This is a genomic window from Kineococcus xinjiangensis (assembly GCF_002934625.1).
Classification (GTDB): Bacteria; Actinomycetota; Actinomycetes; order Actinomycetales; family Kineococcaceae; genus Kineococcus_A; species Kineococcus_A xinjiangensis.
In genome coordinates this window covers 111,633-169,303 of sequence record NZ_PTJD01000003.1, presented here as the reverse complement: position 1 = coordinate 169,303, position 57,671 = coordinate 111,633, and the positions used below count along the sequence as shown (strand labels likewise).

Sequence of the window (57,671 nt, the reverse complement as noted above, 5' to 3'; positions counted from 1 at the left end):
CGAGGACGGCGGAGCGCGGTCCCTCTCCCCAGGCGCGGACGGTCAGCTGCACGCCCGCAAGCTAGCTCCTGCGGTGCGCTGCGGCCCAGCCGGTGGGGGCGCGGGGAGGGCCGTGTAGGCGCGGTCGTGGTGCACGAGCGACGGGCGCTCGTGCACGGCGGTGCGCTGCACCTCCACGACGACGATGACGCTGTCCCCCGCGGGGACGAGGGCGGTGACCGGGCCGCTGAGCCGGGCGGCGACCCCGGCCAGCTCGGGCAGGCCGTCCTCCCCCCACCGCCAGGCCGCGGGATCGGCGAAGCGGGCGGCGGCGGGACCGGCGAAGGTGCGGGCCAGCGCCTCGGAGCCGGCGGCGAGCAGGTGCACCGCGCAGGCCCCGCCGGACTGCAGCGTCGCGAGCGAGGACGAGGTGCGACCCACGTTGAAGGAGAGCAGCGGGGGGTCCACCGAGACGGAGGCGACGGAGGTCGCGGTGAAGCCGGCGGGCGCACCGGCGGAGGCGGCCGTGACGACCCAGACACTGCTCGCGGCACGGCGGAAGGCCGCCCGCAGGCCGTCGGCCGCCCGTGCGGGGCCGGGGGGTGCGGGCTCGCGGGGGTCGGGGGCCGGCGCTCCGCTGCGGGCCCCTGCAGGCGGGGTGGGCGGCAACGCGCCTCCCCTCCCTCCGGCGTCCGTCCGACCCGCCGCGGCACCGGCAGGCCCCTCCAGCGTCTCCGCGCCCCGCCGCCGCCGCAAACCGGCCGGGGCCCCGCCCGTGCACCGGGGGAGGCCGGGGCGCGGGGCAGCGGCTAGCGTTCGCCGCGACCGAGTCCCCGGCCACCAGGAGCCCGATGTGAGCCCCGAAGCCAGCCCCGAAGCGGGCACAGCACCCACCACCGTCACCGTGACCGGGGCGGCGGGGCAGATCGGCTACAGCCTCCTGCCGCGCATCGCGAGCGGGGCCATGCTCGGAGCGGACCGGCCCGTGCGCCTGCGTCTGCTGGAGATCCCCGCCGCCGTGGGTGCCGCCGCGGGCGTGGCGATGGAGCTGGACGACTGCGCCTTCCCGCTGCTCGCGGGCATCGACGTCACCGACGACCCGGCGACCGCCTTCGACGGCGCGGACGTCGCCCTGCTCGTCGGCTCCCGCCCCCGCGGCAAGGGCATGGAGCGCGCCGACCTGCTGCAGGCCAACGGCGCCATCTTCACGGCACAGGGCAGGGCGCTGGCCGAGAACGCCGCCGCGGACGTGAAGGTCCTCGTCGTCGGCAACCCCGCCAACACCAACGCCCTCATCGCGCTGCACAACGCGCCGGGGATCCCGGCCTCGCGGTTCACCGCCATGACGCGCCTGGACCACAACCGCGCCGTGGCGCAGCTCGCGCGGCGCACGGGCGTGCCCGTCACCGGCATCCGCGGGATCACCGTGTGGGGCAACCACTCCGCGACGCAGTACCCCGACCTGACCGCCGCCACCGTCGACGGCAGGCCCGCGACGGAGGTCGTGGGCGACCCCGCGTGGATCGAGGAGTTCTTCATCCCGACCGTCCAGCAGCGGGGCGCGGCGATCATCGAGGCGCGGGGCGCGTCCTCGGCGGCGAGCGCCGCCAGCGCGGCCGTGGACCACGTCCGGGACTGGGTCCTCGGCACGCCCGAGGGCACGTGGACGTCGATGGCCGTGGTGTCCGACGGCTCGTACGGGGTGCCGGAGGGGCTGGTGTCCTCCTTCCCCGTGACCTGCTCGGGCGGGGAGTGGCGCATCGTGCAGGGCCTGGAGCTGGACGCCGGGTCGCGGGCCCGGCTGGACGTGACCGTCGGGGAACTCGCCGCGGAGCGCGACGCGGTGCGCGGCATGGGCCTGCTGGGCTGAGTCGCAGCGGGGCGGGCGCCGGCGTCGGCGCCCGCCTCAGCCGCCGGTGGGCACCACCCACGCCAGGCCGGCGCAGGCGAGCGCGAGCGCGAGCGCGACCACCACGTCGAAGGCCCGGGAGCGCACCGCCAGGGCGCCGACGACCCGCACCGGCAGCACCAGGCGCAGCACGCCGGCCAGCAGCAGGTCCGCGGCCAGCACGAGCCCGCCCGCGCGCGGGCCGGCGACGACCACCACCACGAGGGCGAGCACGACCCCGACGAGCACGGCGTGCAGCAGCACCTCCCGGGGCGGCACCTCCTCGTGGACGTGCGACCCCCCCGGGGGGTGGGTTCCGCCGCCCGAACCGCCGACCACCGGATGCCTCCCCCGCAGAACCGCCTCGCCGCGGAACCGCCGCGGTCTCCGGGCCCCCGACGGGGGGCGCGCCAGCACGCTACCCGCGTGCGCTGCGGAGCGGCGGGACCTCCCCCGAGCCGCGGGGGACGAGCGTGGCGGGGATCGTGACGTGCTTCGCCGGGGAACGGTCGCCGGCGATGCGGGCCAGGACGAGGTCGGCGGCGGTGCGGCCGAGGGCGCTGACGTCCTGCTGGACCACCGAGACCGCCGGGCGCAGGAGGTCGGCCACCGGGAAGTCGTCGAACCCGACCAGGGCGACGTCGTGCTCGAGGCCGGCGTGCTGCAGGGCGCGCACGGCCCCGATCGCGAGGAGGTTCTGGGCGGCGAACACGGCCGTCGGCGGTTCGGGGAGGCCGAGCAGGTCGGTGACCGCGGTCTGCGCCGCCTCGGGGCCGCGCAGGTCCCGGCGCACGAGGTCCCGCCCCGGCCGCACCCCCGCGCGGGCGAGACCCTCCACGTAGCCGGCGTGGCGCTCCTGGTGGGTCCACAGCTCCTGGCGGTCGCCGAGGAAGGCGATGCGGCGGTGGCCGAGGGCGGTGAGCCGCTGGACCGCCTCCGAGGTGCTCTCGCGGTTGGTGGTGGTGACGCAGTCGGTGTCCGGGAACGTCGGCGGCCGGTCCAGCAGGACCATCGGCACGCCCCGCTGCCGCTCGCCCCGGAGCGCGTCCTGGTGACCCGCCAGCGGCATGGCGAGCAGGCCGTCGACGCGCCGCAGGGCGAGGGACTCCAGGATCTCCGCCTGCCGGGCCGGGTCGTCCTCGTCGCTGCCGGCGAAGACGAGGAACCCGCTCTCCCGGGCGCGGGCCTCGACGGCGCGCAGCAACGTGGAGTCGAACGGGTTGGAGAGGTCCTCGAAGACGACACCGAGGGTGGTGCTGCGCCGGTCGGCGCGGCGCAGGCTGCTGGCGGAGAGGTTGGGCCGGTAGCCGAGCGCGGCCGCGGCCTCCGCGACGCGGCGGGCCACGTCGGCGCCGACGCCCCGTTCGCCGTTGACGGCCCGCGAGACCGTCTTGATGCTGACCCCGGCGAGCGCGGCGACGTCGCGCATCGTCGGCTCCGGTCGCCGTGTGCGGGAATCGTCCATCCGGCGCCCCTCCTGCCTGGGCGACGGCCTGCACCGGAGCCCTCGCGGACCCTACTGCCACGGCCGTGGACGCCCTGCGCAGGTCCGCTGCGCCGGTGCCGGCGGTCCACGACGGCCCGGTCCGCGACCGCGGCGGGGCGGCGTGCCCGGCGGGGCGGCGTGCCCGGCGGGGCGGCGTGCCCGGCGGGGCGGCGTGCCCGGCGGGGCGGCGTGCCCGGCGGGGCGCTCCGCCCGCGGCACGCCACCATGGCCGGGTGAGCACTCCCGCCCCGCCCGACCGCGCCCGCACGTTCACCGACGTCGCCGAACTGCGGCGCCTCCTCGACGCAGGCGCCCCCCTGCTGCTGCTGGACGTGCGCTGGCGGCTCGGCGACACCACCGGGCGCGAGCGCCACCGCGAGGGCCACCTGCCCGGGGCCGTGTACGTGGACCTCGACGCCGAGCTGTCCGCCCCGCCCTCCCCCGCGCACGGCCGGCACCCCCTGCCCGATCCCGCTGCGCTGCAGGAGAGCGCGCGGCGGTGGGGGCTGCGGCCGGGGATGCAGGTCGTCGCCTACGACGACGCCGGCGGCGCGGCCGCGGCGCGCGCCTGGTGGGTGCTGCGCTGGGCGGGGTGGGAGGAGGTGCGCATCCTCGACGGCGGGCTGGCGGCCTGGCGCGCGGCCGGGCTGCCCCTGGAGGCGGGCGAGGTCGAACCGGCCCCCGGTGACGTGGAACCGGGTGACGTGGAGCTGTCGCCGGGGGCGATGCCCGTCGTGGACGCCGACGGCGCCGCCGCGCTGCCCGCCTCCGGTCTGCTGCTCGACGCGCGGGCAGGTGAGCGCTACCGCGGCGAGGTGGAGCCGGTGGACCCCCGCGCCGGGCACGTCCCCGGTGCGCGCAACCTGCCGCCGGGTTCCCTGACCGACGGGGAGGGGCTGCTGCTGCCCGCGGACGTGCTGCGGGAGCGGCTGGCGCAGGTCGGGGTGCGCCCCGGCGTTGCCACGGCCGCGTACTGCGGTTCGGGGGTGTTCGCCAGCCTCGCGGTCGCGCAGCTGGCCGCCGCGGGGATCGAGGCCGCCCTCTACCCCGGCTCGTGGTCGCAGTGGTCGTCGGATCCCGCGCGGCCGGCGGCCACCGGGCGCGAGCCGTGACGGATCACGAGCCGGGGTAGGCCGACGGGTCAGTGCGCGAAGTGCCGCGCGCCCGTGAGGTACATCGTCACGCCCGCGGCGCGGGCGGCCTCGACCACCTCGGCGTCGCGGACGGAACCGCCCGGCTGGACGATGGCGCGCACCCCGGCGTCGATGAGGATCTGCGCCCCGTCGGCGAAGGGGAAGAACGCGTCGGAGGCCGCGACGGAGCCCCTGGCGCGCTCGGCGCCGGCCCGGGAGACGGCGAGCCGGCAGGAGTCCACCCGGTTCACCTGGCCCATGCCGATGCCGACGCTCGCGCCGCCGCTCGCGAGCAGGATGGCGTTGGAGCGCACCGAGCGCACCGCCCGCCAGGCGAAGGCGAGGTCCGCCAGGGTGCTCTCGTCGGCGGCGTCCCCGGCCACGAGCTGCCAGGTGGAGGGGTCGTCACCGCCGGGCCCGTCACCGGCGACCGCGGCGTCGATGCGGTCGGTCCCCTGCACCAGCACCCCGCCGGAGACCTGGCGCCACTCCAGCTCGTCGCGGCGGAAGCCCTCGGGGAGCCGGAGGAGGCGGATGTTCTTCTTGGCCTGGAGCAGCTCCAGCGCCGCCGGTTCGAAGTCCGGCGCGACGACCACCTCGGTGAAGACGTCGGCGACCTGCGCGGCCATCGCGGCCGTCACGACGCGGTTGGCGGCGATCACCCCGCCGAAGGCGGAGACGGGGTCGCAGGCGTGGGCGGCGGCGTGGGCGGCGGCGATGTCGGAGCCCACCGCGACCCCGCAGGGGTTGGCGTGCTTGATGACGGCGACGGCCGGTTCCGCGAAGTCGTGGGCGGCGCGCACGGCGGCGTCGGCGTCGACGTAGTTGTTGTAGGACATGGCCTTGCCGTGCAGCTGCTCGGCCTGCGCGATCCCGGCGGGGGCGTCCGGGTCGACGTAGAGGGCGGCGGCCTGGTGGGGGTTCTCGCCGTAGCGCAGCACCTCCGACAGCTCCAGCGAGGTTCCCGTGAACACCGGCCAGTGCGGGTCGCCGGCGCCCTCGTCGTCCACGAGCTGCGCGGCGCACCAGGTGGCCACGGCGGTGTCGTAGGCGGCGGTGTGCGCGAACGCGGCCGCGGCCAGCCTCCGGCGCTCGGCCAGGGTGAACCCGCCCTCGCCGACCGCGGCGAGCACGTCGCCGTAGCGGGCCGGGTCGACGACGACGACGACGCTGGGGTGGTTCTTCGCGGCGGCGCGGACCATCGACGGCCCGCCGATGTCGATCTGCTCCACGACGTCGTCGCGCCCCGCGCCGGAGGCGACGGTCTCGCGGAACGGGTAGAGGTTCACGACCACGAGGTCGAAGGGCTCCACGCCGAGGTCCGCGAGCTGGGCGGCGTGCTCGGGCAGGCGCAGGTCGGCGAGGATCCCGGCGTGCACCCTCGGGTGGAGGGTCTTGACGCGCCCGTCGAGGCACTCGGGGAAACCCGTCAGCTCCTCCACGGGCGTGACGGGAACCCCGGCCGCGGCGATGCGGGCCGCGGTGGAGCCGGTGGAGACCAGCGCGACGCCCGCGGCGTGCAGGCCGGTGGCGAGCTCCTCCAGACCCGTCTTGTCGTAGACGCTGACGAGGGCGCGGCGGACCGGGCGTCGCTGCTGCGCCCCGGGCGTCGCCTCGGCTGCCGTGCTGCTGCTCGTGCTCACGAGAATCGGACCTTCCTGCCGGTGACGGACCAGCCGCGGGCCAGCCGGCCGACGACTTCGACGAGGAGCAGGCGCTCCTGCTCCTTGATGCGTTCGTGGAGGGTCGCCTCGTCGTCGTCGTCGAGGACGGGCACCGCCGCCTGGGCCACGATCGGGCCGGTGTCGACGCCCTCGTCGACGAGGTGCACGGTGCAGCCGGTGACGCGCACGCCGTGGGCGAGGGCGTCGCGCACGCCGTGGGCCCCGGGGAAGGAGGGCAGCAGCGCGGGGTGGGTGTTGAGGATGCGGCCGCCGAAGGCCCCGAGCATGGGGGCGCCGAGGATCCGCATGAACCCGGCGAGCACCACGAGGTCCGGTTCGAACTGCGCGACCGCCTCGACCAGGGCCCGCTCCCAGGCGGTGCGGTCGGGGTGCTCGGCGGGCGGGACCGCGAAGGTGGTCACCCCGGCCACCGAGGCCCGGGAGAGGCCCTGCGCGGCGGGCTTGTCGGAGCCGACGGCCACGACGCGGACGGGGCGCTGCCCGGCCGGGAGCGTTCCCGGCAGGGTGGCCGCGGCGGTCTCGGCCGTGGCGTCGAGGAGCGCCTGCATCGTCGAGCCGGAACCGGAGACGAGGACCACGACCCGGAAGGGGCGGGCGTCCGCGCCGGGGGCGTCGGCGGGAGGGGGGACGGCGACCGGGGGCTGCGGCACGTGGGCCAACGATAGTGGCCCCGGGGCGTCCTCCCGGCCACGCGGGCGGGGCGCCGGGACGGCCATCTGGTGCAGCTCTCCACCATGTCGGGACGGTGCGCTTCAGTGCTGCCATGAGCATCCGGACGAAGAACTGGCCCGCCGGCGTCCCCTGCTGGGTCGACCTCGGCACCCCCGAACCGACGGAGGACGTGCGCCTCTACGCGGACGTCCTCAGCTGGGAGGTCACCGACCCCGGCCCCGAGTTCGGCGGCTACCTCACCGCCCACCGGGGCGGCAGCGCCGCCGCGGGCATCGGTCCCGCCGAGGGCGAGACCGTCTTCTGGAACGTGTACGTCGCCACGGACGACGTCGACGCGACCGCCGCCGCGGTCACCGCTGCCGGCGGCCGGGTCCTGATGGGCCCCGGTGACGTCGGTCCGCTCGGGCGGATGGCGATCGCCGCCGACCCCACCGGTGCGCAGTTCGGGCTGTGGCAGGCCGGCACCCACATCGGGGCCTCGCTGGTCAACGAGCCGGGCGGGCTGGTGTGGGAGGACCTGCGCAGCACCGACCCGGACGCCTCCCGCGCCTTCTTCGCCAGCGTGTTCGGGTGGGCGTACGAGCCGATGGAGGGCTTCCCCGGCTACACGACCTTCTCGCTGCCGCAGGAGGGGCTCATCCTGGGCGGGATCGGCCCTGCGGGCCCGGAGACCCCCGGTGAGGCCGCCGGCTGGCTGCCGTACTTCGGGGTGGACGACACCGACGCCGCGGTCGGCGCCGCCGAGGCGCGCGGCGCGAAGGTCGTCATGCCCGCGGAGTCGACGCCGTACGGGCGCATGGCGGTCCTCGCCGACCCCCGCGGTGCCGAGTTCGCCGTGATCGCCAGTGACTGGAGCGAGCAGCCCGACCGGTCCTGACCGACCGGCTCCCGCCGCGCCGGCCCGCTGTGGGGCGGGGCCGGCGGGGCGGGAGCCGGGCGTGGTCCGCCCGCGGTGCCGCAGGACCCCATCCCGCATCCCGTCACACAGAGTGAATATCAACCCACAGGGAGCATCTTCGTCACCGAAGCGGCCCAACGGGCCCTTGCGGGCCTGTCGCCGTCGTTGACCTCGTCCTACGTTCAACGAGACGAGAGCTTCGGATGCACCCCGCCCTACGGCCTGAACGCCACCTCTCGTCACCGCCCGGAAGACAACCGGCGCCCACCCGGCGCCACGGCGAGAGGACGCACGTGAGCACTGCCACCCCGGCCACCGGTCACAGCCCCGGAGGGCGCCGCCTGCGCCGCGCGCTCCGCGGATCGGCCGCCGTCCTCGTCTCCGCTCTCGCCCTGCTGACGGGTGCCACCGCCCCGGCGTCCGCGCAGTTCATCGAGATCAACAACGTCGTGGTGGAGCAGCGCGCCGACCCGGCCGTCATCAAGCACAGCGACGGCTACTACTACATGACGGCCTCCGTGCCGGACTACAAGCGGGTGGAGCTGCGTCGCTCCACCACCCTGCAGGGGCTCGGCTCCGCCGCCACCGTGACCGCCTTCACCGCACCCTCCTCGGGCGCGCTCAGCGGCTGGATCTGGGCGCCGGACGTCCGCTTCTACGACGGCGCCTGGTACCTGTACTTCTCCGCCTCCCCGTCGAGCTCGCCCTACGACCAGCGGATGTACTACGTCAAGAACACCTCGGCGAACCCGATGACGGGCACCTGGTCGGCGCCGCAGCGGATGTACACCCACGTCGAGTCGTTCATGCTCGACCCGCACTCCTTCGAGCTGAACGGGCAGCGCTACTTCACCTGGGCGCAGAAGGACCCGAACAGCAGCGACAACAGCCACGTCTTCATCGCGAAGATGTCCAGCCCGACCACCATCACCGGCCCGGCCACCGTGATCGCCAAGCCCACCTACGCCTGGGAGCGCGAGGGCTACCCCGTCGCCGAGGGCCCGCAGGTCGTCGTCAGGAACGGCAAGGTGTTCATCGCCTACTCCGCCGCCGCCACCGACTCCCGCTACAAGCTGGGCCTGCTCACCGCGTCGACCTCGGCCGACCTCCTCAACCCGGCCTCGTGGACGAAGTCGGCGACGCCGGTGTTCTCCACCGCCAACGGCGTCTACGGCCCCGGCCACGGCAGCTTCACCGTCGCCGAGGACGGCAAGACCGACATCCTCGTCTACCACGCCCGCGACTACGCCGACCCGTACCCGGACGCGCTGACCGACCCCAACCGCCACACCCGCATGCAGCAGCTCTTCTGGACCGAGCACGGCCGGCCCTTCTTCGGCCAGCCCATGCCCAACGGCACCACTCCCCTCGGCATCAAGGGCGCGCACAGCGGCAAGTGCGTCGACAACTACAACTTCGACAAGACCTACGGCGCCCCCGTCAAGCTCTGGGACTGCAACGGCAGCACCGCGCAGCAGTGGGAGTTCAACTACCTGAACAACGGCCACTACGACGTCCGCAACCGCAACACCGGGACCTGCCTCGACAACGCCAACGGGTCCACCGCCCTCAACAACGACGTCATCCTCTGGGGCTGCAACGGCGGCACCCCGCAGCAGTGGGGTCTCCGGGACCGCGGCAACGGCTGGTTCCAGCTCGTCAACCGCGCCTCCGGCACCTGCCTCGACAACTACGCGCTCGACACCAGCAACGGTGCCCGGATCTCGATGTACAGCTGCAACGACCACGCCGCGCAGATGTGGCGTCGCGGCTGACGCCCGCCGCAGCACACCGGGCCGGCGCACCACCGCGCCGGCCCGGGCCGGGGAGGACCCCGCGCCGCACCCGCACGCCAGCACACCCCTGATCGTTCTGGAGCACCTCATGGCACGCGCCGCCCGCACCACCACCGCCCTCCTCCTGCTCGCCACCGCGGGCGCGACCCTGACCGGTTGCGGCAGCGAGGAGGAGGCCGCCGCTCCGGCCCCCACCCAGCGCCCGGTCGTGGCCACGGACGTCAGCGGGGTCGAGCGCGTGATCCGGTGCGAGAAGGAGGTCCTGCTCAGCGACGACGTCGAGACCGTCTTCCCCGCCGCGGACCGCAACAGCGCCTTCCGGAAGATCCTCGCCTACACCCTGTACGAGTCCACCTGGAACGAGCACCTCCTCAACGCGGACACCCCCCACGTCGTGGAGGACTTCCGCCGCGCGGGCCTCTACCTGGACCCCGAGACCACCGCCGACTGGGACGGGCAGGTCAGCCGGGCCCTGGCCGGGGACCCCGGTGCCATCGCCCAGGTCAACGACCTGGCCTTCTTCCAGCTGCGCGACGCCGAGGGCGACACCACTCCGGCCACCGGCGAGGTCGTCTCCGAGCGCCGCTGCCGCCAGGTGGCCTTCGACGTCAGCCGCACCAGCGGCTCCCCCCGCCTCAAGCTGACCTTCGACGTCAGCGCCGACGTGGCCATCGCGAAGGAGGACGGCAGCATCGTGCAGCTGCCCACCTCCAAGAACATCACCTACACCCTCGCCAGCGACGTCGACCTCGGCGGCGACTGGTACATCACCAGCTACTACGGCGACACCAGGACGGGCGAGGCCGCCCGCGCCGCCATCGAGGACGGCCCCGTCCAGTCCATGTGAGGACGCCGGACCGCACCACGCACGACGGCCCCCTCCCGAACGGGAGGGGGCCGTCGTGCGTCGCGCAGCGGAGGCGGACCCGTCGGCAGTCGGTCCCGCGGGACGGACCCTACGGGCGCTTCGAGGACCGGCCGCGAAGGTCCTGCCAGCGGGCGCGCAGGGAACCCTCCGCGGACTCCGGCCCGGCCGCCGACGCCCCGGCCGCGGCCTCGCCCCGCGGGGCCCGGCCGCTGAGGGTGCCGCCGGGCAGGGGTGCCGTCAGCCGGTGCGGGACGCGCCGCGGGCCGTACCTCGCGACGGCCGCGGCCCCGCCCACCGCCAGCAGCATGCCCAGGCTCACCTCCGCACCCGCCGCCACTGCCGCCAGCAGCGGCTCCGGCCCGACCTCCGCCATCCGCCCGGGACCGGCGGGACCGCTGGCCAGCCAGGACAGCACGCCCACCACCGTCCCGGTGAGCGCCCCGGCGCCGCCGACGACGGCCAGCCGCTCACCGGCGGTGGCCGGGGTCCCGTCCCGCCGGAACGCCAGCAGCGCGGCGAGCACCCCCACCAGGACCGGCAGCAGCACCACGGCCGCGAACGGCGCGGGCAGGGGGCCCGGCTGGGGCACGGCACCGAGGACCGGCAGGGCGGGCAGCGCGCCGACCTGCACCGCCGCGGGTGTGACCGCCGTGGACGTGCCCAGGGCGAAGCCCGTCCCCGTCAGCCACGCCACGCCCCAGACCGCCAGGTCCGGCAGCAGCAGCGCCTGCGCCGCCGTCAGCAGCAGCCCGCCGACCAGCCCCGGTCCCAGCGCCTCGTGCAGCAGCAGCACCCGCTCGTGGGACGCGACGAGGGCGACGGCGACGAGCGCGGCCCCGGCGGCCAGGAGGAGCGTCACCGCCGCTGCCGCCGGCCGCGCGCAGCGGCGCAGCCAGCCGGGCACGAGGGCCGCGACGTCGGGGTCCCAGCGCAGCGCGCACCCGCCGAGCACCGCGGCCGCCAGCACCGCACCGCCCAGGGCGGCGGCCGGCGGGTCGACGGCGGCGGCGGGAGTCCCGGACACGAGAGCGACCAGCGCCGCGACGAGGGCGTAGCCGGCCGCGAACACCCCGGCGGCCCTCCCCCACGGCAGCGGGCGCTCGGCCGCGACCTGGTCCTCCGCCCAGCGGCGCACCTGCCGGGCGGCCGTGACGACCGCGAGGGCCGTGATGCCCAGCGGCACGATGCCCACCCGGCCGCCCGTGACGACGACGTCCGCTCCGTGGGCGAGCAGCCACAGGTCGGTGCCCACCCGCAGGCTGGCCGACAGCGGTGCGCTGGTGGCCGTGGCGGCCGTCCAGGCCACGACGGCCCCGACGACGACGACGAGCAACGACCACCCGGCGGCCCGCACCGCGGCAGGCAGCAGCGGCAGCAGGTCGGCGGCGGTCACCGGCGCCTGCTCGTCCGGACGGGGGACGCGGCGGTCGAGGAGCGTGGTCATCGCCTCCATCGTCCACCGGTGGCGGGCGTGCGGGCGCACGACGCGCCTGTGTCCGCCGGATCCGCGCCCCGCCGCCCACCCGTCAGCGGTCCGGACGCGACGCGGGGCGGGACCGCGCACGGCCCCGCCCCGTTCGTGTCCGCGGCCCGGCCGCGGGGTGCCTCAGAGCGACTGCACGATCTCCCGGGCCAGCCGCGCGGTCTCGCTCGGCGTCTTGCCGACCTTCACGCCCGCGGCCTCCAGCGCCTCCTTCTTGGCCTGCGCGGTGCCCGCCGAGCCGGAGACGATGGCACCGGCGTGGCCCATGGTCTTGCCCTCGGGGGCGGTGAAGCCCGCGACGTAGCCGACGACGGGCTTGGTGACGTTCTCGCGGATGTAGGCCGCGGCCCGCTCCTCCGCGTCGCCGCCGATCTCGCCGATGAGCACGATGACGTCGGTCTCGGGGTCGGCCTGGAAGGCCTCCAGCGCGTCGATGTGCGTGGTCCCGATGACCGGGTCACCGCCGATGCCGACCGCGGAGGAGAAGCCGATGTCGGAGAGCTCGTACATCATCTGGTAGGTCAGCGTGCCCGACTTCGACACCAGGCCGATGCGGCCGGGCGGGGTGATGTCGGCGGGGATGATGCCCGCGTTGGACTTGCCGGGGCTGATGAGGCCGGGGCAGTTCGGGCCGATGAGGCGGCTCGTGCCCTTGGACTGCGCGTAGGCGAAGAACTCGGCGGAGTCGTGGACCGGCACGCCCTCGGTGATGACGACGACGAGGGGGACCTCCGCGTCGACGGCCTCGATGACGGCGGCCTTGGTGAACTTCGCCGGCACGAAGATCACGGACACGTCGGCGCCGGTGGCCTCGACGGCCTCCCGCACGGAGCCGAAGACGGGGACGGCGACCGGCGAGCCGTCCGGGCCGGTGAAGTCGACGCTCTGGCCGGCCTTGCTGGGGTTCACGCCGCCGACGATCTGCGTGCCGGAGGTCAGCATCCGCTGGCTGTGCTTGCGGCCCTCAGAGCCGGTGAGGCCCTGGACGATGACCTTGCTGGACTCGGTGAGGAAGATCGCCACGTCTCAGGCCTTTCCGGTTGCTGCGAGCTCGGCGGCCTTGGCGGCCGCGCCGTCCATGGTGTCGACCACGGTGACCAGGGGGTGCGCGGCCTCGGCGAGAATGCGCCGGCCCTCCTCGACGTTGTTGCCGTCCAGGCGCACGACGAGCGGCTTCGACGCCTCGTCGCCCAGGATGCCGAGGGCGGAGACGATGCCCTTGGCGACCTCGTCGCAGGCGGTGATGCCGCCGAAGACGTTGACGAAGACGCTCTTGACCTGCGGGTCGCCCAGGATCACGTCGAGGCCGTTGGCCATGACCTGGGCGGAGGCGCCGCCGCCGATGTCGAGGAAGTTGGCGGGCTTCACGCCGCCGTGCTGCTCGCCGGCGTAGGCGACGACGTCCAGCGTGCTCATGACGAGCCCGGCGCCGTTGCCGATGATGCCGACCTCGCCGTCGAGCTTGACGTAGTTGAGGCCGGTCTCCTTCGCCTTGCGCTCCAGCGGGTCGGTCGCCTCGACGTCGACGAGGTCGGCGTGGCCGGGGTGGCGGAACTCGGCGTTCTCGTCGATGGTCACCTTGCCGTCCAGGGCGATGATCCGCCCCTCCTCGCTCTTGACGAGCGGGTTGACCTCGACCAGCGTCGCGTCCTCGGCCGTGAACACGGTCCACAGCTTCTGGACGACGTCCACGACCCCGTCGCGCACGTCGTCGGCGAAGCCGGCGGCGTCCACGATCTCGCGGGCCTTCGCCTCGTCGATGCCGGTGAGGGCGTCGACGGGGATGCGGGCCAGCGCCTCGGGGCGCTCGACCGCCAGCTGCTCGATCTCGACCCCGCCCTCGCGGCTGGCCATCGCCAGGTAGGTGCGGTTGGTGCGGTCGAGCAGGATGGAGAAGTAGTACTCCTCCGCGATGGTGGCTGCCTCGGCGATCAACACCCGGTGGACCGTGTGGCCCTTGATGTCCATGCCGAGGATGTCGCGGGCGCGGTCGGCGGCCTCGGCGGGGCTGTGGGCGAGCTTGACGCCGCCCGCCTTGCCCCGGCCGCCGGTCTTGACCTGCGCCTTCACCACCACCGTGCCCCCGCCGAGGGCCTCGGCCGCAGCCTGAGCCTCCTCGGGGGTGGTCGCCACCCTGCCGCCCAGCACCGGTACGCCGTGCGCCGCGAACATGTCGCGCGCCTGGTACTCGAAGAGGTCCACGCGTCGTCCTCGTCCTCGTCCTGTCCTCGGGTCATCGATGTCGGCGCAGGCGCCGCGCCACCCAGCGGAGACGGACGGCGACAGCACCGAGCCACCGAGCACCCTAGACCTGGATCACCCGGCGCACCCTGGTGGAGCAGAGCGGCGCTCGTCACACTCCCCGGCTCTCACCGCACGGAGGGCGACGAGCGCCGCTGACGGGCGGTCAGCCCGTGAAGAGCTTGCTGGCTCTGTTCAGCGTCTCCACGACGCCGTAGAGGAGGGGGATGCCGACCAGCGTCCAGCCCACCAGCAGCCGCAGCTTCGTGTTCGCCGGGGTCCTGTCCGGGGTCCCCACCCCGTTGCCGTGCACCGGGTCGCCGCCCGCCGGGATGTTCGCCTGGGTGCTCACCTGACCTCCTTCCCGCGCTCGCCGACCGGTTCCGTCCCGACGCCCGTGCCCGTCCCGGCGGCCGTCGCGGCCGGCTCGTGGAAGCGGGAGGCGACCGGCCGGACGAGGAGGTTCGCGACGAACCCGATCCCGAGGAGCGCGACCATGGTCAGCAGCGCGGGGCGGTAGGCGTCGGCGGTGAGCTCACCCGGGGTGCCCTGGGCGTCGAGGAAGCCGTTGATGATGAGCGGCCCGAAGATGCCCGCCGCCGACCACGCCGTGAGCAGCCGGCCGTGGATGGCACCCACCTGGAAGGTGCCGAACAGGTCGCGCAGGTAGGCGGGGATCGTTGCGAACCCACCGCCGTAGAAGGACAGGATGATGGCCGCGAAGAGCACGAACAGCGCGGTGCTGAGCTGCCCGAACAGGGCCAGCAGCGCGTAGACCACCATCCCGCCGCCCAGGTAGAGCATGTAGATCGGCTTGCGCCCGATGACGTCCGAGGTCGAGGACCACACGATGCGACCGGCCATGTTCGCCATCGAGAGCAGGCCCACGAAACCACCCGCCGCCGCAGCGGCCACCGCGCTCGTCCCGCCCACCCGGAAGAAGTCCTGGATCATCGGGGCGGCCTGCTCGAGGATGCCGATGCCGGCGGTGACGTTGCAGAACAGCACCGTCCACAGCAGCCAGAACTGCGGGGTCCGGATGGCGTTGCGCGCCGAGACGCTGGCGGTGGTGACGAGCGCCTTGGCACGCACCGTGGCGGGGTCGAAGCCGTCGGGCCGCCAGCCCGGCGGGGGCACCCGGATGGTCGCCGCGCCGTAGGCCATGAACACGGCGTAGCCGGCGGCGAGGGTCACGAACAGCAGCGCGACGGAGCGGCCGCTGGCGACCGAACCCGCCACCCCGGCCTCGTAGGCCGGGTCGTAGAGGGCGAGCAGGCGGCTGGACAGCGGGCTCGCCACGAGCGCGCCGCCACCGAAGCCCATGATCGCCATGCCGGTGGCCAGGCCCGGCCGGTCGGGGAACCACTTGATGAGGGTCGAGACGGGCGAGATGTAGCCGATGCCGAGGCCGATCCCGCCGATGACGCCGTACCCCAGGTACAGCAGCCACAGCTGTCCGGTGATGATGCCCAGCGCGCCGACCAGGAAGCCGGACACCCAGCACACCGCGGACGCCACCATGGCCTTGCGGGGGCCGACGCGGTCCACCCACGTCCCCAGCAGGGCGGCCGACAGCCCCAGCATCACGATGGCGATGGAGAAGACCAGGCCGATCTGCGTCAGGCCCACCCCGAAGTGCTGGACGAGCGCCACCTTGTAGACGCTGGTGGCGTAGACCTGGCCGATGCTGAGGTGGACGGCCAGTGCCGCAGGTGGGACGAGCCACCGGTTGAAGCCGGGCCCGGCGACGGTGCGCTCCCGGTCGAGGATGGATGCCACGCGCTCTTCCTCCACGTCGAGGACGCGGCGGCCACGCGGCCGCCGCCTGTCTTCCCACGCTAGGTCGGGCGCGGCGATCTCGCCCGTCGGCGCCGCGGACGGGCGCGGGACGGCTCCGCCGCGGTCGGGCGGGACGGCGGGCGGACGGCGCGCACGCGAGGATGGGGGTGGAACGGGAGGTGTCGTGGAGCAGTCACCAGGACCCCGCTGCGCGCAGGCCGGGACCGACCGCGCGCAGCCGCCGCCCGGCAGGCGCCCGTGGCAGCGCACGGTGCACCGCCGCACGCCGCTGGAGATCCCGCTGCTCCCCGGCCCCGGCCCCGGCGGCTGGGCCCCGGCGGGGCCGCGACCGGTGACGCTGCGGTGGCACCACCGCGAGGCCGGCACACCGGACGGGCGCGCACCGCTGGTGCTGCTGCACGGGCTCGGCATGTCCAGCCGCTCGATGGTGCCGCTGATGACGCGCATCGCGCCGCGGCGGGTGCTGGCGCCCGACCTGCCCGGCTCCGGGGGCAGCAGGCCGGTCCCGCGGCCCCTGCGGCTGGCCGAGCAGGCCGAGGCGCTGCTGTCCTGGCTGGACGCCCTGGACGTGCCGCGGGTGGTGCTCGTCGGGCACTCCTACGGCGCGCAGGTGGCGGTGGCCACCGCGCTGCGGGCGCCGGAGCGGGTCGAGCGGCTCGTCCTGGCGGGCGCCACCCGCGACCCCAGCGCCCCCACCACGTCGGCGCAGGCGCTGCGGCTGCTGCGCGACGTGCGCCACGAGCGGCCGGCGATGCTCGCCGTCGCCCTCTCCGACTACCTGCGCTCCGGACCCCGGCGGATGGTGGCCGTGCTGCGGAACCTGCTGTCCCAGCCGGAGGAGCTGCACCTGGCGATGGTGGACGTGCCGGCGCTGGTCGTGCAGGGTTCCCGCGACCCGGTGAGCCCCGCGCCCTGGTGCCGTCGCGTGGCGGACCTGCTGCCGCGGGGCGAGCTCGCGGTGGTCCCGGACGGCGCGCACGGCATGGTGTTCAGCCAGCCGGACGCCTTCTGGGCCGCGGTGCGCGACTTCTGCGACACCGACCCCGCCTGAACCCGAGCCCCAGCCCGCGCCCGCGCCCGCGCCACCCCGGCCCCGGCCCCGGAAAGGGCCCTTTCCGGGGTGGTACGCGCCTCCCCCACCCCGGAAAGGGTCCTTTCCGGGGTGGGGCGCGGCGGCGTCGGACAGGATGGGCGCTCCCGGTGGCCGAGGAGCGGAGGCGGACGTGCACGTGGACGAGACGGTGGACGCGGACCTGGCGCGGCGGTGCTGGCTGCCGCTGGAGATCCTGCACGTCGTCCCCTACTGGGCGCCGGAGACCCAGCAGGCGTACACCGCCCTGGACCTGCAGTTCTGGCAGGGCTACGTCGCCTCCCGGGCGGGCGGCATGGGCCGCGTCGGTCCGGCCGCGGTCGTGCCCGCCTTCTACGTCTGGGCGCCGCGCCTGGTGGAGGCGGCCGTGCCCTCCGCCTGGGAGCGGGTCGGCCCCGAGGAGGTCGTCGCCGCCCGCTACGCCGCCGCCGGCGCGGCCCTGCACCGGCTGCTCGACGAGGTGGCCGACCCCGCCGAGGTCGCCGAGGCCGCCGCGCTGGCCGGCACCGCCGGCGAGGGCCTGCGCGGCTCCCCCCGGGCGCTGTACCTGGCGGCCGCCACCGCCCCGGAGCCGGCGGACCCGCTGACGGCGCTGTGGCACGCGGCGACCCTGCTGCGCGAGCACCGCGGCGACGGGCACGTGGCCGTCCTGCAGGCCCTCGGCGTCGCCCCCGTCGAGGCCCTGCTGCTCAACACCACCCGCGAGGGCGCCGCCCGCGAGGCCATGCGCTCGCGCCGCGCCTGGCCGCGGCAGGACTGGGACGCCGCCGTGCGGTCGCTGCAGGGGCGGGGCCTGCTCGACGCCGAGGGGACGCTGACCGCGGACGGCGCCGCCCTGCGCGCGGAGGTCGAGACCCGCACCGACGCCCTCGCGGTCGCCGGCTGGCAGCACCTCGGCGCCGAGGGCAGCGCCCGGCTGCTGGAGCTGACGGCCCCCTGGCGCGAGGCCCTGCTCTCCTCCGGCGCCCTGCCCGACTGGCAGCGCGAGCGGCGCTGAGGGCCCCTCCCCGGCGACGGCGGCGCTGCTGCCCGGCGGGACCCCCGGTCGGTCCACCCGAACGGAGCAGCCCGGGACCGCCCAGGCCGTAGCCTGAGCGCAGGGACACGGGCCACGACGCGGGCCCACGACGCAGGCCGCGACACCGGCCGGGACGCGGGCACCGGACCGCACGGGAGGAGGCGCCGCCATGAGCAGCGAACCCCCGAGTCGTCCGCTCCACCGCTAGCCCGCTCCGCAGGCCGGAGCGGCGCCCCCTGCTCGCCCGGCCCCTGGAGCGCACCGTGCCCGAGCGTCGCCTGCCCGTCGTCAGCCCCCTCACCGCCCGCGCCCGCCGGCGGACGCCCTCCCCCGTGCGCGCCGCGACCCTGGCGCTGCCCGGCAAGCACCCGCTGCCCCGCAGCAGCCTCGTCGACTCCGGGATCTACCGCGACGGCCTGCGCACCACGACGCCGTCGTCGCTGGCGGAGACGTACCGCTGCCTGCGCGAGCAGGACGGCTCGATGGCGTGGATCGGCCTGTACCGCCCCGACGCGGGGGAGCTGGCGTCGCTCGCGGCGGAGTTCGGCCTGCACGAGCTGGCGGTCGAGGACGCGATCGTCGCGCACCAGCGCCCGAAGCTGGAGCGCTACGGCGAGACCCTGTTCGTGGTGCTGCGCGCCGCGCGCTACCGCGACGCCGCCGAGGAGGTGGAGTTCGGCGAGCTGCACCTGTTCATCGGCCCCGACTTCGTCCTCACCGTCCGCCACAGCGAGTCCCCGGACCTCTCGGCCGTGCGCAGCCGCATGGAGCGCGACCCGGAACTGCTGGCGCACGGGCCGGAGGCCGTCCTCTACGCCATCCTGGACACCGTCGTCGACGGCTACGGCCCGGTGGTGGCCGGCCTGGAGAACGACGTCGACGAGATCGAGACGGAGGTCTTCGGCGGCCACCCGGAGGTCTCGCGCCGCATCTACGAGCTGTCGCGGGAGGTCGTGGACCTGCAGCGCGCCACCCATCCGCTCGCCGGGATCCTCGCGGCCCTCAGCAACGGGTTCACCAAGTACCGCGTCGACGAGGAGCTGCAGCGCCACCTGCGCGACGTCGCCGACCACGTCACGCAGTTCAACGAGCGCATCGACGCCCTGCGCACCGCGCTGCGCGACATCCTCACCGTCAACGCCACGCTCGTCGCCCAGCGGCAGAACGAGGAGATGAAGGCGCTGAGCGAGGCGAGCATGGCGCAGAACGACGAGATCAAGAAGATCTCCGCGTGGGCGGCGATCCTCTTCGCCCCGACCCTGGTGGGCACCGTGTACGGGATGAACTTCGACGACATCCCCGAGCTGGAGTGGCGCTACGGGTACCCGTTCGCGCTGTGCCTCATGGCGCTGGTGAGCATCGTGCTCTACACGGTGTTCCGGCGCCGGGGCTGGATCTGACGGGCCCCCGCGCCGGCGGCCCGCTCAGCTCGTGCGGCCGGTGGCGAACGTGAAGGTCACGGACCCGCCCTCGAAGTCCTGGCGCACGCCGCCGCGGACGGGGTACTCGCCGCTGCGGGGGTAGCCGAGCCGGGAGTTCTCCCAGCCGCCGGCGGCGTAGTGCTTCTGGATCTCGCCCTTCACCGGGTGCGCCCCCAGCGCGGGCGTCCAGTAGACGAGGCCGCCCTCGAAGCGCTGGACGCGGCCGCCGTGACGCAGGGGGATCTCCTCCCCGGCGGGGTGGCCCAGCGCGTCCACGGAACCCGCCCGGCCGTAGGCGTCGAGGATGGCACCGCGGACCGCCTGCGGCCCGGTGGCGGGCGTCCAGTGGACCAGGCCGCCCTGGAACCGCTGCACGACCCCGCCGCGCACGGCGATCTCGCCGCTGGTGGGGTAGCCGAGCCAGGAGTTCTCCCAGCCGAGGTCCGCCACGCGCCCGCGGACGGCGCCCTTGAGGACGTGGGTGCCGGCGGCGGGGCTGAAGTAGATCGAACCGCCGGCGAAGTGCTGGCCGTAGCCGCCGCCGCGCAGCGGACCGAACTCGAGGCCGAGCGGAGCGCCGAGGGAACCGCCCTGCGCCCCGAGGGCGACGTAGCCGTCGAGGATGGCGCCCTTGACCAGGGTGCCGGAGTAGCTGCGGGACCCGTCGCGGTGCAGCAGGTAGTCACCGAGGGCCGGGCCCGGCGCGGGGGCGGGGGCCGGAGCCGGGGCGGGGGCCGGGGCGGGGGCCGGGGCGGGGGCCGGTGCGGGTGCCGGAGCGGGTGCCGGCGCCGGAGCCGGTGCGGGAACCGTCGCGAGGGGGCCGACGGTGACCCGCACCGACGCCACGCCGTTCGCCGCCGAGGTCACGGTGAAGTGCAGGTCGCCGTCGACGGCGGAGAAGGTCCGCCCGACGGGCAGTGCCTGGTTGTAGTCGCGGGTGGATCCGGTGGGCGTGGGGTCGAAGACGACGGTGGCCCGGCCCGGCGTGGTGGGGTCGGCGCGCAGGACGCGCACCCCCCGGTCGATGCGCAGGGCGGAGACGGTGCGGGCGTCCGCACCGGAACCGTCGCGGTACTCCAGGTAGTAGTGCATGCCCCCGTGCGGGACCTTGACGACCTTCGGCGCCGTGCCGGTGGTCGCACCCAGGGCGCGCAGGGTGATGTCCGTGCTGGACGTCACCGTCTGGACCTCCGAGGCGAACAGGCCCTCCATCTGGTCCCGGTGCACGCCGTTGAGGTTGCCCATCCCCGTCGAGTCGTTCGGGGAGGAGAAACCCATGACGTCGTAGGGGTCGGCGTACGGGGCGTAGGTGCCGTTGACCCAGCCGTTGCTGAACTTCACGTCGCCGGAGGTGCCCGCGGGGGCGTAGACGCCGCTGGCGTGGTGCAGACCGAGGTTGTGCCCCAGCTCGTGGGCGGTGAGCGACTGGCTGATGTCGGTGAGGAGGACCCGTCCGCCGCTGGTGAGGTTGCCGAGGGTCGCCCGGCCGTAGGCGCAGCCGCCGGAGGGGTGCGCGGCGCGCGGGGTGAGGACGACGAGGTGCTCGTTGGGTGCGCCGGTGAAACCGGTCCTCGCCGAGGCCTCGTTCCACAGGTCCGTCAGCTGCTCGCAGCTGTGGGCGCTGGCGTACCAGTCGGTGGTGGACTCCAGCTCGAAGGTGACCCGGCCGCCGGTCTGGGCGGACCAGTAGTCGGAGGCCCGCCGGATGGTGGGCTCGGCGTCGGCGACGGTGAAGTTCGCCGGGCTGGTGCCGCGGGGGGCCACCAGGACGAAGCGCACCCGGTGCACGCCGGTCGCGACCGCGGCCGGGGCGGCGGCCACGGTGGCGGACCGCACGTCGAGGACCTCCACCGCGTCGGCGCGCTCGGCGGCCCCGACCTCCAGGGTGACGGTCTGGCCGACCTGCAGGGCGTCGGCGACCTCGCCGTGGACGCGCACGAGTTCGCCGCCGGACTCCACGAAGGTGGCGACGACCTCCTCGCCGTCCTCCTCCCCCAGCTCGACCTTGGTGACCTCGCCGGTCAGCTCCTCCGTCTCCCCCTCCGCCACGATGCGCTGCTCGGTGCCGACCGGGTCCACGAGGGCACCGTCGGGGAGCGCGTGCGGGTCGAGGGGGGCGCTTCCGCCACCGGGGTGGACGGCGGCGGCACCGGTCGCCGCGGGGGCGAGGACGGTGCTGCTCGCCTGGGCCACGGGGGCGGCGAGGGTGCCGGCGGTCAGGGTGAGACCGACTGCCAGCGCGAGGAGGCGAGCGAGTTTCGCGTCAGCAGCGGAGGACATACCAGGTCGCTCGGGTGGATCAAGGGCGGACTGGAGGACGGATCGGGCCGTCCGGGCGTTCCCTACTGCGGACGGGGGAGTTTCCTCACCCGAACGGCCGACTCCCGCGGACCCCGCCGCACCCGCCGGCCCCCGCCGGGCGGGGGGAGGTGGTCCGTCCGCACCACTCCCCCGGCCGGCGCGGGGACGGGCCCCCGTGGGTGACCGTCCGGGCGCCCGCGGGGCGTCGCGTCAGAGCTTCGTGACGGGCGCGTAGCGCAGCAGCAGGCGCTTGGTGCCCTCGGAGCGGAAGTCGACGTGGGCGACGGTCTTGTCGCCCTCGCCCTCGACGCGGACGACGGTGCCCAGGCCGAAGGCGTCGTGGGTGACGCGGTCACCGGGCGAGAGGCTGACGATCGGACGGCCGGTGGCCGGGCGCGACGACGAGCCGAGGCGGGCCACGGCGGGGGCGGCGGTGGAACGAACCGTCGGGGTCTCCGCGCGGCGCCAGTCCACGAGCGCCGCGGGCACCTCGTCCAGGAAGCGGCTGGCCGGGTTCTGCTGGGGGGCGCCCCAGGCGCTGCGGACGGCGGCGCGGGTGATGTAGAGGCGCTGCCGGGCGCGGGTCAGGCCGACGTAGGCGAGGCGGCGCTCCTCGGCGAGCTGCTCCGGGTCGGCCAGGGAGCGCAGGTGCGGGAAGGTGCCGTCCTCCATGCCGGTGAGGAACACCACCGGGAACTCCAGGCCCTTGGCGGTGTGCAGGGTCATGAGGGTGACCACCCCCTGCTCCGCCTCCTCCGGGGTGGGGATCTGGTCGGAGTCCGCGACCAGCGACACCTGCTCCAGGAAGTCCGCCAGGGTCCCCTCGGGGTTCTCCGCGCCGAACTCCTGCGCGACGGCGATGAACTCGCCGAGGTTCTCCACCCGCGACTCGTCCTGCGGGTCGTGGCTGGCGCGCAGCTCGGCGAGGTAGCCGGTCTGGTCGAGCACGGCCTCCAGCACCTGGGCCGGGGGCGTGCCCGCGTCGACCAGGGTGCGCAGGTCGGACATCATCTCCGTGAACCTGCGGATCGCGGTCAGGGAGCGCGTGGCGAGGTTCGCCGCCTCCTCCGCCCGCTCCAGCGCGGCGGGGAAGGAGATCCGCTCCCGCTGCGCGAGCTTGTCCACGCAGTCCTCCGCGCGGTCGCCGATGCCGCGCTTGGGCACGTTGAGGATGCGGCGCAGGTTCACCGTGTCGTCGGGGTTGGCCAGCGCGCGCAGGTAGGCGAGGGCGTCCTTCACCTCCCGCCGCTCGTAGAAGCGGGTGCCGCCGACCACCTTGTAGGGCAGGCCGGTGCGGATGAAGCGGTCCTCCAGGGCGCGGGACTGCGCGTTGGTCCGGTAGAAGACCGCGACGTCGCCGTAGCGCACGCCGGCGGTGTCGTGGAGGCGGTCGATCTCCTCCGCGACGAAGGAGGCCTCGTCGTGCTCGTCGTCGCCGACGTAGCCGACGATGCGCTCGCCCTCCCCCGAGGCGGTCCAGAGGTTCTTCGCGCGCCGGTCGGGGTTCTGCTTGATGACCTCGTTGGCGGCGGTGAGGATCGTCTGGGTGGAGCGGTAGTTCTGCTCCAGCAGCACGGTGCGCGCGTCGGGGTAGTCCTGCTCGAACTCGCTGATGTTGCGGATCGTGGCGCCGCGGAAGGCGTAGATCGACTGGTCCGCGTCGCCGACGACGGTGAGCTCCGCCGGCGGCACGGCGATCTGCGTGCCCTCGCGCACGAGCGTGCCGTCGACGGCGGTGCGGGCCGAGCGGGCGGCGGCCTCGGAGACGGAGCCGCCGACGAGCTCGCGCACGAGGACGTACTGGGCGTGGTTGGTGTCCTGGTACTCGTCGACGAGGACGTGGCGGAAGCGGCGGCGGTAGTGCTCGGCGACGTCGGGGAACGCCTGCAGCATGTGCACCGTCGTCATGATCAGGTCGTCGAAGTCGAGGGCCTGGGCCTCGCGCAGCCGCTGCTGGTAGAGCGCGTAGGCGGCGGCGAGGGTGCGCTCGGTGGCGTTGCCGTCGTCGGAGCCGGCCCGCGCCGCGAACTCCTCGGGGTCGACCAGCTCGTTCTTGAGGTTGCTCACCATCGCGGAGAACGAGCGCGGCGGGTAGCGCTTGGGATCGAGGTCGAGGTCGCGCAGGACCAGCGCCATGAGCCGCTGGCTGTCGGCGGCGTCGTAGATCGAGAACGACGAGCGCAGGCCGACGGTCTTCGCCTCCCGGCGCAGGATCCGCACGCAGGCGGAGTGGAACGTCGAGACCCACATGCCGCCCTGGCCGTGGCCGACGACGTCGCCGACGAGCGCCGCGACGCGCTCGCGCATCTCGGCGGCGGCCTTGTTGGTGAAGGTGATCGCCAAGACCTGCCCGGGGTGGACGCCGCGCTGGCTGATCAGGTGGGCGATGCGGTGGGTGAGCACCCGGGTCTTGCCCGAGCCGGCCCCGGCCACGATGAGCAGCGGGGAGCCGGTGTGGACGACCGCCTCCCGCTGCTGGGGGTTGAGGCCGTCCAGCAGGGCCTCCGGCGACGGCAGGGCCCGGCCGCGGCGCAGCGAGGGGGCGCCGTCCCCCGCGGCGGCACCGGAGCCGCCGGCGGGCCGGCCGAAGGGGAGGTCGTCGAAGAGGGTGCTCATCGTGGGCCCAGCCTAGGCGCGCGGCACGACAGCACCGGCCACCCGACGTAGCGTCGGGAGGGGTCACCCTGCGCACCCGACCACTTCGGTCTGAAGTGGTCTACTCTGGTCCGGTGCCCCGCCTGAGCAGCCAGCAGATCGACGCCGAGATCGTCGAGGCCGCCGCCGCCCTGATCGCCCAGCACGGCTACGAGCAGACCTCCCTGCAGCGCATCGCCGACGCCGTCGGCTACTCCAAGACCGGCCTGCTGCACCGCTTCCCGTCCAAGGAGGCCCTCCTCGACGCCGTCGCCGAGAGCTGCTCCTCGACCGTGGACGAGGTCCTCGCCGCCGTGGAGGGCATGCCCGCCGGAGCCGAGCGGGACGCCGCGGTCGTCGGCCGCCTCGTCGAGCTCGCCGTCGGGCGCCCCGGCTTCGTGTCCCTCTTCATGGGCCTGTCCACGACCCTCGCCGGCACCACCGCCGGCCGCCGGATGGCCGACGTCCCCGAGCGCCTCTTCGCCGCGTTCGCCGTCGCCCCCGACGCCCCCCTCCCGCGGCGCCTGTCCGTCCTCGGCGCCCTCGGGGCCCTCGCGGTCACGGCCATGGCGCCGCTGGAGGAGCCCCCCGACCGGCTGCGGCCCCTCATCGCCGCCACCGCGCTCGCGGCGCTCGGCCACGCACCGCCCCCCAGCTCGCAGACCGACCAGCACTGAGTCCCGAGAGGACCCCCATGGCCACCTTCCTGCACCGCCTCGGCCGCGCGGCGCACTCCCACCGCGTCCTCGTCGTCCTCACGTGGATCCTGCTGCTCGTGGCCGCCGCCGTCGCCGCGGCCACCCTGCGGGCGCCGTTCGTCTCCACGTTCGAGATCCCCGGCCAGGAGTCCACCGACGCCCTGGAGCTGCTCGACGAGCGCTTCCCCGCCACGGGCGCGGACGGCGCGAGCGCCCGCGTGGTCTTCGACGCCCCCGAGGGCGAGCGCATCACCGATCCCGCCAACGCCGGCCAGGTGGTGCAGGCCGCCCAGGAGCTCGCCGGCCTGCCGCAGGTGTCCGGGGTCAGCAACCCCTTCGACCCCGCCGCCCCCGGCGTCTCCCCCGACCAGCGCGCCGCCTACGTCGCCGTCAACTACGAGGTGATCCAGCCCCAGGTCACCGACGACGCCCGCGAGGCGCTCTTCGACGCCGTGGAGCGCGCCGACGGCGGGCCGCTCACCGTCGCGGTCGGCGGCGACGCCACCCAGGAGGTGAGCGGCGTCGGCGGCGTCGGCGAGGTCGTCGGCGTCGTCGTGGCGCTCCTCGTCCTCACCCTCACCTACGGCACGCTCGTCGCCGCCGGGATGAACCTGCTCACCGCCGTCGTCGGCGTCGGCATCGGCGCGGCCGGCACCTTGGCCCTCACCCGCTTCGTCGAGCTGCAGTCGACGACACCGACCCTCGCGCTCATGCTCGGCCTCGCCGTCGGCATCGACTACGCCCTCTTCATCGGCTCCCGCTACCGGCAGGAGCTGCTCGCCGGGCGCAGCGTCCCCGAGGCGGTGGCGCTGGCGACCGGCACCGCGGGCTCCGCGGTGGTCACCGCCGGCACCACCGTCGTCATCGCCCTCGTCGGGCTCGTCGTCGCCCGCATCCCCTTCCTCACCCAGATGGGCTTCGCGGCCGCCGCGACCGTCGTCATCGCCGTCCTCGTCGCGATCACCCTGGTGCCCGCGGCGCTGTCGCTGCTCGGGCGGCGCGTGATGCCGAAGCGGCTGCGGGCCGCCGTCGAGGCCGGCGAGCGCCCCGGGGAGCGCCCGCACCGCTTCCTCGACGCCTGGGGACGCACCGTCACCACCCACCGCTGGCTCAGCCTGCTCGCGGCCGTGGTCGTGCTCGGCGTGGTGGCGCTGCCCGTGGCGGACATGCAGACGAGCCTGCCCGACGACAGCACCGCCTCCCCCGGCACCACCCAGCGCACCGCCTACGACCTGACCAGCGAGCGCTTCGGCCCCGGCGTCAACGGCCCCCTCCTCGTCCTCCTCGACGGCGAGGGCGCCGGCACCCGCGTCGCCGAGGTCGCGGGCACCCTCGGCGGGCTCGAGGGGGTCGCCTTCGCCCTGCCCCAGCCGGCCCCCGACGGTCCCCCGCGAGCGGGAGGTGCCCCCAGCGCCGGGCTCGTCACCGTCATCCCGGAGACCGCCCCCACCGACCCGGCCACCACCGAGCTCGTGCACACCCTGCGCGAGCGCCTCGACGAGGTGGAGGGGAACGGGCTGCGCAGCTACGTCACGGGCCAGACGGCGGTCAGCGTGGACGTCTCCCAGCAGCTGCGCGAGGCCCTGCCGCGCTACCTCGTGCTGGTGGTCGGGCTGGCGCTGCTGCTGCTCGTGCTCGTCTTCCGCTCGATCCTGGTGCCCCTCACCGCGGTCCTCGGCTTCCTGCTCACCATCGGCGCGGCGCTCGGCGCGACGACCGCGGTGTTCCAGTGGGGCTGGCTGCAGCAGCTGGTGAACTCGGACGTCACGGGGCCGCTGCTGAGCATGGCGCCGATCATCGTGGTGGGCATCCTCTTCGGCCTGGCGATGGACTACCAGGTCTTCCTCGTCTCCCGGATGCACGAGGCCCACTCCCACGGCGCCGGGCCGCGGCAGGCGGTGGTGACCGGCTTCCACCAGGCGGCCCCGGTCGTGGTCGCCGCCGCCGTGATCATGTTCGCCGTCTTCGCGGGCTTCGTTCCCGAGGGCGACGCCACGGTGAAGCCGATCGCCTTCGCCCTGGCCGTGGGGATCCTCGCCGACGCCCTGGTCGTGCGGATGGTCGCGGTACCCGCGGCGCTGTCCCTGCTCGGGCGCTCCGCGTGGTGGCTGCCGCGCTGGCTGCACTGGCTGCCCGTGCTGGACGTCGAGGGGGCCGCGCTGGAACGGCGCGCCCCGGAGCAGGAGAGCACCGCCCCCGCGGAGGCCGCCCCGCGCTGAGCCCGGCGCGCTGGGACCGCCGCGCCTCGAACCCGGCAGGACCGGGCGCCGCACCACCCCGGTCGCCGGACGAAGGCGCCCGGTGACGGTGCGCAGCCACCGGCGCTCGGCCGTCCGGGTGAAATGCACACGGATAGTGACGGAATGTCACTAAAAGGAGGGCGCTCGGTCGCCAGCCGTGCCAGCATTCACATGTCGGCGGCGGTGTCGCCGACCTGGGGGAGACCGAACCACGGGGGATGAACGATGGGCAGTCTGGTCAGGATCGTCACGGCGGCCGCCGCACTTCCGCTCGCGCTGCTGACGGCGGCGCCCGCATCGGCGGGCACGCAGATCGCGTGCGGCGCCGAGGTGAGCGGACGGGTGGTGCTCACGCAGGACCTGACCTGCCCCGGGACCGGCCTGGTCGTGACGAAGCCCGGCACGACCGTCGACCTCAACGGGCACACGATCCGCCTCACCGGCGAGGAGTCGCCCCAGGGCACCTACGGCGTCCAGGTGGGGTACTGGAACGACGAGAGCACCGCGACGACCGGCGTCACGCTCCGCAACGGGCGGATCGAGGGCTACGACACCGGCGTGCAGGGGATCTTCGCCGAGCGCCTCACCGTGCGCGGCCTGACCGTGCAGGGCTCGATCTCGAGCTACCAGGGCGCGGACCTGCTGGTCCAGCGCTCCGAGGTCACGGGCCGGGTGGGCCTGGAGCAGCACGGCGCCGCGGTGATCGAGGGCAACCGGCTCGGCGGGGCCGGCGGGAGCGCCATCGGCGTCGTCGTGCGCGACAACACCGTCACCGACGGCAGGATCCGCTTCGACGAGAGCCGCGACATCCGCATCACCGGCAACCGCGTCACCGGCGGCCCCGGCATCGAGGTCGGCAGCTACAACGACGACGTGCTGGTCCAGGGGAACCACGTCAACGCAGCCGTGCACGGCGTCTCCCTCGACGGTGTCGTGCTGGACGGCATCGTGGTGCGGGACAACCGCATCCGCAACAGCCGCTCGGCCGGCATCGACGCCTCCCACCTCCAGGCGGTCGAGGACGTCCTCATCGAGGGCAACGACGTCTTCCGCAGCGGCTTCCGCGACGTGGCCGACCCCTACTACGGCCCCTCCACCGACGGGATCGCCGTGCGCACGTCCCCCGACCACGACGTGGACCTCAGCGGCATCGTCCTGCGCGGCAACCGGGTGCGCTCCAGCGCCGGCCACGGCATCTACGCGACCCGCGTGACCGACGGCGGCGGCAACCGCGCCCAGGACGCCCGGCTGAAGCCGACCTGCGTGGGCGTCGCCTGCGGCAAGTGATCCCGCGGGGCACGCGCCGGGACGGGGAGGTCCCGGCGCGCGCACCCGCGCAGGAGCGCGCCGGGACCGCTCAGCCCTTCTCGCGGTGCGCCTCCTCGATGCGGTGCGTCACCCGCAGCAGGCGCACCGCCGTCACCAGCAGCAGCCCACCGGCGAGGTTGCCCAGGGCCGCCCAGCCGAGCCGGGCCAGCCAGTCCAGGTAGCCGAACGGGGCCCCCACGATCAGGGCGCCGAACATCAGCAACGAGTCCAGCACCGAGTGGAAGAGCTGCCCGCCCGCGAGCAGCGCGCCGAAGAGGATGGCCGGCACGATCCGCACCCCGGTGCTCTCCGTGCCGTGCTGCATGCGTGTCATCAGCGTGATGACGACCCCCGCCAGGACGGCCAGGCAGAACGAGCGCAGGCCGATGGGCATCGTCCCGAAGTGCGTCCCCGCCTCCAGCACGGTCTCGTGCAGGGACGGGAAGGACGTCACCAGCAGCCACATGACGATCCAGCCGCCGACGAGGTTCAGCAGCAGGGTCATCCCCCACAGCCGGGCCAGGGACCTGAGGGTCCCCTCCCGCGCGACCACCGCGGTCACCGGCACCAGGAAGTTCTCCGTGAACAGCTCGCTGCGGGCCAGCAGCAGCGCCACGAACCCGATGGAGAAGGCCAGCCCGGCGAGCAGGTGACTGCCCGTGGCGTGCAGCACCAGCAGCATCGCCAGGATGCCGGTGCCGATGTCGATGCCCCCCAGCAGCCCGGTGCTCACCAGCGGCAGCAGGGGCCTGCCCAGGCGGTCCTTGCCCTCGCTGACGAGGCGGTCGAAGGCCTCCTCGACCTCCGGCTCGTGCTCCTCCGGTGCGTTCGTGGCGACGATGGGGTGTTCGGCCACCAGGGCTCCTCGTGCTCGCTCGGGCGGCCCGTCCGCCCAGCCAGCCCTACCCGTTCCGGCGGGACCGATGCGCGGCGCGCGGCTAGGGTCGGCCTGAGCCGCACCCCGACGGAGAGGACGCACGATGAGCAGCGACCCGCTCGACGACGGACCCGTCCCCCGCGAGGCCCCGCCGCCGCCCGGCGCCAGCCTCCCCGACGTGGTCGACGAGCTCGAGGAGCGGGTGAGCGCCCAGGTGCAGGAGCAGGTGCACGGCAGCGCGGACCAGGCCGAGGCCGCCCGCGAGCCGGAGGAGGGCGAGGGACCCTCGCAGGACGTCGTGCCCGACACCGGCGACGGGGCCGCCGACCCCACCCTCGGCGGGCACGAGCAGGAGACCACCGACGGGTTGCCGCACGCCGAGCCCGGCGACTGACGGGCCCCGGCCCGTCACACCCCCGGCCCCCTACACCCCCGACCGCAGCCGGTCGCGGGCCCCCTCCACGGCGGCCCGCGGCCGCGGCAGCCGCGCACCCGCCCGCCCCGCGCGCCGCGGCAGCCGCCGCATCAGCGCCGACGCCAGCGCCCAGTACGCCACCCCCACCGCCAGCGACGCGACCACCGCCAGCACCGGCGACACCCCCACCAGGTGCGGGTAGACCTGCCAGTGCGTCAGGTACACGTACAGCGAGCTGCTGGCCAGCACCCCCAGCAGACGGCTCAGCCGCGCCGGGCAGCGCAGCACCGGCACCCACGTCAGCAGCACCACCCCCGCCGCGATCAGCGCGTCGCGCCACGGGTCACCGAAGAACCCCGGCACCGTCGCCACCACCGCCGCCGACACCAGCGCCCGCCGCCGCACGTCCGACGCCCGCGCCGCCATCCACCCCAGCGCGAACAGCCACAGCACCGGCTTCGGGTTCGGCACCCCCAGGTCCAGCACGCCGTAACGGCCCAGCAACCCCACGGCGAGCACCGCGCACGGCAGCGCGAACGGCCGGCGCCGCTCCAGCCGGTGCACCGCCGGCACCGCCAGCAGCGCCACCAGCCCCAGCAGCACGTACACCAGGACCTCGACGAACCAGAAGTGCCACTGCCTCGTCCAGCTCTCCGGGCCCAGCACCGCGTTGAGCAGCACCACGTTGAGCAGGCCGTACGTGCCGGTCACCAGCGCCGCCGCCGCGATCCACACCACGCTCGGCACCACCACCCGCGCCACGCTCACCAGCTGCCCGCGCAGCCGCTCCCGCCGGTCCGGCGAGGCCAGCTGGAAGCGCGCGAAGTTGTAGCCGGCCAGGGCGAAGAGCACGTGGGCGCTGCCCAGCAGCGTGAACAGCTTCGCGTGCGTGCCCACGATCAGCACGATCGCCACCGCCCGCAGCACCACACCCGTCTCCAGGCTGCGGCCGAACCGGCGCCGCCCCACCGGCCGCTGCGACCCCGCCGCCGCCCGCTGCAGCTCCCCCACCGGCGTCGTGTGCCACGCCGGGGGCAGGACGCCCAGCAGCTCCTCGAGCCGGACGGACACCTCCACGTAGGACAGCGAGTCCCCGCCCAGGCCCACGAAGGTGTCGCCGTCACCGACGTCCGGACGGTCCAGCAGCTCGGCGTACAGCGCCCGCACCGACCCCGCGCCGGCGCCGTCCCCCGCGGGCGCCTGCCCGGGCCCGCGCGCCAGCTCCCGGATCCGGGCGTAGTCCAGCTTCCCCGACGACAGCCGCGGCAGCTCCTCCAGCCGGCACACGCGCACCGCGTGCGGCGGCAGGCCCAGCTCCCGCACCGCCAGCCGCAGCGCCGCACCCGCCTCCCCGGCCACCGCCACCACCAGCTCCTCGTCGGCGCCCACGCACGCCGCGCGCAGGCCGTGCTCGGCCAGCACCCGCTCCGCCTGCTGCAGGTCGATGCGCAGTCCGAACACCTTCACGAAGCGGCTGCGGCGGCCCACCACCTCGTAGAGGCCGTCCGGGCAGCGACGGCCCAGGTCACCGGTGCGCAGGACCTCCACCGCGCGCCCCAGCGCCAGGTCCGCCGGGGACTGCGCGTAGCCCAGCATCACGTTCGGCCCGGAGTAGACGATCTCCCCCACACCCGGACCCAGGGAACCGTCCAGCTCCGGCACCGGCTCCAGGGCGAACGACCCGCCCGGCACCGCCACCCCGATCGCGCCGGGGTGCTCCAGCGCCCGGTCCGGCGGCAGGTACGCCATCCGGGCCGTCGCCTCCGTCTGCCCGTACATGACGAACAGGTCCCAGCCGCTGCGCCGGCCCAGCTCCGCGAAGCGGCGCACCCGCTCCGGGTCCAGGCGGCCCCCGGCCTGCGTGACGTAGCGCAGCGACGGCAGCGCCATCCGCTCGAAGCCCACCCGCTCCAGCAGGTCGAACGTGTACGGCACCCCCGCGAAGCTCGTGCAGCCCTCCGAGCGCACCAGGTCCCAGAAGCAGCGGTCCACCACCGACAGCCCCGTCAGCACCACCGAGGCCCCCCGCAGCAGGTGCGAGTGCAGCACCGACAGCCCGTAGCAGTAGTGCACCGGCAGCGTCGTCACGGCCCGGTCGGACGGCCGGATGCCGAGGTAGGAGGCGATCGACTCCGCGTTGGACTGCACGTTCTCCTGCGACAGGCGCACCAGCTTCGGGCTGCCCGTCGAGCCGGACGTGCTCAGCAGCAGCGCCAGCTCCGGGTGCAGCTCGTGCGCGCTGCCCGCCCGCCGCTCCCGCAGGTCGAGCGGGCCGTCGCGGGAGCCGTCGGGGCGGGCGAGGACGACGTCGGGGTCGTAGGCGTCCAGCAGCGGACCCGCACCGCCGGGCGGCACGAGCAGCACGACGTGCCCGCCGGCCAACGCCCCCAGGTAGGCGGTGACGGCGTCGAGGTCGTTGGCCCCCTCCACCAGCACCAGCCGGCGGGTGACGCCCAGCCGCCCGGCCAGCGCGGCCACCCGCGCCGCCAGCTCCGCGTAGGACACCTCCCGGCGGCCGGGGCCCGAGGTCACCAGGGCGCAGCGGCCCCCGTGGGCGGCGAGGTCCCGGACGAAGGGCACGACCCTGGGGGCGGCGTGGACGGCCGGGAGCGCCTCGGTGCTGGACACAGCAGCGATGGTATGAGGTTAGGCTCATCTGCGTTCCCGCTCGGGCCGTCCGCTGCTCCGACCGGGCACCCGTCCACCTCACCCTCCCCGACCGGAGCCTCCACGTGACGTCCCTGCCCCGCCGCCTGCTCGCCGCGCTGCTCACCGCGGGCCTGCTCACCACCGCCGCGTGCGGTGAGCAGACCGTCGACGAGCGCATCGCCGAGGCCAGCGAGGACGGCGAGCTCATCGTCTACAGCGGCCGCAACGAGAAGCTCATCGGCCCGCTGCTGGAGAAGTTCGAGCAGGCCAGCGGCGTCGACGTGACCGCCCGCTACGCCGGCAGCGCCGAGCTGGCCGCGCAGCTGCTGGAGGAGGGCGGGCGCACCCCCGCCGCGGTCTTCCTCTCCCAGGACGCCGGCGCCCTCGGCGCCGTGCAGGAGGCCGGCCTGCTCGCCCCGCTGGAGGAGGAGCTGCTGGCGAAGGTCCCCGAGCGCTACCGCTCCGACGAGGGCGCCTGGGTGGGCGTCTCCGGGCGTTCCCGCGTCCTGGCGTACAACCCCGGGGAGATCCCCGAGAGCGATCTGCCGCAGACGGTCTTCGACCTGACCGACCCGCGCTTCAAGGGGAAGATCGGCGTCGCGCCCACCAACGCCAGCTTCCACTCGTTCGTCACCGCGATGCGCGTCAGCGCCGGCGAGGAGCGGACGCGGGAGTTCCTCGAGGGCCTGAAGGCCAACGAGCCCAAGACGTACAACAACAACCTGCTGGTCCTCGACGCCGTCGACAAGGGCGAGGTCGCCGTCGGGCTGGTCAACCACTACTACCTGCTGGAGAAGGCCGCGGAGGCAGGCGGCCTCGAGAAGCTCACCGCCCGCAACCACGTCTTCCCCGGGGACGACCCCGGCTCCCTCGTCAACGTCGCCGGCGTCGCCGTGCTGAAGGGCAACGAGTCCGGGGACGCCCGCGCCTTCGTCGAGTACCTGCTCGGCCCCGAGGCCCAGACGTACTTCGCCGAGGAGACGAAGGAGTACCCGCTGGCCTCCGGCGTGGAGGCGGACCTGGAGGACATGCCGCCCCTGGAGGAGCTGCAGGGCCCCGACATCGACCTCTCGGAGCTGTCCTCGCTGCAGGAGACGCTGGCGCTCCTCGACGAGGTGGGCCTGACCTGACCGTGCCCGGCACCCACGCGCCCGCCCCGGCCCGGCAGGCCCCGCGCCCGCCGGGCCCGCGGCGCGCCCGCGGCGGCCGCCCCCGCCCGCCGCTGCTCCTGCTGGGCCCGGCCGTCCTGACCGCCGCGGTGGCGCTGCTGCCCCTGGCCTACCTCGTGGTCCGGGCCGGCGAGGACGGGCCCGCCGCCGTCGCCGACGTCCTGCTGCGCGAGCGCACCGCCCGCCTGCTGCTGCGCAGCCTCGCCCTCGCCGCCGCCGTCACCGCGGCCTGCCTGGCCGTCGGCGTGGCCCTGGCCTGGCTCACCGTGCGCTCGGACCTGCGGCACCGCCACGCCTGGGCCGTCGCCGCCGCCCTGCCCCTCGCGATCCCCACCTACGTGGCGGGGTTCGCGTGGATCTCCTTCGCGCCGCAGCTCGCGGGAGCGCCCGGGGCGTTCCTCGTCCTCACCGCCTGCTCCTACCCCTACGTGCTGCTGCCGGTCTCCGCCGCCCTGCGCCGCACCGACCCCGCCGCCGAGGAGGTCGCGCGCTCCCTCGGCCTGACGCCGTGGCAGGTGTTCCGGCGGGTGACGCTGCCGCAGCTGCGGCCCGCGCTCACCGCGGGCGGGCTGCTGGTGTCCCTGTACTGCCTCAGCGACTTCGGCGCGGTCTCCATCCTGCGCTTCGACACCTTCACCCTGGTGATCTACACCTCGTACCAGGCGTCGTTCGACCGCACCCCGGCCGCCGTCCTCAGCCTCCTGCTGGTGGCCGTCACCCTCGTCCTCGTGCTGCTGGAGTGGCGCAGCCAGGGCAGGGCGTCGTACTCCCGCGTCGGCGGCGGCGGGCAGCGCCCCGCCCGCCCCGTCGCGCTGGGCCGCCTGGCCCCGGTGGCGCTGCTCGGCGCGGCCGCCGTGGCCGTGCTCTCCCTCGGGGTGCCCGCCGCCGCGCTCGTGCACTGGACGGTGGTGGGCGCCTCCCGCGGCCTGCCCCTGGCGGACCTCGCCGCCGCGGCCGGCACGTCGCTCGGCTACGCGGCCCTCGGCGCGCTCGTCACCACGCTGCTCGCCGTCCCCGTGGGGCTGCTCGCGGCCCGCCGCGGCGACCGGCTGCCGCGGGTGCTGGAGCGCATCTCCTACCTCGGCCACGCCCTGCCGGGCATCGTGGTGGCCTTCTCCGTCGTCTTCCTGACCGTGCGCTACGCCTACCCGCTGTACCAGCGCACGCCCGCGCTGGTGCTGGCCTACGTGGTGCTGTTCCTCCCGCTGGCCGTCGGCGCCGTGCACTCCGCCGCGGCGCAGTTCCCCCCGGCGCTGGAGGACGCCGCGCGCAGCGCCGGTGCCCGCACCGCCGAGGTGCTGCGCCGGGTCACCCTGCCCCTGGCCGCCCCCGGCATCGGCGCCGGCGCTGCCCTGGTGTTCCTGACCTGCATGAAGGAGCTGCCCGCGACGCTGCTGCTGCAGCCGCTGGGGTCGACGACGCTGGCCACCCAGCTGTGGACGGAGACGGGCGTGGCGGCGTACTCGGCGGCGGCGCCCTACGCTGCGGTGCTCGTGCTGCTGTCCGCCGTGCCCACCTACCTGCTCGGAGTGCGTCCGCGCGTCGCCGGCGGGGGCCCCCGGTGAGCGGGCGGACGGGAACCGGGTCGGCCACCACCACCAGCCGACGGCCCCACCCGCAGCCCGACCCCGGGCACGGCGCCGAGCTCGCGCTGCGGGTGCGCGGCGTCGTGAAGTCGTTCGACGCCCCCGTGCTCACCGGCCTCGACCTCGACGTGGCCACGGGCAGCCTCGTCGCCCTCCTCGGCCCCTCCGGCTGCGGCAAGACCACCCTGCTGCGCGTCGTCGCCGGGTTCGAGCACGCCGAGGCCGGCACCGTCGAGGTCGGCGGGCGCCTCGTGGAGGGCGAAGGGCGTCCCGTGCCCGCGGAGCGGCGCCGGGTGGGCGTCGTCCCCCAGGAGGGCGCCCTGTTCCCGCACCTGTCCGTGCACGACAACGTCGCGTTCGGCCTGCCCCGCGCCGAGCGCGCCGGGCACCGGCCCGCGGAGCTGCTGGAGCTCGTGGGCCTGGCTGGTCTCGGCGCCCGCATGCCGCACGAGCTCTCCGGCGGGCAGCAGCAGCGCGTCGCCCTGGCCCGGGCCCTGGCTCCGGAGCCGTCGCTGGTGCTGCTGGACGAGCCGTTCAGCGCCCTCGACGCCGGGCTGCGTGCCCAGGTGCGGGCCGACGTCCGCGCCTCCCTGCACGCCGCGGGGGCCTCCGCCGTGCTCGTCACCCACGACCAGCAGGAGGCGCTGTCCACCGCCGACGTGGTCGCCGTCGTGCGCGGCGGTCGGGTCGTGCAGGCCGGGGACCCGTGGACGGTGTACGCGCAGCCGACCGACCTGGGCGTGGCCACCTTCGTCGGCGAGTCGGTCGTCCTGCCCGGCAGCGCCCGCTCCGGCGTGGTGACCTCCGCGCTGGGCCGGCACCCCACCGGCTCCGGCGTGGAGGGACCCGTCGACGTGGTCGTGCGCCCGGAGCAGATCGAGGTCTCCCCCGCCGACCCGGCGTCGGTGCCGGCGGTCGTGACGCACCGGGAGTTCTACGGCCACGACGCGCTGCTGCGCCTCGCGCTGCCCGGCGGGGTGTCGGTCACCGCGCGCACCCCCGGCCATCCCCTGCCGGACGTCGGCGCCACCGTCGCCGTGGGCGTGCGGGGCGCCGTGGTCGCCTTCCCCGCGGCCGGGCCCGCAGCGGGCTGAGCGGGCGCGGCCGAGCGAGCGGGCCGAGCGAGCGGGCCGAGCGGGCGGGCCGAGCGGGCGGGCGGGCCGAGCGGTCAGGCTCCCGCGGTGCGCTCCTCCGCCAGCGCCGCCGACCGGCGGGCGATCTGCAGGCCCCGGGCCGCCACCCCGACGAGCCCCAGCGCCGGCGCCTCCCCCAGCGGCACCCACCGGGCCAGGTCCGTGCTGCCGCCGACGTCGAGGACGACCGGCTCCACGGCGTCCGGCGCGGTCGCCGTCACGATCACCCGCAGGGCGTGGAAGTCCTCCAGGACACCGGCCGGGGAGCGCCCCGTGAAGTGCTCGGAGCCCACCTCGACGAGCTCGTCGACCTCGACGTGGTTGCCGGTCTCCTCGTGGACCTCCCGCACCGCCGCGACGCACGGGTGCTCGCCGTGGTCGACGCCCCCACCGGGCAGCGTCCACCGCCCCGGGGACGGCGTGCGCTCCGACAGCCGCGTCAGCAGCAGCCGGCCGTCGTCCACCACCACCGCGTACGCCGCCAGCCGCTGCCTGCGCACCGCCACCTCCCCGTCGCCGGCGGGCACCGGCGCGGGCAGCTGCGCCGCCGTGACGGGGAAGGTCGCGTCGGGCGCGACGGGGAGCCCGGGCAGCCTCGCCGCCTGCACCCAGCGGCCGTCCTCGGCCCCCCGCGCGGTCGCGCCCAGGTGCCCGCCGTGGAGGAGCTGCACGGAGTGGACGAGGTGGACGGTGTGCACGTCCACCTCCTCCCCGTCCGGGCCCGGGTGCGCCGCCACGACGCTGCGGGCCTCCACCGGCTGTCCCGTGCGCACCGCCCCCACCCCGGCCGCGGACAGCGCCCGGCGCAGCCCCTGCCCCGGGGACTCCCCGTGGCCGAGGACCGCCGCCGGGAGCGCGAGGGCGCCGCCGGGGCCCTCGGGCACGACGAGGAGACGGGGGCCGGAGCGCAGGACCGCGTGGACGACGACGCGCTGCAGCCGCACCGTGCCGGGTTCCGGGGAGCTCACCGCAGCGCGTCGAGCCGGCGGGCGACGGACCGGGTGTTCTCGCGCTCCGCGTAGAACGACAGGAACGGCACGGTGCCGGCCAGCGCGGTGAGCAGCATCCGCTTGACGTTCCAGCGCACCCGCGTGCCCAGGTCGAACGTGGTGATGAGCAGGAGGATGTAGAAGGCGCCGTGCACCGGACCCATCACCCTCGTGATCGCGTCCCCGGCGTGGAGGGCGTACTCCTGGACCATCCCGGCGACGACGAAGAGCAGGCCGATGCCCGTCACCCACGCCATCACCCGGTAGCGCAGCAGCGCCGCCGCCACCTTGCGCGGCTCCCCCAGGGGGGTCACCGGGGGCTGCGGAGCCGCCTGCCGCGCGGGGCCGGCGTCTCGGGTGCCGTTCTCACTGCTCATCGGGTGCGCTCCTCCAGCAGCTCGTCGCTGCGGTCCTCGGGGTCGTGCGGGTCGTGCCCCTGCTCGTGCGGGTCGTGCGGGTCGTGGTGGCCCTCTCCCGGGTCGGGGGGCCGCAGCTCCTCGAGCAGGCCGCGGCGCCACGCCGCGACCGCGAACACCGCGAACACCCACCACTGCGCCGCGTAGCCGAGGTTGCGCCAGTCCAGCCGGCGCGTGGCGCTGCCCGGGTCCGGTGGCGGCACCGCCCGCAGCCCTCCCGCCGCGGTGGAGGCGACGACGTAGGCGGGCACCACCGGGTAGTCCACCTGGTTCACCAGCAGGGCGGGGCTGACCACCCACGCCTGCCCGGGCGGCAGCGGGCCGCTGCCCGCGGCGTGGTCCTGCGCCTCCGGCGGCTGGACGACGCCCACCAGGTCGACGGCCCCGGAGGCCGGCTCGGCCTGCGCACCGGCCGGCAACCAGCCGCGCACCACCGGCACGCCCGTCCCGCCGGGGAGGCGGGCCAGGCCCAGCACCCAGGCACCCTCGGCGCCGTCCAGCGACCGGCCCGGCAGCAGCAGCTCCGCGGCCGGGTCCCACTCCCCCCGCACCTGCACGCGCCGGCCCACCTCGTCGGCGGTGAGCGGATCCCCGCCGCCGACGACGTCGGCCAGGGGCGCCACCGGCCGGGTGGCCGCGGGGGCGCTCACCACGACGTTGCCGCGCTGCCACTGCCACACGCCCAGGGCCACGCAGGCGGCCACCACGACCAGCAGCAGGGCCGTCCACAGCAACCACCGCCGCGTCAGCAGCACGCGGGCGACGGAGGGGGGCACTCCACCAGGCTACGGCGCCGCGGCGCCCGCGCTCGCACGCAGGTGGCCCGGTCCACACCGCAGGCCGGGCCACCGCCCGCCGACCCCGGGGCCGGTGGCCCGGGACGTGGGCGCGACCATCGGTGCCGACACCCGAGACCGTCCCCCTGGAGGAACCGTGCCCATCACCGTCCTGGCCACCATCACGCCCCGGCCCGGTCGCGCCGCCGCCGTGCGGGCCGCGTTCGAGCAGATCATCGGCGACGTGCACCGGGAGGAGGGCTGCCTGCTCTACGCCCTGCACGTCGCCGGCGAGCCGGGCGCGGAGACGCTGCACGTGGTGGAGAAGTGGACGTCGCGGGAGGCGCTGGCCGCCCACGCCGCCGGGGAGCCGCTGGAGCGCCTCGCCGGCCTCCTCGGCGACGACCTGGTCGGCCCGGCCGAGGTCCTGGTCGCCGACCCGGTGCCTGCGGGCGACCCCGCCAAGGGCGCCCTGTAGCGCACCGGGACGGACCGCGGCGCCCGGGACGTCGCGCCGCGCCGAGCGGGCGCGACGCCCCGGGTCAGCGCAACGGGCCGCTCACTCCCACTCGATGGTGCCCGGCGGCTTGCTCGTGACGTCGAGGACGACCCGGTTGACCTCCGCGACCTCGTTGGTGATGCGCGTGGAGATCCGTGCCAGCACCTCGTAGGGCAGCCGCGTCCAGTCCGCCGTCATGGCGTCCTCGGAGCTCACCGGCCGCAGCACCACCGGGTGGCCGTAGGTGCGGCCGTCGCCCTGCACCCCGACGGAGCGCACGTCCGCCAGCAGCACCACCGGGCACTGCCAGATCTCGCGGTCCAGCCCGGCGGAGGTCAGCTCCGCGCGGGCGACGGCGTCGGCGGCGCGCAGGGTCTCCAGCCGCTCCGCGGTGACCTCCCCCACGATGCGGATGCCGAGGCCGGGGCCCGGGAACGGCTGCCGCCAGACGATCTCCTCCGGCAGCCCGAGTTCGAGGCCGACCGCGCGGACCTCGTCCTTGAAGAGGGTGCGCAGCGGCTCCACCAGCTCGAACGCGAGGTCGTCGGGCAGCCCTCCGACGTTGTGGTGGCTCTTGATGGTGGCCGCGCCCTCGCCACCGCCGGACTCCACCACGTCGGGGTAGAGGGTGCCCTGCACGAGGAAGCGGACCTCGCCGCCCTGCTCGCCGGCCTCGGCGATGACGTCGCGGGCGGCCTGCTCGAAGACGCGGATGAACTCCCGGCCGATGATCTTGCGCTTGGTCTCGGGGTCGCTCACCCCCGCCAGGGCGCCGAGGAAGCGGTCCTTCGCGTCGACGACGTGCAGCTTCACGCCGGTGGCGGCGACGAAGTCCTCCTCGACCTGCTCCGCCTCGCCCGCGCGCAGCAGGCCGTGGTCGACGAAGACGCAGGTGAGCTGGTCGCCGACGGCGCGCTGCACCAGGGCCGCGGCCACCGCGGAGTCCACCCCGCCGGACAGGCCGCAGATGACGCGGCCGTCGCCGACCTGCTGCCGGATGCGGGCGACCTGCTCCTCGATGACGTTGCCGGTCGTCCAGTCGGGGGTGATGCGCGCGCCCTTGTGCAGGAAGTTGCGCAGCACCTCCTGCCCGAACGTGGAGTGCTTCACCTCCGGGTGCCACTGCACGCCGTAGAGGCGGCGGTCGTCGTCCTCGAACGCCGCGACCGGTGCGCCCTGGGAGTCGGCCACCACCCGGAAGCCCTCCGGGGCGCGGGTGACGGCGTCGCCGTGGGACATCCACACCGACTGCTCGACCGGCTGGCCCTGCAGCAGGGTGGACTGCTCGGGGTCGGTGACCCGGGCGCCCGTGCCGCCGTACTCGCGCAGGCCGGTGCGGGCGACCTCGCCGCCCAGCGCCTTCGCCATCGCCTGGAAGCCGTAGCAGATGCCGAGGACGGGCACGCCCGCCTCGAAGAGGGCGGGGTCCACCTGCGGGGCGCCCTCGGCGTACACGCTGGCCGGGCCGCCGGAGAGGATCACCGCCGCGGGGTCCTTCGCGAGCAGCTGCTCCACCGGCATGGAGGACGGGACGATCTCGGAGAAGACGTCCGCCTCCCGCACGCGGCGGGCGATGAGCTGCGCGTACTGCGCCCCGTAGTCCACGACCAGGACGGGCCGGTGGGCGCGCTCGGCGGCCTGCTCGGGGGTCTCGGCGGGCTCGGTCACGGTGGCTGCCGCACCCGCAGCGATCGGCTCGGCGGCAGGGACGCCGCTGTCGTCCGGGTCTGCGCCGCTACCGGGAGGGGGCTGGAAGGAGGTCGGTTCGGCCGCGCCGGCGGCGTCCTGCGTCACGGGGCCAGGGTATCGGCGCGCAGCGCCCTCCCCATCGCACGAGCTCCACGGTCCGCGACGGCCGCGGCCCGGACGGGTGAGGCCGCTGCATCATCCGGCTGAGGGCCCTCCCGGTCCGTCACGGCCGGGGGCCGCGATCCCGAGACTCGGTGGCAGAGCCCGGTCCACGGGGCCCCGTGCTGACGCCCCCGGGCGTGAGCACGGCCACTGCGCGGCCACGTCGCCACGCGCCCACCCGATGCAGGAGAACCCACCATGCGCAAGCGCACCGCCCTGATCGCCGCCCCCGTCGCCCTGGCGGTGCTCGGCACGACCGGGGCCGCCGTGGCCGCCGGCACCGGCAAGGACCTCGACGAGCGCGCCGCGCGGGCGCTGGCCGCCTTCACCGCGCCCGCCGCCGACAGCTCCGTCGCGCGTCCCGCGGAGGTGCGCGACGTCGGCCAGAACACCGTCCGGGTCTCGGGCGCCGACCGCTACGCGACCGCCGTGGAGGTCTCCCGCACGTGGGACCCCGCCGACGTCGGCGTCGTCTACCTGGCCACCGGCGAGGGCTTCGCGGACGCCCTCGCCGTCGGAGCCTCCACCGGCGGGGCGGGACCGCTGCTGCTGACCGGACGCGACCGCCTGCCCGCCGTGGTGGCGGAGGAGCTGCAGCGCCTGCAGCCCTGCACCGTCGTCGTCGTGGGCGGCGCCAACGCCGTCAGCGACGCCGTGGCCCTGGAGGCCGACCGCTACACCGACCCCACCGGCTGCCAGGACCCCTCGATCCCCTGACACACCGCTGCCGGGGCGGGGACGTCCCGCGCGCGACACGCCCGTGTCGCGCCGCGGGACGTCCCCACCCCGGGATGCGGCCGGAGGGCGCGGCTCAGGCCGCGTCGCGCTCCTGCTCGGCCATGAAGTCGTCGCGCGCCAGGTCCGCGAGGTCCGGGGCGTCGCTGAAGAGCCCGTCGGCGCCCGCCTCGAACACCGCGCGGGCCCAGTCCACGGCCCGGCCGTGCTCCTCCGGGTCCTCCCCGACCCGGAGGTCCGTGGGGAGGAACGTGTTCTCCGGCCGGTGGGTGTAGGGCACCACGGTCAGCCCGGCCCGGTGCGCGTTGCGGATGAGGTTCGTCGGGCGGCCCACCGACCCGTCGGCCTTGAACCGGAAGGTCATCTGCAGCGACGGGCCGATGCCGTCGACGTAGCGGGAGAGGTCCCGCAGGCTCGACGGGATGACGAGGTCGGCGTAGGTGCGCTCGTCACCGGCGGCGACGAGGTCGTAGGGCGCGCCCTCGTGCCACGTGAGGAACACCAGGTCGGCCCGCAGCCGGTGCTCGGTGCGCAGCTCCTTGAGGTTGGTCAGCTCGAAGGACTGCACGGCGACGGGGGCGTCCGGGTCGTCGAGGCCGTACTCGCGCAGCAGCCGCGCGACCTCGGCCTCCATCGGAAGGCCGATGGAGGCGAAGTACGTGGAGTGCTTCGTCTCGGGGATGATGCCGATCTCGCGGCCCAGCTCCTCGCTGAGGCGCTCGCGGACCTGGAGCACCTCCTCGAACGTGGGCACCTGGTAGCGGCCGTCGAAGGCGGTGTTGCGGGGGCGCAGCTCCGGCAGCCGCTCCTCCGCGCGCAGGGTCTTCAGCTCGGCGAGGGTGAAGTCCTCCGTGAACCAGCCGGTCACCTCGCCCCCGTCGACGACCTTGGTGGCCTTGCGGGCGGCGAACTCCGGGCGCTCCTCGACGTCGGTGGTCCCCGAGATCTCGTTCTCGTGGCGGGCGACGAGGACGCCGTCCTTGGTGGGCACCAGGTCGGGCTCGATCCAGTCGGCGCCCATGCGCGCCCCCAGCTCGTAGGCGGGGATCGTGTGCTCCGGCCGGTAGGCGGAGGCGCCGCGGTGGGCGACCACGACGGGCTCCTCCAGCTGCGCCACGGCGGCCTTCGGCTTCAGCAGCGCCTGCGGCCCGGGGGCGGCCGCGGCGGACGGTGCCACCAGCGCGGTGGCGAGCAGCCCGGCGGCGGCACCGGCGGGCATCAGACGGGCGGCCAGGGAACGCTGACCTCGATCGTGTGCGAGCGACATGGCGGGCAGCCAACACCCGGGGGTGCCTCCGCAGGCGACACCGCGTCGAACGCAACGCAGCGGGAAGGTGACGAACGGCTCCGGGGCCGCCGCGGGGCCGCTCGTACGATGCCGCGGTGAGCGAGAGCGGCACGGCCCGGCCCGTCGTCCAGCACGGCCACCCCGCACTGCACGCCCCGTGCGCGGAGGTCACGGAGTTCGGCGCGCCGCTGCACGCCCTCGTGGCGGACCTCTTCGCCAGCATGGCGGCCGCGGGCGGGATCGGCCTGGCCGCGAACCAGATCGGGGTGGACGCGCGGGTGTTCGTCGTGGACTGCCCCGACGAGCGCGGCCGGCGGGTGCGCGCCCACGTCGTCAACCCGCGGCTCACCTTCCCCGGTCCCCGCAACGCGGTGCGCGCGGCCGAGGTGTGCCTGTCGCTGACCGGCGCCTCGGGGGTGGTCGAGCGCAACGCCTCGGCGCGCGTCACCGGCTCCGACGCCGACGGCCGCCCCGTCTCGATCGCCGGCCACGGGCTGCTGGCGCGCTGCCTGCAGCACGAGGTGGACCACCTCGACGGGCTGCTCCACGTGGACCGGCTCGGCCCCGTGGAGCGGCGGGCGGTGCTGCGGCAGGCGGGGCCGCGGGACGAGGGGCACGACCTCCCCGGGAGCTGAGCGCCCGGGCCCTGCGCCCGCGGGCCGGAAACCGCATGGCCCCGGGAGAGCGTCCTCACTACCGTGGCTGCACGTGCGCGCCCTGCCCCTGGACGACCCGGGCCCCGCCGACCTGCGCTCCCCCGCGCACTTCCTGCTGCGCACCGGATGGCAGCAGCGCGCCACGCTCGCCGCGGGCATGACCTTCGGCATCACGTGGATGCTCTGCCAGGCCGTGTTCCCCGCCGTGGTGGGCAGGGCCCTCGACGCCGTGGTGCTCGGCACCGGTGAGCTGCTGCGCTGGTGCGGCGTCGTGCTGGCCCTCTCGCTCGTGCAGGCCGCCGCCGCGGTGATGCGGCACCGCTGCGCCGTGGCGAACCGCCTCACCGCCCGCTTCCGCGTCTGCCAGCAGCTCGGCCGGCGCACCAGCGCGGCCGGCACCGCGCTGACGCGGGAGGTGCCGGTGGGCGAGGTGCTGGCCGGGACCTCCTCCGACGCCCCCCGCCTCGGCGACGCCTACGACGTCACGCAGCGCGCGACCGGCTCCGTCCTGGCGATCGCCCTCGTCGCCGTGCTCGTCCTGCGGACCTCCGTGCCGCTGGGCCTGCTGGTCCTCCTCGGCACGCCCGCCGTGGTGCTGGTCCTCGTCTGCGCGGTGCGGCCCCTGCAGGAGCGCCAGCGGGAGCAGCGCCGCCTCTCCGGGGAGCTGACCTCCCTGGGGGCGGACACGGTCGCGGGCCTGCGGGTGCTGCGCGGCATCGGCGGGGAGGAGGTCTTCACCCGCCGCTACCGCGACCGCTCCCAGGAGGTCCGGCGCGCAGGGGTGCGGGTGGCCCGGTGGGAGTCCGCGCTGGAGGGCCTGCAGGTCCTCGCCCCCGGCCTGCTCGTGGCGGCCCTCGTCTGGGGCGGCGCCCGGGCCACCCTCCGCGGGGAGATCACCCCCGGGCAGCTCGTCGCCCTGTACGGCTACGCGGCGTTCCTCACCATCCCGCTGCGGACCCTCGTGGAGACGGCCGACAAGTACTCCCGCGCGTTCGTCGCCGCCCGCCGCGTCGTGACCCTGCTGCGGGTGCAGCCCCTCGTGCGCGAGCCCGCCCGACCGGCCGCCCCGCCCTCCGGCGCCCCACAGGTGGCCGACCCTGCCACGGGGCTGCGGGCGGCACCGGGACGCCTCACCGCCGTCGTCGCCGACCCGCCCGAGGACGCCGCCTCGCTCGCGCGCCGCCTCGCCCGCGTCGACGACACCGACCCCGGCCCGGGTGCGCTGCTGGCGGGGGTGCCGCTGCGCGAGCTGCCGCTGGCCGAGGTCCGCCGCCGGGTGCTGCTCGCCGAGGACGACGCGCAGCTGTTCAGCGGAACCCTGCGCGAGCAGGTGGACCCCACCGGCGAGCACCCCGACGCCGACGTCCTGGCCGCCCTGTGGGTCGCCGCCGCCGAGGACGTGCTCGACCTCGTCGCCGGAGGCCTCGACGGCGACGTCAGCGAGCGGGGCCGGTCCCTCTCGGGCGGGCAGCGGCAGCGCCTGGCCCTGGCCCGCGCCGTGCTGCGCGATCCCGACGTCCTCGTCCTGGTGGAGCCGACCAGTGCGGTCGACGCCCACACCGAGGCCCGCATCGCGCGGCGGCTGCACGCCGAGCGCGCCGGCCGCACCACCGTCGTGACCACGGCGAGCCCGCTGGTGCTGGCCACCGCCGACGAGGTGCACTGGTTGCGCGGGGGCCGGCTGCTCGCGGCCGGCCGCCACGAGGACCTGCTGCGCGTCGACGGCTACCGCGACTTCGTGACCCGCGGGGGCGGCGCTCCCCCACCGCGGCTGCCACCGGCGCCCCGCCGCGCCGGCTGCGGGCGGGCCGGGGCGTGAGCGGCACCGCCCTGCCCGTGGCCGCCCGGGCGACCGTGCGCGACGAGGTGCGCGCCCTGGTGCGCCTGCACCGCCGCCCGGCGTCGCGGATGCTGGCACTGCACGCCGCCGCGGCCGTCGCCGGGCTCGCCGGCCCGTGGCTGCTCGGCGACCTCGTCGACTCCCTCACCGCCTCCGGGCGCGGGGCGGCGTCCCCGGCGGACGTCGACCGCACCGTCGCCCTGCTGCTGGTGGCGGTCCTCGCGCAGACGGTCCTCGTCCGCGCCGCGCACCTGCGCTCCCTGGTGCTCGCGGAGCAGGTGTTCGCACGGCTGCGGGAGGAGTTCCTGGAGCGGGCCACGGGCCTGCCGCTGTCCGTGGTGGAGCGCGCCGGCACCGGGGACCTCGTCTCCCGCACCACCAACGACATCGACGCCCTCAGCCACACCGTCCGCTACGGCGCGCCCCGCATCCTCGTCGCGTCGCTCACCACCCTCCTCACCGCCGGCGCGGCGTTCCTGGCCGGGCCGCTGGTGGCGCTGGCGATGCTCGTGGGCGTGCCGGGGCTGGTGCTGACGACCCGCTGGTACCTGCGGAGGGCACCCGCGGCCTACCTCGCCGAGCGCGCCTGCTGGGCGCGGCTGAACAGCACCCTGGCGGAGACGGCGGACGCGGCGCGCACGGTCGACGCCCTCGCCCTCGGCCCGCACCGCGACCGCGTGCTCGACGAGGTGCTGCGCGCCACCTGCGCGGCGGAGCGGCGCACCCTGGCGCTGCGGACCCGCTGGTTCCCGAGCATCGAGCTGGCGTACTCCCTGCCCGTCGTCGTCGCCCTGCTGTGGGGCGGGCACCTCGTGCTGCGGGGCTCGGCGAGCGCCGGGGAGGTGGCGGCCGTCGTGCTCTACCTGCGCCAGCTCGTCGGCCCCGTCACGGAGCTGCTGATGTGGTGGGACCAGCTGCAGGTGGGGCAGGCGTCCTTCGCCCGGGTGGTGGGGCTCCGCGAGGTCGAGCCGGACCGCACGGAGCGCCCGGACGTGCCCGAGGGGGGCGAGGTGCGCCTCGAGGGCGTGCGCTACGCCTACCCGCGCCCCGACGGCTCCCTCGGTGCGGACGTCCTGCACGGGGTGGACCTGGACCTGCGCCCCGGTGAGCGCCTCGCCGTCGTCGGTCCCTCCGGCGCGGGCAAGTCCACCCTGGGGCGGCTCATCGCGGGCATCGCCCCGCCCACCGGCGGCAGCGTCCGCGTCGGCGGGGCGGAGGTCACCGGGCTGCCGCTGGACGGGCTGCGCCGGGAGGTGGCGCTGGTGACGCAGGAGCGGCACGTCTTCGCCGGCACGCTGCGCGACAACGTCGTGCTGGCCCGCCCGGACGCGGCCGACGCGGAGGTGGAAGCGGCCCTGCGCGCGGTGGACGCGGCGGGCTGGGTGCACCGGCTGCCGGCGGGGGCGGGGACGGTGGTGGGTGAGGGCGGGCATCCGCTCTCCCCCGCCCAGGCGCAGCAGGTGGCGCTGGCGCGGCTGGTCCTGGCCGATCCGCACACCCTGGTGCTGGACGAGGCGACGTCGCTGCTGGACCCGACGGCCGCGCGGCACCTGGAGCGGTCGCTGTCGGCGGTGCTGGCCGGGCGCACCGTGGTGGCGATCGCGCACCGGCTGCACACCGCCTCCGACGCGGACCGCATCGCGGTGGTGGAGCGGGGCCGGATCAGCGAGCTGGGCACCCACGAGGAGCTGCTGCGGCGCGGGGGCTCGTACGCGGCGCTGTGGGAGTCCTGGCACGGGCGCCGGTGATCGGGCGGGGACGATCGGGCCGGCGCGCCCGTCAGGCGGCGAGGTCCTCCGGCTGCAGCTGCGCGTAGTCCACGCCGGTCAGCTCCGCGGAGCGCTCCCACAGCCAGCGCGCGCCCTCGGCGTCCCGCGCCCACGGCATCGCCCGGGTGCGGCGGGGGTCGCCGCGCAGCCCGAAGGGGCCGTCGGGGCCGAAGTACTCCCCGCCCGCCACGCTCGGGTCCGTCGCGGCGCGCAGCAGCGGCCGGGCGCCCTGGGCGGGGTGCTGGGCGACGAGGCGCATGCCGCCCTCCTGGACGAGCTTCCACGCCCTGCTGCCGGACATCCGCGGCCCCACCGAGAACAGCTCGGTGCTGGAGATGCCCGGGTGGGCGGCGAGGCTGAGCAGCGGGGTGCGGGCGGCGCGGGCGCGGCGCTGCAGCTCCGAGGCGAAGAGCAGGTTCGCCAGCTTCGACTGCCCGTAGACGGCCCACGGCGAGTAGTTCCGCTCCCACATCAGGTCCCCGCGCTTCAGGCGGCCGAACCAGTGGGCGATGCTCGCGACGCTCACCACGCGCGGGTGCGGTGCCGCCAGCAGCGACGGCAGCAGCAGTCCCGTGAGGGCGAAGTGGCCGAGGTGGTTCGTGGCGAGCTGCCCCTCGAAACCGTCGGGGGTCTCCCAGCGCGGGGTGGCCATGATCCCGGCGTTGTTGACGAGGACGTCGAGCACGGGGGCGCGCTCGGCCACCTCCGCGGCCGCGCGGCGGACGCTGGTCAGGTCCGCCACGTCCACCTGGAGCAGCTCCGCGGCGACGGGCGCCCCGGACGGCTCCAGCTCGGCGCGCAGCCGGCGCAGCGCCTCCTCGCCCCGCTCGGCGTTGCGGCAGGCGAGCAGGACGCGCGCGCCGGCACGGGCCAGCTCCAGGCTCACGTGGTAGCCGAGGCCGCCGTTGGCGCCGGTGACCAGCGCGGTGCGGCCGGACTGGTCGGGGACGTACCAGGAGTGCTTCTCGGGATCCACGGGGGCGGCCTCAGGAGGTCGGCTGGTAGGGCGAGACGACGACCTCCACGCGCTGGAACTCCTTCAGGTCGGAGTAGCCCGTGGTGGCCATGGAGCGGCGCAGCGCGCCCATGAGGTTCGTGGTGCCGTCGGCGGAGCGCCCGGGGCCGTTGAGGATCTCCGCGAGGGAGGCCACCGTGCCGACCCGCACCCGCTCGCCGCGCGGCAGCACCGCGTGGTGGGCCTCGGGCCCCCAGTGCCAGCCGTCGCCGGGGGCCTCCTGGGCCCGGGCCAGCGCCGCGCCGAGCATCACCGCGTCCGCCCCGCAGGCGACGGCCTTGACGATGTCGCCGGAGGTGCCCATGCCGCCGTCGGCGATGACGTGGACGTAGCGGCCGCCGGACTCGTCCATGTAGTCGCGCCGGGCCGCGGCGACGTCGGCCACCGCGCTGGCCATCGGGGCGTGGATGCCGAGGGTCTTGCGGGTGGTGTGCGCCGCACCGCCGCCGAAGCCGACGAGCACGCCCGCCGCGCCGGTGCGCATCAGGTGCAGGGCCGCGGTGTAGGTGGCGGCGCCGCCGACGACGACGGGCACGTCGAGCTCGTAGATGAAGCGCTTGAGGTTGAGCGGCTCGGCGCTGCCGGAGACGTGCTCGGCGGAGACGGTGGTGCCGCGGATGACGAAGAGGTCCACGCCCGCGTCGACGACGACCTTCCACAGCTCCTGGGTGCGCTGCGGGGAGAGGGCGCCGGCGACGGTGACGCCACCGGCGCGCACCTCGGCCAGGCGGGCCACGATCAGCTCGGGCTTGATCGGCTCGGCGTAGATCTGCTGCATCCGGGCGGTGGCGCCCCCCGGGGGCAGGGCCGCGATCTCCTCGAGCAGCGGCTCGGGGTCCTCGTAGCGCGTCCAGAGGCCCTCGAGGTCGAGGACGCCCAGCCCGCCGAGGCGGCCCAGCTCCACGGCGGTCGCCGGGGAGACCACCGAGTCCATCGGCGCGGACAGCACCGGGAGCTCGAAGTGGTAGGCGTCGATCTGCCAGCTCGTCGACACGTCCTCGGGGTCGCGGGTGCGACGGCTCGGGACGATGGCGATGTCGTCGAAGCTGTAGGCGCGGCGTCCGCGCTTGCCGCGGCCGATCTCGATCTCGTGCACCGGCCAAGGCTACCCGCGCCGGGGGGTGCCCCGTGCCCGGCGCACCCCGGCCGGACCAGCGCGCCCCGGCCCGGGATCCACGGGCCGGGGCGCCGCCGGGCTCAGCGCCTGCTGTAGTTGGGCGCCTCGACGGTCATCTGGATGTCGTGCGGGTGGCTCTCCTTCAGCCCCGCCGCGGTGATCTGCACGAAGCGGCCCCTGGCCTGCAGCTCCGGCACCGAGCGGGCACCGGCGTAGAACATCGACTGCCGCAGCCCGCCGACGAGCTGGTGCGCGACCGCCGAGAGCGGGCCCCGGTAGGGCACCTGGCCCTCGACGCCCTCGGGGATGAAGCGGTCGTCGCTGCCGACGTCGTTCTGGAAGTAGCGGTCCTTGGAGAAGGAGCGGGCCCCGGTGCGCGTCTGCTGCGCACCCAGGGAGCCCATGCCGCGGTAGGACTTGAACTGCTTGCCGTTGATGAAGACCAGCTCGCCGGGACTCTCCTCGCAGCCGGCCAGCAGGGAGCCCAGCATGACGGTGTCCGCACCGGCCACGAGCGCCTTGGCGATGTCGCCGGAGTACTGCAGGCCCCCGTCGCCGATCACCGGCACCCCGGCGGGGCGGGCCGCCTTCGACGCCTCGTGGATGGCGGTGACCTGCGGCACGCCGACACCGGCCACGACGCGGGTGGTGCAGATCGAGCCCGGCCCGACGCCGACCTTGATGCCGTCCGCACCGGCGTCCACGAGCGCCTGGGCGGCGTCGCGGGTGGCGACGTTGCCGCCGACGACGTCGACGTGGGCCGCGGCGGGGTCGGACTTCAGCCGGGAGATCATCTCCAGCACGGCGCGGGAGTGGCCGTGGGCCATGTCGACGACGAGGAGGTCCACCCCCGCCTCGACCAGCAGCATGCCGCGCTTCCAGGCGTCCTCGAAGATGCCGATCGCCGCGCCCACGCGCAGGCGCCCGTCGGGGTCCTTGGTGGCGTGGGGGTACTGCTCGCGCTTGGTGAAGTCCTTGACGGTGATGAGGCCGGTGAGCCTGCCGTCGGCGTCGACGATGGGCAGCTTCTCGACCTTGTGGCGGCGCAGCAGGGCCATCGCCTCGTCGCTGGAGACGCCGACGGGGGCGGTGACGAGCGGCATGGGCGTCATGACGTCGCGGACCGAGCGCGTGAAGTCGGACTCGAAGCGCAGGTCGCGGTTGGTGACGATGCCGAGCAGCGTGCCGTCGGGGGTGGTGACGGGGACGCCGCTGATCCGGTAGCGGCCGCACACGACGTCGACGTCGGCCAGGGTGGCGTCCGGGCCGATCGTGACCGGCTGGCTCACCATCCCGGACTCGGAGCGCTTGACGAGGTCGACCTGCGAGGCCTGCTCCTCCGCGGAGAGGTTGCGGTGCAGCACGCCGAGGCCGCCCTGCCGGGCGATGGCGATGGCCATCCGCGCCTCGGTGACGGTGTCCATCGCGGAGGACAGCAGCGGCATCCGCAGCGTGATCCGCTTGGAGACGCGGCTGGAGGTGTCCACCTCGCTGGGCACGACGTCGGACTCGCCCGGCAGCAGCAGAACGTCGTCGTAGGTGAGGCCCAGCATCCCGAACGGGGAGGTGGCCCGGGGGGTCTGGGGAGAGCCGGCCTGGACGTCTGCGGAGTCGCTGCGCGAGGTCACGTGTCGATGCTACGGCGTGGTGGAGGGCTCTCCGGGCGCCGTCGCCGAGCCGTCGTCCACGGGGGCCGCCTGTGCCGGCGGCTCCTCGGCGGGCGGCTCCTCGGCAGGCGGCTCCTCGGCAGGCGGCTCCTCGGCAGGTGCCTCCGCGACGGGCGTCACCTGCAGGGGTGCCTCCTGGGCGGGGGCGTCGTGCGGGGTGGGCGTGGGGTCGGGCTCCGGCACGGGTGGCGCCGCGGGCGGCGTCGGGCCGACCACGGGCGGCGCCGGCGGCACCTGCAGGGAGGCGGCGCCCTCGGGCGGGGCGGAGCTCGCCCGGTCCGGCCCGGACGGGGGCGGCCCCGGCTGCCCGGAACCGCCCGTGCCCGGTGCGCCGGGGTCGACGGGCACCGGCGGTGAGGTCGTGGCGCCGTCCCCGACCGGGGGCGAGGGGGGCGTCGCGGGCTCGGTCGGCGTCGGCTGCCCCGGGCTCGTCGGGCTCGTCGGCGTCGGGCTCGGCGGGACGGGGCTCGGCGGGACCGGGTTCGACGGCTCGCTCGGCACCGGGCTCGTCGGCTCGCTCGGCACCGGGGCCGTCGGCTCGCTCGGCACCGGGGCCGTCGGCTCGCTCGGCACCGGGCGCACGGGCCGGGTCGGCCCGGAGTCCCCGGAGCCGGGCCCGCCGGGACGCGGGGCGGTCGGCGCGGAGGCCGTCGGCACGGGCGTCGGCGCGGTCGTCGGCTCGGTCGTCGGAGCCGACGGCGTCGCTGTCGCCGTCGGGGTGGACGTCGGTGTCGGCGTCGCGGGGGCGGGCGTCGTCGGAGCGGGCGTGGGTGCCGTCGGGCGGCCGACGACCAGCGGGGACTCGCCGGCCGGGGCCTGGCCGGGCGGTGCGGGGACCACGCCGGGGGCGTAGGGCCCGACGGGCGCGGTCGGCTCCTGCACCTGCGCGGCCAGCCGGTCCACCTTCCGCAGGACCTCGGCGTCCGCTCCGGCGGCGAGCAGACGCCGTCGGACCTGCGCGATGGCGACCTCGGGCTTCTCCGCCTGGCCCTGCTGCACCGCGATCTGCAGCCGGTCGAGGATGCTCACCGCGGCCTGCTGCTCCGTGATGGCCAGGGGGTCGCCGAACGCGTCGAGCCGGTCGCCGATGCCCAGGATGGCGATCGTCGCGCCGTGGACGGGAGCGCCGACGGCGGGAACGGCCTGCACCTGGGACCGGTCGGGCGGCGTCGCGGCGACCGCGGCGCTGCCGCCGGCGATGGCCAGCGCGGCCGCGGCCGCGGCCGCACCGCGACCGAGGGTCCTGAGCATGCGGCGGTGGGCGAGCAGCACCCGGGGCCCGGGGTGCGGCAGGGCCTCCGGCGCGAGGGTCGCGGGGATGTCCAGCGGGGGCGGCAGCGGCACGCCGGCGGTCTCCGGGTCGGCGTGGCGGGCGTAGGCGTCCAGCATCCGCGCCACCGCCTGCTCCAGGTCGGCGGTGCTGGCGCTGTGACCGGCGAGCCGGTCCAGCAGGGCGTCGGTCTCCAGCAGCTCCGGGACGGAGGGCGCCGCGGAGCCGTGCGTCTCGGGGGCGGCGCTCACGACGTCACCTGCAGGTTGCGGTCCTCGGCGGCGAGGCGCTTGAGCTTCTGCATGGCGCGGTGCTGGGCGACGCGGACGGCGCCCGCGGTCATGTCCAGGGCGCGGCCGGTCTCCTCGGCGGACAGGCCGGCACCCACGCGCAGGGTGATGATCTCGCGCAGCTTCTCGGGGAGCTGGTCCAGCAGGCCGGCCACGGCCCGGGCGTCCGCGGCGTCGAGGGCGGACTGCTCGGGGCCCGGCGCGGTCGTCGGCGCGTCGGGCACCTCGTCGGTCGGCATCGGGGCGCGGTAGGCCTGCCGCTGCACGTCGGCCACCTTGTTGGCCGCGATGCGGTAGACGAAGGCCTCGAACGGGCGACCGGTGTCGCGGTAGCGAGGCAGGGCCGTCAGCACGGCGATGCAGACCTCCTGTGCCGCGTCCTCCGCGGCGTGATCGGCACCGGGCATGCGCCCGAGCCGAGCCCGGCAGTATCGATGGACGAGGCGGCGGACCGCTGCCAGGAGGTCGGCGACCGCGCCCTGATCCCCCGTGAGAGCGCGAGTCGCCAGTGCTTGGAGCCCCCCGGCATCCACCCCTGACATCGCCGCAGGGCGGGTCGGTGTTACACCGTCCCCGCCCTGCGTCTCGCTGTCAGGCCCGGCCGTCCCGGCCGGGTCGCCCCAGAGGCCCACGCCCCTACCGTACGAGACCCCAGCGGAATCCCACAGCGACGGCCTGCGCGCGGTCTGCGGCCTCGAGCTTGCGGAAGAGGCGGCGGGCGTGCGTCTTGACGGTGTCCTCGGAGAGGAAGAGCTCGCGGCCGATCTCGGCGTTGCTGCGGCCGCGGCTCATGCCGACGAGGACCTGCGACTCCCGCTCGGTCAGGCTGGGGGCGCGCCCCGTCATGACGGTGCGGGCCCGCGGGGCGCCACGGCGGCGGGAGACGTCCTGGAGGGACTGCAGCACGGCGGTGGCCAGCTCCTCGCGGGAGACGTCCTTGACGAGGTAGCCGCGCACGCCGGCGGCGACCGCCCGGGCGACCCCGTCGCCGTCCTCGGCCATGGTGGCCATCAGCACGTTGGCCTCGGGGTGGCGGGCCAGGAGCCGGCGCGCGGCCTCGACCCCGCCGATGCCGGGCATGCGCACGTCCATGATGACGAGCGAGGGCCGCTCGACGGGCCAGCGCGCGAGCGCCTCCTCGCCGGAGGACGCCCCGACCACGCGGGTCACCCCAGGAACTGCTGCGACCATCCGCCGCATGGCCTCGCGGGCCAGCGGCAGGTCGTCGACGACGAGAACGGTTGCCACCGTGTACCTCTTCCTTGCCTGGTGGAGCCGGACCTTCCGTGGTCCTGCCGGTGCACGGGTGGCACCACCAGAAGTGTCGGCACGTCCGTCCGCCGACCTGAGGGGCGTAATACCACATCCCGTCGACCGGCGCCGGTGAGCACCCGGATGCCCCGCCGGACGGAGCCCTCCCGGACGGGTCGGCGCCCGGGACCAGCGACTGGAGGTCAGCGGCGCACGGCGTCGACGGCGGCGCGCACGACGTCGGCGACGCTGCCCGCGTGCTGACCGCCGCGGGGGACGCCCTGCCAGCCGGGCCCGCTCAGCAGGACGAGGGGCGCCGGGCGCACGAGGAGCAGCTCCTCGAGCTGGGCGGGCGCCGCCGCCTCGTCCTGGGCGTGCAGGACGAGCACCGGCGGGGCGGAGCGGCGCACGGCGGCGGCGACGACGCGGCGGGGCACGCGGGCACCGAGGGAGCGGGAGCCCAGGCCCGCCTCGGCCAGCGCGGTGGCGAGCGCCAGCACGGGCAGGCCGCCGCTGTCCTCCTCGCAGGTGGCGACGAGGGCGCAGCGGTGCCCGCTGGCGGCGGCGGCGGCGGCCACCAGCGGCGCGGACTGCTGCAGCACGGACGTCGCGCAGCCGAGGACGAGCCCGCGGCCGGGGCCTGCCTGCGCGAGGACCGGGGCGAGCACCTCGTCCCAGGCGCGGGCGGTGCCGAACTCCCGGACGGCGGCCGCGACCCGCTCCGCCGTCTCGTGGACGTCGGAGGCGTCGGCGCTGCGCAGGAGCTCGCGCGCCGCCGTGGGGGCGTCCAGGGGCAGCACCAGCCGCTCCGGGCGGCGCTGCTCGCGGGGGTCGGTCTCGCCCGGGGCCTCGTCGGCGGCCGCGGGGTCCTCCCCCTCCTGCTCCAGCGCGCCGTCGACGGTGCTGGAGACGGCGGCTGCGTCGCTGACCGCGGCCTCCAGCAGGGAGCGCGGCACGGACGTGACCTCGGCGAGGGCGGCGTCGGCGTCGCCTGCCGTCGCGGAGCTGGCGATGGCGGCGGCCTCGGCGGGCGCGACGCCCTCCAGGGTGAGGCGGCGCATGACGACGAGGCGGGCGAGGTCGCTGGCGGAGTAGCGCCGGTGGGCGCCGGCGGTGTGCTCGGAGGGCCCCACGCCGTAGCGGCGGTCCCACGTGCGGAGGGTGGCCGGGGCGACGCCGAGCCGACGCGCGACGGCTGCCACGGTCAGCGTCACGCGCGGCTGCTCCGACGCGTCCGCACCTGGGGGCGACGACACGGCTCGATTGTGCCCTGCGCCCTCCGCGGCGCCACTCCGCCCCACGACCACGCAGGCGCGGCGCGGTTCTGGCGCGGTTGCGGCGCGCTCCGGGGGGCCGACCCGACCGGCGAGCTGACCGCGTCGCGACCCGGGAGTGAAGAGTTCCCGACCGGATTTCGCCTCGATCGGGTCGCCGCGGACGCCCGGACAGCCCGTGAACAACCCCCACTCCGGGCGATGGCACGCTCACGAGGAGCGACGTGAACAACTTTCGGCGCGAAGGGGCTTGAACAACCTCTGACGCGCTTGTACGGTTGCGGCGTCGCCCACCCGGTCGTCGCACGTCGCACCGGACCATCACGCCAGCAGGGAGCGCACCATGGCCGAGATCTCTCGCCTTCCCGGACCGATCGCCGACATCTGGGAGTGGCAGCTCGACGGAGCATGCCGCGAGGCGGACCCGGACCTCTTCTTCCACCCCGAGGGCGAGCGCGGCCCGGCCCGCCGCAACCGCGACGCCGCCGCCAAGGCCGTCTGCGGCGCGTGCCCCGTCATCGAGCAGTGCCGCAAGCACGCCCTGAAGGTGCGCGAGCCCTACGGCGTCTGGGGCGGGCTCACCGAGGACGACCGCGAGGCCATCTACGCGGAGAAGCGCGGCCGCAGCCTCCGCATCGCCAGCTGAGCTCCCGCACCACAGCAGGGGCGGCGGAGCGCACGACGCCGTAGCAGCGGACACCGGACAGGACGACACCCGGAACAGACGACGGAGGCCCGGTCCCCTCAGGGGACCGGGCCTCCGTCGTGCTCACCGGGCCCGCCGCGGAGGGCGGGCCCGGCGTGCGGGGCTCAGCTCAGTGGCCGTGACCGTGACCGTGACCGGCGGCCGCCGGCTCCTCGGCCTTCTTCTCCACCACGAGGGTGTCGGTGGTCAGGACCATCGTCGCGATCGACGCGGCGTTGCGCAGGGCGGAGCGGGTGACCTTCACCGGGTCGATGACGCCACCGGCGATCAGGTCGCCGTACTCGCCCGTGGCGGCGTTCAGGCCGTTGCCGGCCTCCAGCCCGCGGACCTTCTCCACGACGACGTAGCCCTCGAGGCCCGCGTTCTCGGCGATCCAGCGCAGCGGCTCGGCCACCGCGCGGTGGACGAGCTTCACGCCGGTGGCCTCGTCACCGCTGAGGCCGAGACCGTCCTCCAGCACCGTGGCGGCGTGCACGAGGGCGGAGCCGCCGCCGGCGACGATGCCCTCCTCGATGGCCGCGCGGGTCGCGGAGACCGCGTCCTCGATGCGGTGCTTCTTCTCCTTCAGCTCCACCTCGGTGTGCGCGCCGACCTTGACGACGCACACGCCGCCGGCGAGCTTCGCGAGCCGCTCCTGCAGCTTCTCGCGGTCCCAGTCGGAGTCGGTGCGCTCGATCTCGGCCTTGATCTGCCCGGCGCGCGCCTGGACCTCGCCCTGGTCGCCGGCGCCGTCGACGATGGTGGTCTCGTCCTTGGTGACGACGATGCGGCGGGCGGAGCCGAGCACCTCGAGGCCGACCTGGTCGAGCTTGAGGCCGACCTCCTCCGCCACGACCTGCGCGCCGGTGAGCACGGCGATGTCGCCGAGGATGGCCTTGCGGCGGTCGCCGAAGCCGGGGGCCTTCACCGCGACGGCGTTGAAGGTGCCGCGGATCTTGTTCACGACGAGGGTCGAGAGGGCCTCGCCCTCGACGTCCTCGGCGATGATGAAGAGCGGCTTGGAGGTCTGCAGGACCTTCTCCAGCAGCGGCAGCAGGTCGCTGACGGCGGAGATCTTGCCCTGGTGGATGAGCACGTGGGCGTCCTCGAGGACGGCCTCCATGCGCTCGGCGTCGGTCACGAAGTAGGGCGAGATGTAGCCCTTGTCGAACTGCATGCCCTCGGTGAAGTCGAGCTCGAGGGAGGTGGTGGAAGACTCCTCCACCGTGATGACGCCGTCCTTGCCGACCTTGTCGAAGGCCTCGGAGAGCAGCTCACCGACGGTGCGGTCCTGCGCGGAGATCGTCGCGACGTGGGCGATCTCCTCCTTGCCGTCGACGTCGCGGGCCAGGTCGAGGAGCCGGTCGTTGAGGGCGTCGACGGCGGCGTTGATGCCGCGGTTGAGCGCGGAGGGGGCCGCACCGGCGGCGACGTTGCGCAGGCCCTCGTGGACCATCGCCTGGGCGAGCACGGTCGCGGTGGTGGTGCCGTCACCGGCGACGTCGTTCGTCTTGGTGGCGACCTCCTTGGCGAGCTGGGCGCCGAGGTTCTCGTAGGGGTCCTCGAGCTCGACCTCGCGGGCGATGGTGACGCCGTCGTTCGTGATCGTCGGCGCACCCCACTTCTTGTCGATGACGACGTTGCGGCCGCGCGGGCCGAGCGTCACCTTGACGGCGTTGGCGAGGGCGTCCACGCCCCGCTCGAGCGCCCGGCGGGCGTCGTCGTTGAACTGCAGCGTCTTGGCCATGTGCGGTCCTGTTCCCTTTCGAGGAGCGGTGGGGAGCACGACGACGCCCCGGCAGCCCCGGCGGGTGC

General features: G+C 75.7%; 49 protein-coding genes (1 of these 49 only partly in view). 21 read left to right on the top strand and 28 right to left on the bottom strand.

Going from position 1 to position 57,671, the window contains the following annotated elements:
- Both CLV92_RS05645 and CLV92_RS05640 read right to left on the bottom strand, forming a co-directional pair.
- Positions 1–52 carry the 5' end (the start) of an alpha/beta fold hydrolase gene (locus CLV92_RS05645; RefSeq protein ID WP_104431820.1) on the bottom strand. The gene continues 677 nt to the left of window position 1, outside the view, so only the first 52 of its 729 coding nucleotides appear in the window; its start codon is at positions 50–52; the stop codon falls past the left edge of the window.
- Complete coding sequence (locus tag CLV92_RS05640) at positions 43–648, bottom strand: flavin reductase family protein (protein ID WP_158257139.1); 606 nt, start codon at positions 646–648, stop codon at positions 43–45. Before CLV92_RS05640 ends, CLV92_RS05645 begins: the two co-directional genes overlap by 10 nt.
- Positions 649–832: 184 nt before the next feature.
- Here CLV92_RS05640 and CLV92_RS05635 point away from each other — a divergent pair, with 184 nt between their 5' ends.
- Entirely contained in the window at positions 833–1,849 is a 1,017-nt protein-coding gene (locus CLV92_RS05635; RefSeq protein WP_104431818.1) for a malate dehydrogenase, read from the top strand.
- Positions 1,850–1,885: 36 nt separating this feature from the next.
- On the opposite strand, the gene CLV92_RS05630 is transcribed toward CLV92_RS05635, so the two are convergent.
- Together CLV92_RS05630 and CLV92_RS05625 are read right to left on the bottom strand one after the other, a co-directional pair.
- Positions 1,886–2,146 carry a DUF3017 domain-containing protein gene (locus CLV92_RS05630; RefSeq protein WP_158257138.1) on the bottom strand — a complete coding sequence of 87 codons (261 nt, stop codon included), beginning with the start codon at positions 2,144–2,146 and terminating at the stop codon, positions 1,886–1,888.
- 139 nt (positions 2,147–2,285) lie between these two features.
- A complete protein-coding gene (locus CLV92_RS05625; protein WP_104431816.1) occupies positions 2,286–3,332 on the bottom strand; it encodes a LacI family DNA-binding transcriptional regulator in 1,047 nt (348 codons plus the stop codon).
- A 254-nt stretch (positions 3,333–3,586) separates the two neighbouring features.
- Here CLV92_RS05625 and CLV92_RS05620 point away from each other — a divergent pair, with 254 nt between their 5' ends.
- The gene (locus CLV92_RS05620; protein WP_245886446.1) at positions 3,587–4,465 is read left to right on the top strand and encodes a sulfurtransferase; all 879 of its coding nucleotides are present in this window, start codon (positions 3,587–3,589) and stop codon (positions 4,463–4,465) included.
- A gap of 29 nt (positions 4,466–4,494) precedes the next feature.
- On the opposite strand, the gene purH is transcribed toward CLV92_RS05620, so the two are convergent.
- Positions 4,495–6,129, bottom strand: a complete 1,635-nt coding sequence (gene purH / locus CLV92_RS05615) for a bifunctional phosphoribosylaminoimidazolecarboxamide formyltransferase/IMP cyclohydrolase (protein ID WP_104431815.1) — start codon at positions 6,127–6,129, stop codon at positions 4,495–4,497.
- A complete protein-coding gene (purN, locus tag CLV92_RS05610; RefSeq protein WP_245886444.1) occupies positions 6,126–6,821 on the bottom strand; it encodes a phosphoribosylglycinamide formyltransferase in 696 nt (231 codons plus the stop codon). Before purN ends, purH begins: the two co-directional genes overlap by 4 nt.
- Positions 6,822–6,934: 113 nt before the next feature.
- Between purN and CLV92_RS05605 the strand changes: the two genes are divergently transcribed.
- The 3 genes from CLV92_RS05605 (at position 6,935) to CLV92_RS05595 (ending at position 10,384) form a co-directional block, all read left to right on the top strand.
- Positions 6,935–7,720: a VOC family protein gene (locus CLV92_RS05605; protein ID WP_104431813.1), complete on the top strand. Its 786-nt coding sequence runs from the start codon at positions 6,935–6,937 to the stop codon at positions 7,718–7,720.
- Positions 7,721–8,034: 314 nt separating this feature from the next.
- Entirely contained in the window at positions 8,035–9,516 is a 1,482-nt protein-coding gene (locus CLV92_RS05600; RefSeq protein ID WP_211290892.1) for a family 43 glycosylhydrolase, read from the top strand.
- A gap of 109 nt (positions 9,517–9,625) precedes the next feature.
- Positions 9,626–10,384, top strand: a complete 759-nt coding sequence (locus CLV92_RS05595) for a hypothetical protein (RefSeq protein ID WP_104431811.1) — start codon at positions 9,626–9,628, stop codon at positions 10,382–10,384.
- Positions 10,385–10,493: 109 nt separating this feature from the next.
- Here CLV92_RS05595 and CLV92_RS05590 read toward each other — a convergent pair whose 3' ends face one another.
- The 5 genes from CLV92_RS05590 to CLV92_RS05570 form a co-directional block, all read right to left on the bottom strand.
- Positions 10,494–11,849 carry a cell division protein PerM gene (locus CLV92_RS05590; RefSeq protein WP_146099424.1) on the bottom strand — a complete coding sequence of 452 codons (1,356 nt, stop codon included), beginning with the start codon at positions 11,847–11,849 and terminating at the stop codon, positions 10,494–10,496.
- Between the two features lie 162 nt (positions 11,850–12,011).
- A complete protein-coding gene (gene sucD / locus CLV92_RS05585) occupies positions 12,012–12,911 on the bottom strand; it encodes a succinate--CoA ligase subunit alpha (protein WP_104431809.1) in 900 nt (299 codons plus the stop codon).
- Between the two features lie 3 nt (positions 12,912–12,914).
- On the bottom strand, positions 12,915–14,090 hold the full coding sequence (gene sucC / locus CLV92_RS05580) for an ADP-forming succinate--CoA ligase subunit beta (protein ID WP_104431808.1): 1,176 nt from the start codon (positions 14,088–14,090) through the stop codon (positions 12,915–12,917).
- Positions 14,091–14,295: 205 nt separating this feature from the next.
- Positions 14,296–14,481 carry an MFS transporter small subunit gene (locus tag CLV92_RS05575; protein ID WP_104431807.1) on the bottom strand — a complete coding sequence of 62 codons (186 nt, stop codon included), beginning with the start codon at positions 14,479–14,481 and terminating at the stop codon, positions 14,296–14,298.
- Positions 14,478–15,908 carry an OFA family MFS transporter gene (locus CLV92_RS05570; RefSeq protein ID WP_104431806.1) on the bottom strand — a complete coding sequence of 477 codons (1,431 nt, stop codon included), beginning with the start codon at positions 15,906–15,908 and terminating at the stop codon, positions 14,478–14,480. Before CLV92_RS05570 ends, CLV92_RS05575 begins: the two co-directional genes overlap by 4 nt.
- A 184-nt stretch (positions 15,909–16,092) precedes the next feature.
- Between CLV92_RS05570 and CLV92_RS05565 the strand changes: the two genes are divergently transcribed.
- The 3 genes from CLV92_RS05565 (at position 16,093) to CLV92_RS05555 (ending at position 19,437) form a co-directional block, all read left to right on the top strand.
- Positions 16,093–16,980, top strand: coding sequence for an alpha/beta fold hydrolase (locus CLV92_RS05565; RefSeq protein ID WP_158257137.1), 888 nt, complete (start codon positions 16,093–16,095; stop codon positions 16,978–16,980).
- A 172-nt stretch (positions 16,981–17,152) separates the two neighbouring features.
- Positions 17,153–18,016 (top strand): SCO6745 family protein, encoded by an 864-nt coding sequence (locus CLV92_RS05560; protein ID WP_104431805.1) that lies wholly within the window; start codon positions 17,153–17,155, stop codon positions 18,014–18,016.
- Between the two features lie 284 nt (positions 18,017–18,300).
- Positions 18,301–19,437, top strand: a complete 1,137-nt coding sequence (locus tag CLV92_RS05555; RefSeq protein ID WP_281256899.1) for a magnesium and cobalt transport protein CorA — start codon at positions 18,301–18,303, stop codon at positions 19,435–19,437.
- 24 nt (positions 19,438–19,461) lie between these two features.
- On the opposite strand, the gene CLV92_RS22790 is transcribed toward CLV92_RS05555, so the two are convergent.
- Both CLV92_RS22790 and pcrA read right to left on the bottom strand, forming a co-directional pair.
- The gene (locus tag CLV92_RS22790; protein WP_104431804.1) at positions 19,462–21,738 is read right to left on the bottom strand and encodes a hypothetical protein; all 2,277 of its coding nucleotides are present in this window, start codon (positions 21,736–21,738) and stop codon (positions 19,462–19,464) included.
- Between the two features lie 231 nt (positions 21,739–21,969).
- Entirely contained in the window at positions 21,970–24,375 is a 2,406-nt protein-coding gene (pcrA, locus tag CLV92_RS05545; RefSeq protein ID WP_104431803.1) for a DNA helicase PcrA, read from the bottom strand.
- A 113-nt stretch (positions 24,376–24,488) separates the two neighbouring features.
- On the opposite strand from pcrA, the gene CLV92_RS05540 reads away from it, so the two are divergent.
- The 3 genes from CLV92_RS05540 (at position 24,489) to CLV92_RS05530 (ending at position 28,618) form a co-directional block, all read left to right on the top strand.
- Complete coding sequence (locus CLV92_RS05540) at positions 24,489–25,070, top strand: TetR/AcrR family transcriptional regulator (RefSeq protein WP_158257136.1); 582 nt, start codon at positions 24,489–24,491, stop codon at positions 25,068–25,070.
- A gap of 17 nt (positions 25,071–25,087) precedes the next feature.
- Positions 25,088–27,310 carry an MMPL family transporter gene (locus tag CLV92_RS05535; RefSeq protein WP_104431801.1) on the top strand — a complete coding sequence of 741 codons (2,223 nt, stop codon included), beginning with the start codon at positions 25,088–25,090 and terminating at the stop codon, positions 27,308–27,310.
- A gap of 246 nt (positions 27,311–27,556) precedes the next feature.
- The gene (locus tag CLV92_RS05530) at positions 27,557–28,618 is read left to right on the top strand and encodes a right-handed parallel beta-helix repeat-containing protein (protein ID WP_104431800.1); all 1,062 of its coding nucleotides are present in this window, start codon (positions 27,557–27,559) and stop codon (positions 28,616–28,618) included.
- Positions 28,619–28,688: 70 nt separating this feature from the next.
- On the opposite strand, the gene CLV92_RS05525 is transcribed toward CLV92_RS05530, so the two are convergent.
- Positions 28,689–29,495, bottom strand: a complete 807-nt coding sequence (locus CLV92_RS05525; protein WP_245886443.1) for a formate/nitrite transporter family protein — start codon at positions 29,493–29,495, stop codon at positions 28,689–28,691.
- 124 nt (positions 29,496–29,619) lie between these two features.
- Between CLV92_RS05525 and CLV92_RS05520 the strand changes: the two genes are divergently transcribed.
- Positions 29,620–29,910, top strand: coding sequence for a hypothetical protein (locus CLV92_RS05520; RefSeq protein ID WP_104431799.1), 291 nt, complete (start codon positions 29,620–29,622; stop codon positions 29,908–29,910).
- A 30-nt stretch (positions 29,911–29,940) separates the two neighbouring features.
- On the opposite strand, the gene CLV92_RS05515 is transcribed toward CLV92_RS05520, so the two are convergent.
- The gene (locus CLV92_RS05515; protein WP_425433561.1) at positions 29,941–32,568 is read right to left on the bottom strand and encodes an AMP-binding protein; all 2,628 of its coding nucleotides are present in this window, start codon (positions 32,566–32,568) and stop codon (positions 29,941–29,943) included.
- Between the two features lie 95 nt (positions 32,569–32,663).
- Between CLV92_RS05515 and CLV92_RS05510 the strand changes: the two genes are divergently transcribed.
- The 3 genes from CLV92_RS05510 to CLV92_RS05500 all read left to right on the top strand — a co-directional run bounded on the left by CLV92_RS05510 (position 32,664) and on the right by CLV92_RS05500 (position 36,429).
- Positions 32,664–33,710, top strand: a complete 1,047-nt coding sequence (locus tag CLV92_RS05510; protein ID WP_104431798.1) for an iron ABC transporter substrate-binding protein — start codon at positions 32,664–32,666, stop codon at positions 33,708–33,710.
- On the top strand, positions 33,707–35,314 hold the full coding sequence (locus CLV92_RS05505) for an ABC transporter permease (protein ID WP_425433560.1): 1,608 nt from the start codon (positions 33,707–33,709) through the stop codon (positions 35,312–35,314). Before CLV92_RS05510 ends, CLV92_RS05505 begins: the two co-directional genes overlap by 4 nt.
- Positions 35,315–35,400: 86 nt before the next feature.
- A complete protein-coding gene (locus CLV92_RS05500) occupies positions 35,401–36,429 on the top strand; it encodes an ATP-binding cassette domain-containing protein (protein WP_104431989.1) in 1,029 nt (342 codons plus the stop codon).
- Positions 36,430–36,503: 74 nt separating this feature from the next.
- Here CLV92_RS05500 and CLV92_RS21905 read toward each other — a convergent pair whose 3' ends face one another.
- From CLV92_RS21905 to CLV92_RS05485, 3 genes are read right to left on the bottom strand one after another with little or no spacing between them, the layout of a single operon-like run.
- The gene (locus tag CLV92_RS21905) at positions 36,504–37,436 is read right to left on the bottom strand and encodes an NUDIX hydrolase (RefSeq protein WP_104431797.1); all 933 of its coding nucleotides are present in this window, start codon (positions 37,434–37,436) and stop codon (positions 36,504–36,506) included.
- Positions 37,433–37,834: a DUF3817 domain-containing protein gene (locus CLV92_RS05490; protein ID WP_104431796.1), complete on the bottom strand. Its 402-nt coding sequence runs from the start codon at positions 37,832–37,834 to the stop codon at positions 37,433–37,435. The genes CLV92_RS21905 and CLV92_RS05490 overlap by 4 nt, the downstream gene beginning before the upstream one ends.
- The gene (locus tag CLV92_RS05485; RefSeq protein ID WP_104431795.1) at positions 37,831–38,649 is read right to left on the bottom strand and encodes an SURF1 family protein; all 819 of its coding nucleotides are present in this window, start codon (positions 38,647–38,649) and stop codon (positions 37,831–37,833) included. Before CLV92_RS05485 ends, CLV92_RS05490 begins: the two co-directional genes overlap by 4 nt.
- A gap of 157 nt (positions 38,650–38,806) precedes the next feature.
- Between CLV92_RS05485 and CLV92_RS05480 the strand changes: the two genes are divergently transcribed.
- Entirely contained in the window at positions 38,807–39,127 is a 321-nt protein-coding gene (locus tag CLV92_RS05480; RefSeq protein ID WP_104431794.1) for a putative quinol monooxygenase, read from the top strand.
- Positions 39,128–39,208: 81 nt separating this feature from the next.
- Here the strand turns inward: CLV92_RS05480 and guaA are convergent, their stop codons facing one another.
- Positions 39,209–40,816 (bottom strand): glutamine-hydrolyzing GMP synthase, encoded by a 1,608-nt coding sequence (gene guaA, locus CLV92_RS05475; RefSeq protein WP_211290922.1) that lies wholly within the window; start codon positions 40,814–40,816, stop codon positions 39,209–39,211.
- A 381-nt stretch (positions 40,817–41,197) separates the two neighbouring features.
- Between guaA and CLV92_RS05470 the strand changes: the two genes are divergently transcribed.
- Positions 41,198–41,716 (top strand): cell wall-binding repeat-containing protein, encoded by a 519-nt coding sequence (locus CLV92_RS05470; RefSeq protein ID WP_104431793.1) that lies wholly within the window; start codon positions 41,198–41,200, stop codon positions 41,714–41,716.
- Positions 41,717–41,810: 94 nt separating this feature from the next.
- Here the strand turns inward: CLV92_RS05470 and CLV92_RS05465 are convergent, their stop codons facing one another.
- Positions 41,811–43,001 carry a glycerophosphodiester phosphodiesterase family protein gene (locus tag CLV92_RS05465; RefSeq protein ID WP_211290888.1) on the bottom strand — a complete coding sequence of 397 codons (1,191 nt, stop codon included), beginning with the start codon at positions 42,999–43,001 and terminating at the stop codon, positions 41,811–41,813.
- Between the two features lie 116 nt (positions 43,002–43,117).
- Between CLV92_RS05465 and def the strand changes: the two genes are divergently transcribed.
- The 3 genes from def to CLV92_RS05450 all read left to right on the top strand — a co-directional run bounded on the left by def (position 43,118) and on the right by CLV92_RS05450 (position 47,266).
- Positions 43,118–43,657: a peptide deformylase gene (def, locus tag CLV92_RS05460; protein ID WP_104431791.1), complete on the top strand. Its 540-nt coding sequence runs from the start codon at positions 43,118–43,120 to the stop codon at positions 43,655–43,657.
- Positions 43,658–43,730: 73 nt separating this feature from the next.
- Positions 43,731–45,497 carry an ABC transporter transmembrane domain-containing protein gene (locus CLV92_RS05455; RefSeq protein ID WP_245886441.1) on the top strand — a complete coding sequence of 589 codons (1,767 nt, stop codon included), beginning with the start codon at positions 43,731–43,733 and terminating at the stop codon, positions 45,495–45,497.
- Positions 45,494–47,266 (top strand): ABC transporter ATP-binding protein, encoded by a 1,773-nt coding sequence (locus CLV92_RS05450; protein WP_245886439.1) that lies wholly within the window; start codon positions 45,494–45,496, stop codon positions 47,264–47,266. The genes CLV92_RS05455 and CLV92_RS05450 overlap by 4 nt, the downstream gene beginning before the upstream one ends.
- A 31-nt stretch (positions 47,267–47,297) precedes the next feature.
- Here CLV92_RS05450 and CLV92_RS05445 read toward each other — a convergent pair whose 3' ends face one another.
- The 7 genes from CLV92_RS05445 to CLV92_RS21900 all read right to left on the bottom strand — a co-directional run bounded on the left by CLV92_RS05445 (position 47,298) and on the right by CLV92_RS21900 (position 55,111).
- Entirely contained in the window at positions 47,298–48,263 is a 966-nt protein-coding gene (locus CLV92_RS05445) for an oxidoreductase (RefSeq protein WP_104431790.1), read from the bottom strand.
- Positions 48,264–48,273: 10 nt separating this feature from the next.
- On the bottom strand, positions 48,274–49,398 hold the full coding sequence (locus CLV92_RS05440) for a GuaB3 family IMP dehydrogenase-related protein (RefSeq protein WP_104431789.1): 1,125 nt from the start codon (positions 49,396–49,398) through the stop codon (positions 48,274–48,276).
- 101 nt (positions 49,399–49,499) lie between these two features.
- Positions 49,500–50,972, bottom strand: a complete 1,473-nt coding sequence (gene guaB / locus CLV92_RS05435) for an IMP dehydrogenase (protein ID WP_104431985.1) — start codon at positions 50,970–50,972, stop codon at positions 49,500–49,502.
- An 84-nt stretch (positions 50,973–51,056) separates the two neighbouring features.
- Complete coding sequence (locus CLV92_RS22785) at positions 51,057–52,607, bottom strand: hypothetical protein (protein WP_104431788.1); 1,551 nt, start codon at positions 52,605–52,607, stop codon at positions 51,057–51,059.
- Complete coding sequence (gene shbA, locus CLV92_RS05425) at positions 52,604–53,188, bottom strand: RNA polymerase sigma factor ShbA (protein WP_104431787.1); 585 nt, start codon at positions 53,186–53,188, stop codon at positions 52,604–52,606. Before shbA ends, CLV92_RS22785 begins: the two co-directional genes overlap by 4 nt.
- Positions 53,189–53,282: 94 nt before the next feature.
- Complete coding sequence (locus CLV92_RS05420; RefSeq protein ID WP_104431786.1) at positions 53,283–53,894, bottom strand: response regulator transcription factor; 612 nt, start codon at positions 53,892–53,894, stop codon at positions 53,283–53,285.
- 206 nt (positions 53,895–54,100) lie between these two features.
- Positions 54,101–55,111 (bottom strand): MerR family transcriptional regulator, encoded by a 1,011-nt coding sequence (locus CLV92_RS21900; protein WP_158257135.1) that lies wholly within the window; start codon positions 55,109–55,111, stop codon positions 54,101–54,103.
- Positions 55,112–55,514: 403 nt separating this feature from the next.
- On the opposite strand from CLV92_RS21900, the gene CLV92_RS05410 reads away from it, so the two are divergent.
- Complete coding sequence (locus CLV92_RS05410; protein WP_104431784.1) at positions 55,515–55,817, top strand: WhiB family transcriptional regulator; 303 nt, start codon at positions 55,515–55,517, stop codon at positions 55,815–55,817.
- A gap of 169 nt (positions 55,818–55,986) precedes the next feature.
- On the opposite strand, the gene groL is transcribed toward CLV92_RS05410, so the two are convergent.
- Entirely contained in the window at positions 55,987–57,603 is a 1,617-nt protein-coding gene (groL, locus tag CLV92_RS05405; RefSeq protein ID WP_104431783.1) for a chaperonin GroEL, read from the bottom strand.
- Between the last annotated feature and the right edge of the window lie 68 nt (positions 57,604–57,671).

What these genes read in the sequence shown, in the direction of transcription:
- CLV92_RS05625 (WP_104431816.1), bottom strand. Translation starts at nt 3,332, where the DNA reads ATGGACGATTCCCGCACACGGCGACCGGAGCCGACGATGCGCGACGTC.
- CLV92_RS05605 (WP_104431813.1), top strand. Translation starts at nt 6,935, where the DNA reads ATGAGCATCCGGACGAAGAACTGGCCCGCCGGCGTCCCCTGCTGGGTC.
- CLV92_RS05595 (WP_104431811.1), top strand. Translation starts at nt 9,626, where the DNA reads ATGGCACGCGCCGCCCGCACCACCACCGCCCTCCTCCTGCTCGCCACC.
- CLV92_RS05590 (WP_146099424.1), bottom strand. Translation starts at nt 11,849, where the DNA reads ATGACCACGCTCCTCGACCGCCGCGTCCCCCGTCCGGACGAGCAGGCG.
- CLV92_RS22790 (WP_104431804.1), bottom strand. Translation starts at nt 21,738, where the DNA reads ATGTCCTCCGCTGCTGACGCGAAACTCGCTCGCCTCCTCGCGCTGGCA.
- pcrA (WP_104431803.1), bottom strand. Translation starts at nt 24,375, where the DNA reads ATGAGCACCCTCTTCGACGACCTCCCCTTCGGCCGGCCCGCCGGCGGC.
- CLV92_RS05535 (WP_104431801.1), top strand. Translation starts at nt 25,088, where the DNA reads ATGGCCACCTTCCTGCACCGCCTCGGCCGCGCGGCGCACTCCCACCGC.
- CLV92_RS05530 (WP_104431800.1), top strand. Translation starts at nt 27,557, where the DNA reads ATGGGCAGTCTGGTCAGGATCGTCACGGCGGCCGCCGCACTTCCGCTC.
- CLV92_RS05520 (WP_104431799.1), top strand. Translation starts at nt 29,620, where the DNA reads ATGAGCAGCGACCCGCTCGACGACGGACCCGTCCCCCGCGAGGCCCCG.
- CLV92_RS05490 (WP_104431796.1), bottom strand. Translation starts at nt 37,834, where the DNA reads ATGAGCAGTGAGAACGGCACCCGAGACGCCGGCCCCGCGCGGCAGGCG.
- CLV92_RS05470 (WP_104431793.1), top strand. Translation starts at nt 41,198, where the DNA reads ATGCGCAAGCGCACCGCCCTGATCGCCGCCCCCGTCGCCCTGGCGGTG.
- CLV92_RS05465 (WP_211290888.1), bottom strand. Translation starts at nt 43,001, where the DNA reads ATGTCGCTCGCACACGATCGAGGTCAGCGTTCCCTGGCCGCCCGTCTG.
- guaB (WP_104431985.1), bottom strand. Translation starts at nt 50,972, where the DNA reads ATGCTGGGCCTCACCTACGACGACGTTCTGCTGCTGCCGGGCGAGTCC.
- shbA (WP_104431787.1), bottom strand. Translation starts at nt 53,188, where the DNA reads ATGTCAGGGGTGGATGCCGGGGGGCTCCAAGCACTGGCGACTCGCGCT.
- CLV92_RS05410 (WP_104431784.1), top strand. Translation starts at nt 55,515, where the DNA reads ATGGCCGAGATCTCTCGCCTTCCCGGACCGATCGCCGACATCTGGGAG.
- groL (WP_104431783.1), bottom strand. Translation starts at nt 57,603, where the DNA reads ATGGCCAAGACGCTGCAGTTCAACGACGACGCCCGCCGGGCGCTCGAG.